A 55,497-nucleotide genomic window follows, 5' to 3' on the forward strand; every position below is an offset into this window, starting at 1 on the left:
GATGCACAGCAGCAGCAGGCGCGATTCATGGGACAGCGCCTTGAGCATCTCGCTGGCCTCGCGGGCCTTGTCGATCATCTGCTCCAGTTCGGCGGAGGTTTCGATGTCTTTCAGCTTTGGCAGCGGCATGACCCGGTCTGTCTCCCAACTTCAATAGCGGCTACGATCCTTTTGCCCGATCCGCGGCGGCCGGCAGGATGCGGTCGAGCAGGCCGAAAAAGAAGGACTCGCCCGGATAGCCGCGGATTCGTCCGATTTCACGCCCGTCCTGCACCACGACGAAGGTCGGTGTAAAGGGGCCGGGATCAATCGCGGCGAGATCGGCGGGCCGGAGGCGGTCGAGATCGACGCGGCGCAGCGGCGCGGTGCGGCTCTCATCGGTGCGGGGATAGATCGGCGCGATCTCGGCGTCGAAACGGGCGCACCAGGCGCAGCCCGTTCGTTCGAACATCACGAGCTCCGCTGCGCGGGCAGGGCGTTCACCCGCGCTCATGGCGAGCAGGCCGGCGAAGGCGAGGATCGTGGTCGTGGATCGCATCCGGCAGAAACCTCTGGACAGGCTGATCGAACCTATCACAACATTCAGATATGTTCCAGAGAGCGGGCCGGATGTCCCATGAGCCTTGACGTATCCCTGGGAGCTGCATTTCTCGCCGGGCTCCTGTCCTTCCTGTCGCCCTGCATCCTGCCGCTGGTTCCGCCATTCCTGTGCTACATGGCGGGCGTCTCGGCCGCCGACCTCTCGAATGGCGGGGCTGCGATCGGTCGCGGCCGCATTCTGGTCTCGGCGCTGGTCTTTGTGGCCGGGTTTTCGGCGGTCTTCGTCGGTCTCGGCGCGACCGCGTCGGTGTTCGGCAAATTCATCACCGGCCACCTCTCGGTCCTGGGAACATTCGCCGGCATCGTCATCGTGGCAATGGGGCTGCACTTTCTCGGAGTGCTGCGGATTCCCTTTCTCTATCGCAGCGCCACCATCGATGTCGCGCGCAAGCCGGCCGGCCTGCTCGGCGCCTTCGTGATGGGGCTTGCCTTCGCTTTCGGCTGGACGCCTTGCGCCGGCCCGGTGCTCGCCGCGGTGCTGTTCATGGCCGGCGCCGAGGACACGGTGGGTCATGGCGTGCTGCTGCTGCTGGCCTATTCCGCAGGCACCGGCATTCCCTTTCTGATCGCTGCCGCCTTTACCGGCCAGTTCATGGCCGCGCTGGCACGCCTGCGCCGCCATCTCGGGTCCGTCGAGAAGGCCATGGGAGTCTTCCTGGTGGCGACCGGTCTCGTCTTCCTCACCGGGGTGATGCCGCTCGTCTCGGAATGGCTGCTGGAGCACTTTCCCGGTCTCGCCTCGATCGGCTGAAGGGCGCGTCAGCCGAAGCGGAAGGCGAGCAGGCGCTCGAAGGACTGCAATTCGATCAGATAGCGATGCACCAGCGCTCCGTCGCCGGCCTGCGCGGCGCGGCCGATCTCGCCGCTGCCGGCGATGGCACCGTCGATCAGGCGTCGGAACTCCGATTGGGCGGCGATGGCATCGGAAGCCCAGCCGTTGCAGCGCTGCAGGCGATCGCGGAACACCGCGGCCGTGGCGATGACACCGGCCGGGCTCGTCCCTTGCGTTTCGGCGAACTGCGAAGCCGCGGTTCGCAGCGCTTCCATCGCTGGCGCCAGTTCAAAGACGCAGTCGCCGAGATCGAACAGCCCCGATGCATGGTGCAGACCGTAGAGGGCCTGACGGAACGACAGGAGTTCGCTCGCCGCGCGTGAGGTGTCGCCGTCGTCGATCGCCTTCGTCGCTGCAGCGAGGCGCTCGCCGCCGGCGCTGACGAAACTGCGAAAGGCCGGTACGGCATAGCCTGGCGGGGAAATATCGCCGAAGTCGCGTTGAAGCTTCGTCCAGGCGGTTGTCGCCTCGCCGATCTCGATCTGAGCCAGCGCGACATTGCCGGTGCGGAGATAGCTATCGGCGCTGCGGACGCCGGCGGCGACGAGGTCAGCCGCTCGCGCGAAGTCCGGCCTGTCTTCGGCGATGGCGGCAGACATCAGCCGTGCGCCGGCCAGAGCCATGATCGTGATGCGCCGCAACATATGAAGTCCTTGTTATATTCGACTATATGAATATCATTCCTGGCCGCGCGGGCAAGCAGCGCGTCGCCGATCCGCACGCCGCCGACCACAACGGCAAGACGCGCCACCTGGGAGGGATCTTGATTCGATTGTCGTCCACCTCTCGCCGCTCGCTGCTTGCGGCATTCGCCGCATCGGCGCTGCCGTGGCGTGTCGACCTGGCGCGCGGCGAAGCGCTGCTCGGTGATGACGGCCTCTATCACGAGCCGTGGTTTCTGCAGAGCTTCCTCGATCTGAGAGAGGACCTCGAGACGGCGCGCGCCACCGGCAAGCGGCTCGCAGTGATGTGGGAGCTGCGGGGGTGCCCCTATTGCCGCGAGACCCATCTGGTGAACTTCGCGGACGACCAGGTCACCAGCTACATCCGCGCAAATTTCGAGGTTCTGCAGCTCAATCTGGTGGGCTCGCGCGAGGTCACCGATTTCGACGGCCAGATCGCCTCGGAGAAGGACCTGGCGCAGAAATACGGCATTCGCTTCACGCCCACCTTCCAGTTCTTTGCTGATTCGACCGACGGCATCGCGGCGAAGGCGCCGGCGGCGCGCGAAGTAGCGCGCGCGCCCGGTTATCTCAAACCGCAGCATTTCCTGGCGATGTTTCGCTTCGTCCGCGACAAGGCCTACGAGACCGGCTCGTTTCGCGACTTTCTCGCCAAGACGACCGGGTGATGGAAAATCGGCTTGACCGCCGACTAGATATCATAATAATTGAATATGATGGATTGTTATCCATCGCAACGAGAGCGGGCAGTGACCCGCCAGGACGAGGGTGGAGACATGCGGCTCATGCTGGCGGCGGCGTTCTGCGTCGCGCTGTCCGGGCTCGGCGCCAAGGCGCAGGAGCCGATCAAGCTCGCGATCGTCAATGATTCCATTCCGCAGTCGCTGACCGGTCAGCCAGGCAATGCCGAGGCCGGCAAGAAAGTGTTTCTCACCCGCACCCTCGGCAACTGCCTCGCCTGCCACGAGGTGGCCAGCCTCAAGTCGGAAGAATTCCACGGCGAGTTCGGGCCTTCGCTCGATGGTGTCGCGGGCCGTTACAGTGCGGCGCAGCTGCGCCTCATCGTCGCCAATCCCAAACGACTGTTCGCCGACACGGTGATGCCGGCCTTCTACAAGAACGATGGCTTCAGCCGCGTCCGGCCGGAATTCGTCGGCAAGTCCATTCTCACGGCGGCGCAGGTCGAAGACGTGGTCGCCTTTCTGCAAACGCTGAAATGACATGTCTGGAGGACACGAAATGCGATCCTTGAACCGAAGGCAGGCATTTGCGCTCGGCGGCGGCTTCATCGCCCTGACGCTGATGCCGATGGCCGCCGACGCCCAGGTGAGCAATGACGCCGCCGAGCTGATGAAGAAGTTCACTGGCGGCAAGGAGCCCGCGAAGGGCAGGATCACGCTCGATGTCCCGGAGATCGCCGAGAACGGCAATACCGTGCCGCTGTCGGTGTCGGTCGACAGTCCAATGACGCCCGATGCCTATGTCAAGGAGGTGATGATTCTTGCCGATGGCAACCCGAATGCCGGGGTGGCGACCCTGACTTTCACGCCGATGTCGGGCAAAGCCGAGGCGTCGATCCGCATCCGGCTCGCCGCGACCCAGAATGTGGTGGCGATCGCCAAGATGAACGACGGTTCCTGCTTCACCGAGAGGAAGTCCGTCAAGGTAACCATCGGCGGCTGCGGCGGCTGAGCAACGAGGAGAGCGACAATGGCCGACAAACCGCGCATCAAGCTTCCGAAGGAAGCCAAGAAGGGCGAGATCGTGCAGATCAAGACCCTGATCTCCCATGTCATGGAGTCGGGGCAGCGCAAGGATGCGCAAGGCAAGACGATCCCGCGCAAGATCATCAACAAGTTCACCTGCGAGTTCAACGGCAAGCCGGTCTTCGCCTGCGCGCTCGAACCGGCGATCTCGGCCAACCCGTACATCCAGTTCAATGCCAGGGTCGACGAGGATGGGACGTTCAAGTTTGCCTGGACGGACGACGACGGCACGGTGACGACGGCCGAAGAGAAGATCGCCGTCAAGGCGTGAAACTATTCTCAGGGAGGACACCGATGGCGCCTCGCGTCACAGCGTTGCTGACGATTGCCGCCGCCGTGGCCCTGTCGGGCGCGGCGGCCCTGGGCGACGGCGCCGAGCGCAAGGGCATCGACGCGCCTCCCGGTCACGTCTTCAAGAAGATCATCTCGGGCTACGAATTCCGCAGCAAGGAGACGCGGGCGCTCCAGGACGACGATCTGGAGAATCCCGGATTTCTCGCCATCGAGCGCGCGGCGGATGCCTGGAAAAAGGTGGATGGCGCCGAGGGCAAGTCCTGCGCTACCTGCCATGGCGAAGCCGAGACCAGCATGAAGGGCGTCGGCGCCGCGATGCCCAAGTGGAACGACAAGCTGAAGAAGCCGGTCAACCTCGAGCAGCAGATCAACATGTGCCGCACCGAGCGGATGAAGGCCGAGCCCTTGGCCTTCAATTCGCAGGCGCTGACCGACATGACTGCCTTCGTCCGTTACCAGTCTCGCGGAATGCCGGTGGCGGTGAAGACGGATGGGCCGATGACGCCCTGGTTCGAGCGAGGCAAGCAGATCTATTACACCCGGTTCGGTCAGCTCGATCTCGCCTGCGCCTCCTGTCACGAGAAGAACAACGGCAAGTTCATGCGCGCCGACTTCCTCAGCCAGGGCCAGACCAACGGATTTCCGACCTATCGGCTGCGCGATCAGAAGCTGGTCCTGCTCCACGAACGTTTCAAAGGCTGCATGTTCGACGTGCGTGCCGAGCCGTTCAAGCCGCTGTCAGACGAGTTTCTGGCGCTCGAAATCTACGTCGCCTGGCGCGGCATCGGGCTGCCGGTCGAGACACCCGCGGTTCGCAATTAGTGTCCCGGGTTCTAACGTTCGTATCCCGCTTGCAGCGAGCGCTTCTACGAACGTTAGAGCCCAAGGGACACCAGCATGATTATGATTTCTAGTGAGGTTTTGGATCTGACGCTCGTACGAATGCCCCGCTGCAATGCTGATACGAGCGTCAGAATCCACCGCACTAGAGTCGGGCCATCTGATCCAAACGAGAGGTTGGGCGCATGATCTCGCGTCGTGAATTCATTCAGGTCGCCGCTGCCGCGGCGGCGCTCGCCGGCGGTTCGGGCAGCTGGTCGCGGGCCTTCGCCCAGCAGAAGCTGACGCAGAAGGAGCTGCTCGCCTTCGAGCCGCTCGGCAACGTCACGCTGGTGCATGTCACCGACATCCATGGCCAGCTGATGCCGCTCTATTTCCGCGAGCCGTCGACCAATCTCGGCGTCGGCGACGCCAGGGGCCAGCCGCCCCATGTCACGGGCAAGGAGTTCCTGGCGCGGTTCGGCGTCGCGCCGGGCTCGTCGGCGGCCTATGCCCTGACCTCGGAGGATTTCGAGGCGCTGGCGCGGACCTATGGCCGGATTGGCGGTCTCGATCGCGCCGCTACCGTGATCAATGCCATTCGGGCCGAGCGCGGCGACAAGGTGGCGCTGCTCGACGGCGGCGATACTTGGCAGGGTTCGTGGTCGTCGCTGAAGACGCGCGGCCAGGACATGATCGACTGCATGGCGCTGCTCCAGCCGGACGCAATGACCGGCCATTGGGAATTCACCTATGGCACCGACCGGGTCAAGGAGGCGATCTCGTCCCTTGGTTTCCCGTTCCTCGGCCTGAACATCCGAGATGCCGAATGGAACGAGGCGGCGTTCGAAGCCTCGACCATGATCGAGCGCGGCGGCGTCAAGATCGCGGTCCTCGGCCAGGCCTTCCCCTATACGCCGGTGGCCAATCCGCGCTGGATGATCCCCAACTGGTCCTTCGGCGTGCGCGAGGAGGACGTGCAGGCCCAGGTCGTCAAGGCCCGCAAGGCCGGCGCCCAGCTGGTGGTGCTGCTCTCGCACAACGGCTTCGATGTCGACCGCAAGCTGGCAAGCCGGGTGAAGGGCATCGACGTCATCCTCACCGGACACACCCACGACGCGCTGCCGGAGGCGGTGAAGGTCGGCCGGACGCTGCTGATCGCGTCGGGGTCCTCCGGCAAATTCGTCTCCCGACTCGACCTCGATGTCCGCGACGGCGAGGTGAAGGGATATCGCTACAAGTTGATTCCGCTGTTCTCGGACGTGATCGCGCCGGATGCGGCGATGGCTGCCAAGATCGCCGAGGTGCGCAGGCCGTTTGCCGCCGATCTCGCCCGCCCGCTCGGCAAGACCGAATCGCTGCTGTACCGCCGCGGCAATTTCAACGGCACGTTCGATGACCTGATCTGCCAGGCGCTGCTGCAGGAGCGCGACGCGGAGATCGCGCTGTCGCCGGGCTTCCGCTGGGGCACCAGCGTGCTGCCCGGCCAGGACATCACATTCGAGGACGTCACCAACGCCACAGCGATCACCTATCCCGCGGTCTACCGCATGGGCATGACCGGCACCCGGCTCAAGGAGATCATCGAGGACGTCGCCGACAATCTCTTCAACGTCGATCCCTATTACCAGCAAGGCGGCGACATGGTGCGGATCGGCGGCCTGTCCTACGCCATCGACATCGCCAAGCCCCAGGGCCAGCGGATCTCCGACATGCGGCTGATGAAGACCGGCGCGCCGGTCGATCCGGCGAAGGAATACCAGGTGGCGGGCTGGGCCAGCGTCAATGAAGGCACGCAGGGCCCGGCGATCTGGGATGTCGTGTCCGATTACCTGAAGCGGCAGAAGACCGTCCGTCTCGAACCGAACCGAGCAGTCAAAGTCTCCGGAGTGTGAGATCCATGTCCAAGGGCCAAGATCCCATCGGCGCCCCGCGTCAGTCGCGGCGTGCCTTCCTCACCGCGGCGGGCGGCATGGCTGCCATGGCGCTGGCGAAGCCGGCCGCGGCCGCCGGCAATCCCGCCAACCAGCCGCCCAACGTGCCGGAATGGTCGAAGGTGCTGGGTGATGGCGTTGCCGTGCGGCCCTATGGCAAGCCGTCGAAATTCGAGAAGGACGTCATCCGCCGCGACGTCGAATGGCTCACCGCCTCGCGCGAGTCGTCGGTCAGCTTCACGCCCTTGCACGAACTCGAGGGTATCATCACGCCGAACGGGCTTTGCTTCGAGCGCCACCACGGCGGCATCGCCGAGATCGATCCCGCCGATCATCGCCTGATGATTCATGGCCTGGTCGAACGGCCATTGATTCTCAGTCTCGAGGAGCTCAAGCGCTATCCGCGAGTGAACCGCATCCATTTCATGGAATGCGCGGCCAATTCCGGCATGGAATGGCGCGGCGCGCAGCTCAACGGCTGCCAGTTCACCCATGGCATGATCCACTGCGTGCAGTACACCGGCGTGTCGCTGCGCACGTTGCTTGAGGAGGTCGGGGTCAGGAGCAATGGCAAGTGGCTGCTGGTCGAAGGTGGCGATGCCGCCGGAATGGATCGCAGCCTGCCGATCGAGAAGGCGCTCGACGACTGCATCATCGCCTACAAGATGAACGGCGAGGCGCTCTATCCGGAGCAGGGCTATCCGATGCGTCTCGTGGTGCCCGGCTGGCAGGGCAATCTGTGGGTCAAGTGGCTGCGCCGGATCAAGGTCGGCGATCAGCCCTGGCATACCCGCGAGGAGACCTCGAAATACACCGACCTGCTGCCGAACGGAAAGGCGCGGCGATTCACCTGGGCGATGGACGCCAAATCAGTCATCACCAGCCCGAGTCCGCAGGCGCCGATTCGACACGGCAGGGGCTTCACCATCGTCTCCGGTCTCGCCTGGTCGGGTAACGGCAAGGTCAAGCGCGTCGACATCTCGCTCGACGGCGGCCGCAACTGGCGACCGGCACGGCTCGATGGCCCGATCCTCGATAAGGCGTTGACCCGGTTCTACTACGAGTTCGACTGGACCGGCGAGCCGCTGTTGCTGCAGTCGCGCGTGCAGGACGAGACCGGCTATGTGCAGCCGACCAAGGCCGAGCTGCGCAAGGTGCGCGGCGTCAACTCCATCTACCACAACAACGGCATCCAGACTTGGCATGTCCAGTCGAATGGTGAGGTCGAGAATGTCGAAGTCGCTTAAGCTCGCCGGTGTCCTGATCACAGCGCTGGCTGCGGCATCGCCGGCACTGGCCCAGACCAAGATCGATGCCACGACCACGACCACGACCGCCAGCGAAGCCAGATATCACATCGGCCGCGCGCCGACTGCGGCGGAGGTCAAGGGCTGGGACATCGACGTTCGGCCGGACGGGCAGGGGCTGCCGGAAGGCAAGGGAACGGTGGCCCAGGGCGAGAAGCTGTTCATGGACAATTGCTCGACGTGCCACGGCGAGTTCGGCGAGGGCAACGGCCGCTGGCCGGTGCTGGCGGGCGGCAAGGGAAGTCTGACCGCCGACAATCCGGTCAAGACCGTCGGCTCCTACTGGCCCTACGCCTCGACGCTGTTCGACTACGTCCGGCACGCGATGCCCTATGGCAGTGCCCAGTCCTTCAAGACGGATGAATACTATGCTCTGGTGGCATATGTGCTCTATCTGAACGACATCATCACCGACCAGAATTTCGAGCTGAGCAACAAGAACTTCACCTCGATCAAGATGCCGAACGAGCAGGGCTTCTTCATGGACGATCGCACCGTGAGCGAGAAGGCGTTCTGGCAGAAGGAGCCGTGCATGAAGGATTGCATTCCGCCGGTGAAGATCACCGCGCGGGCGGCGGTGATCGACGTTACACCCGAGGATGCCAAGGACGGCAAGCCGCGGGGTGTCGAGTGAGGGCAGCGGAACGCAGCCGCCGTGTCGTTCTTCAGGCGGCCGTTCTTGCATGTCTGTCGACCACGATCGCGCCGGTGTCGCGCGCCGCCGAGCTGCATCGGCTCGCCCTGCAGATCAGCGACGACGATCCTGCCAAGATGCGCGCCGTGCTCGACGTCGCCGCCAATGTCTCGCGGCACTATTCGGCGCGCGGCGAGGAGGTCGAGATCGTCGTGGTCGCCTTCAATGGCGGCATCGAGATGCTGCTCGCGGATCGCTCTCCGGTGAAGGAGCGCATCGCCAACTTCATCAAGTCCATGCCGAATGTCACCTTCAAGGCCTGCGGCAATTCGCTGGAAACGCTGGCGGCCAAGGAGGGCCGGCAGCCGCCCCTGATGCCGGATGTCGAGGTCGTCGAAGCGGGCGTTGCGGCACTGGTCGACCTCGCCGAGAAACGCTGGACGATCGTTCGTCCCTGATCAGGAAGGCGCCATGCGGCTTGTTTTCTGCCTGCTTGTCCTTGTGCTCGGCGCCGCCGGCGCTCGCGCGGCGGAGGAGCCGCGTGAACTCACGGTCGATGGTCGGGTGGTGCTTGCAACCCTGCGCACGCCGGCGGCGGTGAGGCCGGAGACGCCGGTCGTGGTGATGACCCACGGTACGCTGGCGCACAAGGACACGGAGACGATGACGACGCTGGCGAGAGCGCTCGCCGAGCGCGGCGTCGCGACGATTACCCATACTCTGGCGCTCGGGCTCGATCGCCGCAAGGGCATGTACGAGTGTGCCCAGCCGCACGATTACCTGGCCGACGATGCTGTCGGCGAAATCGCAGCGTGGGTCGCCGAAGCGCACCGCACGGGCGGAAAGCGCGTCTTCGTGCTCGGCCATTCGCGGGGTGCCAACCAGGTCGCCCGGTATCTCGCAGCGCGGCCCGAGGCCGCCATCAGCGGCGCCATTCTGCTGGCTCCGGCCACGGCCTCGTTCGAAGCCGCCGGACGCGCCAGCTATGTCAGCAGCTACGGTGCGCTGCTGGAGCCGCTGGTGCGGAAGGCGGCGAAGCTGGTCGCTGACGGCCATGGCACCGAATGGATGTCGGTCCCCGGGTTCATCTATTGCAAGGATGCCAGGGTGACGGCACGGGCCTTTGCCGCCTTCTATACGCCGGAGCGGCGGCAGGACACCGCGGTGCTCGTCGGGGGGCTCGCTCTGCCGGTCCTCGTTCTCGCCGGGACCAGGGACGTCACCGTGACCGACGTGATAGAGGCCTTCTCACCGCTCGCGGGCGAGCAAGGCCGTGTCGGGCTGGAGAGGATCGAAGATTCCGACCACTACTTCCTCGACCTTGCCGCCGAGGATGCCGCCGACCGCATCGCCGCCTTCGTCGCCGCCAGGCCTTAGCGACGGGGGCAACGGAGGGCTGAAAGCCCAACGTATCCCGGTTCAGATATTTCCTCGGAGGACGACCATGGAGCGTAGATCCTTGTTTCGCACCGGCTTCACCGGGGCTCTCGGCCTGCTCGGGCTGACAGGCCCGGCCCGCGCCACCGAATCGACGCCGCGGGTGCGCGTCGCCTATCACCTGTCCGATTTCGACAGGGTGATCTTCGTTCTCGGCAATATCCAGAATCACATCGACGGCACCGGTGGGCCCGGCAACGCGGACATCCGCCTGGTGGTCCACGGCCCGGCCCTCAAGGCCTTCCACGCCATCGCCGCCGCCGACAATGTCGTGGCGCTGTCGGAGCGGCTGATCAAGGGTGGGGTCGGCTTCGACGCCTGCGCCAACACCATGAAAGCTCAGGGTGTCAAACTCGGCGACCTCACGCCGGGATTTGTCATCGCCGAAAAGGGCGGCGTGGTGCGTCTTGCGGAACTCCAGGTCCAGGGATACGCCTATCTGCGGCCCTGATTCACCGCAGCGAGGCCCCGGTTCGTGTTATCGAATGCCATCGATGTCCTGGGCGAAGATGTCCTGTCCTGGCTGGGCGGCCTCGTGGTCGGCGCACTGTTCGGCTTTTGTGCCCAGCGCAGCCGGTTCTGCCTGCGTGCCGCGGTCATCGAATTCGTCCGCGGCGAGAGTGGGCGTCGGCTGTCGGTCTGGCTCCTGACCTTCGCTGCGGCGCTGCTTGCCACCCAGGGCCTGGTTGCCCTCGGGCTGCTGGATGTCTCCGAAGCTCGCCAGCTTGCGCAGCAGGGCAGCATCTCGGGAGCCGTCATCGGCGGCCTGATGTTCGGCTGTGGAATGGTGTTGACGCGTGGTTGCGCCAGCCGTCTGCTGGTGTTGTCGGCCAACGGCAATCTGCGCGCGCTCCTGTCCGGACTGGTTTTCGCCGTGACCGCCCAGGCATCCTATCGCGGCGTGCTGTCGCCGGCCAGGGAATGGCTGACCAATCTCTGGCTGGTCGATGGCGGACCGTCCCGTGATGTCATGGCGGCGCTGGGCGGCGGACTTCCCGAGAAGATCGGCTTCGCGGCCGTTTGGCTGTTGGCCGGCATTGCCTTCGCGGTGCGCAACCGTGTCGGGTTCGGCGTCGCCTTCGGTGCCGTCGGCGCCGGGATCGCCATCGCGACGGGGTGGATTTTCACCTACCAGCTGGCGCAGGCGTCCTTTGCGCCGGTTTCGCTCAAGAGTGTTACCTTCAGCGGGCCCTCCGCCGAGGTGCTGATGTGGGTGCTGAACAGTCCGCACTGGCTGCTCGATTTCGATCTCGGGCTTGTTCCCGGCGTCTTTCTAGGCTCGTTCATCTCCGGCGCCGGCGGTCGTGAGCTGAAGCTCGAAGGCTTTTCCGGCGGGCAGAGCATGCGCCGCTACCTCGCCGGCGCGGTGCTGATGGGATTCGGTGCCATGCTCGCGGGCGGCTGCGCCGTGGGCGCCGGGGTAACCGGCGCCTCGGTGTTCGCTCTCACCGCCTGGATCGTGCTGCTCGGCATGTGGGTCGGCGCCGGCGTCACCGACTTCTTCGTCGATCGGCCCGATGACGCCGCCAAGGCCGTATTCGGCGTCATGCCGAGCACGCGGCCGTGAGAAGACGGTCGCCGCGCTGCCGTATCGTTAGATATTGATAAATTAGCATTTGCGAATATGATCGGCTTTGCGCCGGCGGCGCCGAGCGATTCCCGCTCCGCGATGCAGTGGCAGGCCATTGAGGCCGCGAGCAGCCATCGACCGGCGGACAGGGAGGCGTGCAATGACCGCCTATGCGGAAACGTTGGCTCGGCAAGCACCGCGGGTTCGCCGCGTGAACTGGTCGCCTTATCTGGTCGGCGCCGGCATCGGCGTGTTGAGCTGGGTCGCCTTCGCCGTCTTTGGCGACCCCCTCGGCGTCACCACCGCCTATTCGCGGATCGCCTCGATCTTCGCGGTCCCGGTGATCGGCGCCGATGCGGTGGCTGCGAACAGCTATTGGAAATCGATGCCGCTCAAATGGGATTACGGTGTCTGGTTCCTGGTCGGCATCCCGCTCGGCGCTTTCATGTCCGCGGTGACGTCGGGCACCTGGCGTATCGAGCTCGTGCCCGAGGTCTGGAAGGAGCGGTTCGGTCCCTCGGTGGTCAAGCGTTTCGCTGCCGCATTCCTCGGCGGCATCGTGATCATGTACGGCGCGAGGCTCGCCGGTGGTTGCACCAGCGGTCATGGCATCTCGGGCGGGCTGCAACTTGCGGTCTCGAGCTGGGTGTTTCTCGGCGTGATGTTCGCGACCGGGCTTGCCGTCTCCGCCGTCCTGTTCCGCAAATCGTGAGGGTGTGACCATGACCGCCATCATCGCCGTGCTGGGTCCGATCCTGATGGGCACGCTGTTCGGCTTCCTGCTGCAGCGCGGCCGGGTGACGAGCTGCAACGTCATCGAGGACCAGTTTCGTCTGCGTGACTTCACCGTGCTCAAGGTCATGGGCACGGCCATCATCGTCGGCGGGCTCGGTGTCCTGCTGCTGATCGATACCGGCGGCACCAAGTACTATGTCAAGGACGCCAACATGCTCGGTGTCGCTCTGGGCGCCGCGCTGTTCGGCATCGGCATGGTGGTCTACGGCTATTGCCCCGGCACTGCGCTCGGCGCCATCGCAACCGGCAGCGTGCATGCTCTTGTCGGTGCGCTGGGCATGATCGTCGGCGCCATTCTCTATGCGCTGAGCTTCGATTGGGTCAAAAGCCATGTGCTCAACGCCTGGGCGCTCGGCAAGGTGCGGCTTCCAGACGTGACCGGCATTCCCGACATGGCCTGGTTCGCGATCCTCGCCGTCGGCGCCGCGGCGTTCTTCTGGAGGGTCGAGACCAGTGAGGCCAAGAAGGCCTGAGATGGTTTCTGAGACGCGCGCGAGCCCGTCTCAGAGGCTACTGTCACGATGGGGTTCTGTCTCAATGGCTCATATAGGCCGAGACCTTGATGCCGGTCGGGCCGAGAATCACCACGAACAGAACCGGCAGGAAGAACACGATCATCGGCACGGTCAGCTTGGGCGGTAGCGCCGCGGCCTTTTTTTCGGCCTCGGTCATCCGCATGTCGCGGTTCTCCTGGGCCAGCACCCGCAAGGTCATCGCCAGCGGCGTTCCGTAGCGCTCTGCCTGCTGCAGCGCCACCGCGACCGATTTGACGCTCTCCAGGCCGGTACGCCTGGCGAGGTTCTCATAGGCGATCTTGCGGTCCTGCAGGTAGGAGAGCTCGGCAGTCACCAGCGTCAGCTCCTCGGCCAAGGCGATGGACTGCGTGCCGATCTCCTGGGAAACCCGGTGGAACGCCGCCTCGACCGACATGCCGGATTCGATGCAGATCAGCAGCAGGTCGAGCGCATCGGGAAAGGCGCGCTTGATGGAAAGCTGGCGTTTCGCAATCGCGTTCCTGAGGAACAACATCGGCGCCTGCATGCCGAGATAGGTCGCGCCCGTGCAGATGGCGAGCTTCATCGCCAGCGAAATCTGTAGATCGAACAGCACGAAGACGTAGAGCACCGATCCGACGAAGAACACCGCCGGCGTGACCAGGCGGAAGAACAGGAAGGTGGTGTAGGGGGCGTGGCCGCGATAGCCGGCCATCAGCAGCTTCTCGCGGGCGGCTTCCTGGGCGAGCCACTTGCCGAGATTGAAATCCTCGACCGTCTTGCGGACGAGTTCTCTCGGGGCCTGACGCAGCGCCACCTTTTCGTTGCGGTTGAGGCGCTCCCGGTCGCGCTGGCGCAGCCGCTCGCGCTCGTTCGCGACCGCCTTCATCCGCTTGGCGAGGTTCTCGCCCGCGAACAGCGGCGTCACCAGCGTATAGACCGTGACACTCGCCGCGACCGCGGCGAGCAGCATGGCCATGAAGCGGGTGTCGTGAAACTTCTCTATGATGAAGTCGATCATGTTCCCGCGGCCTAGTACCCTGTTTCCGAAGTTCGTGATTTGCTTGCAGCACCCTCTCGGCACGAACTTCGGAAACAAGAGGGTACTAGAATCATGATCATGCTAGTGTCCCTTTGGTTCTAACGTTCGTAGAAGCGCTCGCTGCAACGGAATACGAACGTTAGAACCGGGACACTAGAAGTCGAAATTGATCATGCGCTTCATGACGAAAATGCCCGTGCTCATCCATACCAGGCACGCGGCGAGCATGATGCGGCCGGTGGGATGGGTCCAGAGCAGGGAGATGTAGTCGGGCGTGGAAATATAGACGAGCACCATCACGATCGGCGGCAGGGCGCCGATGATGGCGGCGGAAGCCTTGGCCTCCATCGACATCGCCTGGATCTTTGCCTTCATCTTCTTGCGGTCGCGCAGCACCTTGGAGAGGTTGCCGAGCGCCTCCGACAGGTTGCCGCCCGACTTCTGCTGGATGGAGATGACGATGCCGAAGAAGTTGGATTCGGCCAGCGGCATGCGGTCGTAGAGGCGCGCACAGGCCTCGCCGAGCGGAATGCCGATCGCCTGGGTTTCCACGATCGCGGAGAATTCGGAACGCAGAGGCTCGGGTGCTTCGGTCGCCACAACGCGGATCGAATCGAATAGCGGCAAGCCCGATTTGATGCCGCGGACGATGACGTCGACTGCGTCGGGCAGCGCTTCGAGGAACTTGTTCTCGCGCCGTTTCTTGAGGAAGCCGAGCACCCAGCGCGGCAGGCCGAAGCCGGCGGCGAAGCCGACTCCGAGGGCCGCAACGAGTCCCATGCCGGCCGTCAGCGGCAGCAGGAAGCCGATGCCGCCGATGACGGCCGAGATGATCAGGAATTTCTCCTTGCTCCAGTCGAGCCCCGCCTGCGAAAGGCGGGACGCAAGGTCGACCTGCTGTTTCTTCTTCGCGCGTTCATCGATCTGCTTGAGCGTCTCCTCGACCTGCTCGCGCCGGCTGCGCTGCGTGCGATCGACCCCGCGGCCGCCGGCCTCGATTCTGGCGAAGGAGGCACGGCGCTTCTCGGCCTGCCGCTCGCCCGACAGCAAGGGATAGATGAAAACCCATGCGATGCCGCCGACGGCCAATGCGGCGAGAAAGGCCAGTGCCAGCGCCTGCATCTTCATCGGTTACGCTCCTCAACTCTCTACTCTGGTGTATGCGCGCCGGTCCGGGCCGACGCTCAGCTTCCGGAAAGGGGCAGCTCGGCGGCATCCAGTGCGGCTGCGAGCCGCGTCTCCTCGCCGTAATAGCGCGCGCGTTCCCAGAATTTCGGCCGGCCGATTCCGGTCGAGCGGTGGCGGCCGATGATTCGTCCCTCGGCATCTTCGCCGACGATGTCGTAGAGGAAGATGTCCTGGGTAATGATGGTATCGCCTTCCATGCCCATCACCTCGGTAATGTGGGTGATGCGCCGCGAGCCGTCGCGCAGGCGCGCGGCCTGGATGATGACGTCGATCGATGAGCAGATCATCTCGCGAATGGTGCGCGAGGGCAGGCCGAGGCCGCCCATGGTGATCATCGATTCGCAGCGCGACAGCCCCTCGCGCGGGTTGTTGGCGTGCAGCGTGCCCATCGAACCGTCGTGGCCGGTGTTCATGGCCTGGAGCAAATCGAAAGCTTCCGGGCCGCGGACTTCGCCAACGATGATCCGCTCCGGCCGCATGCGCAGGCAGTTGCGAACCAGCTCGCGCATGGTGACTTGTCCCTCGCCCTCGAGGTTGGGCGGACGGGTTTCCAGTCGGACGGTGTGCGGCTGCTGCAGCTGAAGTTCCGCCGCGTCCTCGCAAGTGATGATGCGCTCGTCGTGGTCGATATAGTTGGTCAGGCAGTTGAGCAGCGTCGTCTTGCCGGAGCCCGTACCGCCGGAGATCAGGACGTTGCAGCGGACGCGTCCGATGATCTTCAGGATCTCGGCGCCTTCCGGCGAGATCGCGCCGAACCGCACGATCTGATCGAGCGTAAGCTTGTCGCGCCTGAACTTGCGGATGGTGAGGACCGGGCCGTCGATCGCCAGCGGTTCGACGATGGCGTTGACGCGGGATCCGTCGGCGAGACGGGCGTCGCAGATCGGCGAGGATTCGTCGACCCGGCGGCCGACCTGGCTGACGATGCGCTGGCAGATGTTGAGCAGCTGCTGGTTGTCGCGGAACCGGATGCCGGTCTTCTGGATCTTGCCGCCGACTTCGATGTAGACGGTATTGGCGCCGTTGACCATGATGTCGGCGATGTCGTCGCGGGCCAGCAGCGGCTCCAGCGGACCGTAGCCGAGGACGTCGTTGCAGATGTCGTCGAGCAGTTCCTCCTGCTCGGCGATCGACATCACGATGTTCTTGATCGCGATGATTTCGTTGACGATGTCGCGGATTTCCTCGCGCGCCGATTCGGCGTCGAGCTTGGCGAGCTGCGCGAGGTCGATCGCCTCGATCAGGGCGCCGAAGATGGTCGCCTTGACCTGATAATAGTTGTCCGAGCGGCGGATATCCGCGGCGGGCGGCGGCGCGGTCCTGGCCGGGGACAGCGGCGGCGCTGCGACGAGGGGCGTCGGCTCGACGCTGCGCGGGGCTGGCGCGTCATAGCCGGCCGACGCCGGCTTTAGCCGGCTTTCCGCTTCAACTCCGCTACGCTTACCAAACACGATACCACTCCGAACGAATAGGCTATTTCGACCGCAGCCTCTCCAGCAGCGGCGATAGCAGCGAGCTGCGCGGCCTCTTGGTCTCGCTGCGGCCGGTGAGCCGCTGGGCGATCTGCAGGAATATCTCGGCGGATCGATGCGTCGACGAGATCTCGGCGATCATCTGGCCGTTGTTGGCGGCGACCCCGAAGGTCTGGGGCTCGAACGGGATCGATGCGACGGGGTCGCATTCCATTGCCTTGGCGAATTCCCTGGCCGAGATTTCGGGCCGCTTCGGCACGCCGGTCCTGTTGAGACAGTAGAGCGGGGCGCGGTCGTTCGGCCGCGCCGCCTTCAGGAGGTCGAACAGATTCTTGGTGTTGCGCAGGTTGGCGAGATCGGGCTCGGCGACGATCAGGATGTCGTCGGCGCTGACCAGGGTGCGGCGAGCCCAGCCGGACCACTGGTGCGGCACATCGAGCACGATGCAGGGCACCGAGCTGCGCAGCGTGTCCAGGATCGAATCATAGGCCTCGGCGCCGAAATCATAGACGCGGTCAAGAGTGGCCGGGGCGGCCAGCAGACTGAGGTGGTCGGTGCATTTCGACAGCAGGCGGTCGATGAAGGCAGTGTCGATCCGATCCGGCGCGAACACCGCGTCGGCGATTCCCTGGGGTGGGTCCTGGTTGTAATCGAGGCCGGCGGTGCCGAAGGCGAGGTCGAGATCGGCGACGACCGCGTCCAGCGCGAGGTCGCGGGCGATCGCCCAGGCGATATTGTGGGACAGGGTCGAGGCCCCGACACCGCCCTTGGCGCCGATCACCGCGATGATGCGGCCGACCGCCTTGGCCTCCGGCGTCGAGAACAGGTTGCACACCGATCGCACGACGTCGATGGCGTTGATTGGTGCGATCAGATAGTCGCTGACGCCGCGTCGGACAAGTTCGCGATACAGCGTCACATCGTTGACGCGGCCGACGATGATGACGCGCGTCCCCGGATCGCAGACGGTGGCGAGGTTGTCGAGCTCGGCCAGAATGTCGCTGCGCCCATCCGTCTCCAGCAGGATGACGTTGGGGGTCGGGGCGGCGCGATAAGCTTCGGTTGCCGCGGCGATGCCGCCCATCTGGATCTTGAGATGTGCCTTCGCCAGCCGGCGATCGTCGCCAGCGGCCTGAATGGCCGCGGCGGCCTCCACCGTCTCGCAGAACGCCTGCACCGAGACGCGTGGCGCCGGTGCGATGTGCTCGTCGACCGCAGCCGGCTGCGCTTCGGTCTCCTGAGTCTGACGCGCGTAGCTGATCATTTTCCGAGATCGCTGATTTTGGCCTTGTCGCCGGTGGTGTAGGTGGTGGCGGTATCGCTACCCTTCTTGTATTTCTCGAATGCCGCGGACCGGCGAGCGCCGTAGGGCGGGGTCTCTGGTCGCGGCTGCACCAGATCGGATGGGTTGTCGATCATGGCGGCGAGGTTGCGCTGCGTCGCGCAGCCGAAGTTGTGGTAGGGCTTGTTCTCGATATAGGTCCGGTTCTTGATCGACGGGCCGATGTCTTCGGGCCAGAGGCCGCAGGGGCCGGCCTCCGCCGCAATGCGCGGATAGCTCAGGCGGATGGTGGCGAACTGGCGCGGGTCGGCCGGCCGATAGCGGCGCTCGACGATGGCGCGAGACGGGACGCCGAGCGCGGAGAGCAGCGAGCGCACTTCCCGATAGGCGTCGGCCGCGGCACGGGCATTGGGCGTATCCTTCGGAACGTCGATCGTCAGCGTCCCGGTACCGTCGCGCAGCCACGACTGACCGACACTGATCACGTCGGCGCGCTGGGTGGCGCTCAGGCCGCCTCGGCCCGTCCCGACGAAGATTTCGGTCGAGCGGGGGGCTTCGTCGATGACGATCGGATGGCGCTGGCGGTAGTCCGCCGGGATTGCCGCCATGGCGCCGTCCCTGTCGCGGGCGTGGGTGAGACAGCCGCCGAGCGACAGCGCGAGACCGACGAGCAGCAATCCGGTGTGCCACCGGGGCTTCGGCCGAGCGGGCGATTCCTGTGCACTCATTTTTTCTGGTCCAGTCTCAATCGGTGATGAAGCCGTATTTGCCGCGATAGCTCGTGGCGGGGGCGGTTCGGCCGCGCACGCCATAGATGCGGTTGATGCTGCCGAGCAGGTCGGACTGGGGATCGGCAGCGTCGGCAAAGCCGTCGTCCGGTCGCGACAGGTCCTTCTGCGCCACGGACCGAACCACATAGGGCGTGATGATCACCGCCAGTTCGGTCTGGCGATTGACGTAGTCGCGGCTGCGGAACAGGGTTCCGAGCACGGGAAGCTGGTTCAATCCCGGGAAGCCGTTGATCGCCTGCTTGGTCTGTTCCTGGATCAGGCCGGCCAGCGCCATCGAGCCGCCGGACGGGATCTCTAGGGTGGTTTCGGCCCGGCGAGTCCGAATCGAGGGCACGGTGATCGAATTGGTGCTCGTCGCGCTGACCTGCTGAGTGACGCTGATCGCATTTTCGTTGGACAGCTCGGAGACTTCCGTCATCACCCGCAGGCTGATGCGACCTTCGGTGAGCACCACGGGGGTGAAGTTGAGCGAAATGCCGAACTTCTTGAATCCGATCTGGGTGGTGCAGACGTGGGTGGTGGGGTCGCAGGAATAGCCCTGTGGCAGCGGGAATTCGCCGCCGGCCAGGAAGGTCGCCGATTCGCCAGAGATCGCCGTCAGGTTCGGCTCCGCCAGCGTGCGGATCACGCCGGCGCTCTCCATCGCCCGCAGCACCGCCGTAACCGACTTGAAGCTTCCGGTGACGTTGTTGGCGCCGACCAGCGCGCCGCCCTGCGCGGTGAACGGATTGGAGTTGTTGAAATTCAGGACGCTGCCGGTCCCCGACAGATCGATGCCGAGCTGCTTGATGATATTGCGCTGGATTTCCGCGACGGTGACCTTGAGCATGACCTGGTCGCGGCCGCGCACGGCAATGTTGTTGACGACCTTGGTGGCGTCGCCAACCAGCCGGCCGGCGATGTCGACCGCCTGCTGGGCATCGGCGGGGGTCGCGGCGGAGCCGGACAGCAACACGCCGTCGCCGACACCCTCGATGTTGATGTCGCTGCCCGGAAAGGCCTGGCGCAGCGCGGCGCGGACCCCGTTGAGGTCGCGCTTGACGGCGATGTCATAGGCCGCGATCTGCTGGCCGGCGGCGTCGAAGAAGACGATGTTGGTCTGGCCCACGGCAACGCCGATGATATAGGCGCGCTGGGCCGAGCGGATTACCGCATTGGCGATCTTAGGATCGGCGACGAGGACGTCTTTCACATCGTGCGGCAGGTCGACGACCACCGACTTGCCGATGCCGAGCGGCAGGAAACGTGCGTTCATCGTCGCCGAAGCGCCGCTGCTGTCGGCTGCCAGAGCCGGCGTCAGGGCGGTGGTCCCCACCACGACGCCGTTGAGCGTCAACGCCGTCAGCGCCGCCAGCGACCAGCTGCGCAGCCGCTCGGTTCGCCGCAAACTTGCTTTGTGCCCCCGCGTCATTCCTCAGGTTTCCTTGGTCATCGCTGCACAGTCGCCGAGGTGGGAACACCGAAGCGGACGACGTTGATATTGTTGCTGGCCCTGCGGTCATCGGCGGCGGCGGGCGCGTTGACATCGACGATGCTGCGCAGCGCAAGCATCAGGGTGCCGGTCTGGCGCGCCTTGGCGAGCACTTCCGCCTGCTCCGGCCTGAGCTCGAGCGTCGCGGTCTTGCCGACGACGACCTTCTGTCCGTTCTTTTCCTCGATGGTCTGGTCGATCGCCATAACCCGGACGTTGCTCAGGATGATCTCGGAGACCACCTGATCGGCGCCGGGGCGGTTGTTGCCCGCGTCCCGCCGCGACAGGATGACGTCGACATGATCGTTGGGCAGGATGAAGCCGCCGGCGCCGGTCTCGGCGGAGATTTCGGTCGATACCGCGCGCATGCCGGTGGGCAGAAGCGCCGCCATGATCCCGGACGTCGGGCCCTTCACCAGCTTCATATCCCTGATCGGTTCGCCCGCCAGAAACGGCGAACGAGCGATCGAGCCGCCATACTGCGCGATGGCGTCGGGACGCTGATTGCGGCGAATGAAGTTGTCGCTGGAATTGGCCGCCGGCCAGGTCTGCCATTGCAGATCGGCGGGGGTGACCGTCTGCCCGAGCGGGATATCGGACTTCGCCACCAGCACATCGACGGTTTCGATCTGCGCCGTCGGAGCCTGAACGACCTGCTTGGTCTCCGAACCGCTGACGAGATAAATCGCCAGGCCGCCAGCCGCGACCGAGATGGCCAGAACGACGATTTTAGCGGTGTTCATACGCTTCACTTTCCGCAACGCACGTGCGACGCAGCCGTCGCTGTGATGCGGATTTGATCAGCTAAACGTCAAAGCATGGTTAATGAGGCGTATCCAAATCGCGTTAACGAGATCTTTCAGAACGCCGGCGGGTTCGATCCGACCTTCATCGCTGCGCGTCAAATCCAGCTTGCGACATGGGACAGGTCGACCGCCCTGATCCACGATGTCTCAGGATAGACGGCAAGGGCTCCGAGCGCGAGCGCGATGCCGTAAGGAATATCGGCGTCCTTGATGTGCAGGCGTTGCAGCCACTCCTGGCGCCCGAGCGAGACCGGCAGCGGCAGGTGCCGGAATTGAATCAGGAGCAGCGTCAGAGCGCCGCCGAACAGCGATGCGTAGAGCAGGAAATCGAGCAGATGGGGTAGTCCGAGCCAGAGTGCGGCAGTGGAGGCCACCTTGGCGTCGCCGCCGCCGATCCAGCCCATGGCGAAGCAGCCGAACGCGGCGATGAGCACCAGGATCCCGGCGGCGCCGTGACCGAGCACATCTCCGACCGGCATGCCGCCGGCTGCGGCGAGCACCGCGAAGCCGGCCACCAGCAGCAGCGAGACGCGGTTCGAGATGGTCATGGTCAGGAGGTCGCTGACGGCGGCAAAGGCCATCAGCGCCGGAAAGAACATGAGGCGGGCGAAATCGAGAAGCAGGGTCATGCGGGCGCCCAGGGCGTCGGTCGAGGCGGGTCGGCGCGAATCCTAACACCCCACAGATGAATAATCGACCAACGCGGCGCTCACAGCCTCGCTATCAGCCGAAACGCGATTGCCGTCAGCGCCAATGCCAGTGCGGAGCAAACGATCAGGGTGGTCTCGAGCGTCGGGGTCGTCCGGAAGCGGGTGACGTCGGCGTGCCCGCGCGGCGGAGCGGATTGACGTTGAATCGCAGGCCCTGTCGGCATGGATCACACCCGGAATCCCGCGCCGGAAGCAGCACAGGAGCTATAACGGAAAAGGACTCCGGCCAGCCGGAGCCCCTTTTAGCTGTCGTGGTCGTCGCGCTTACTTCAGCGAGGAGCTGATGGCCGAAAACTTGGAGCTCAGCGAGGTGCCGAGGGAGTTCACGGCGGCGATGATGGCGAGCGAGATGCCGGCGGCGATCAGGCCGTATTCGATCGCGGTGGCGCCGGACTCGTCATTGAGGAAGCGAGCGACAAGATTCTTCATTGGGATGGCTCCGTATGTGCACTTGGCTGTCGAAACTGACGTTGGCTTCGGCAGCGGGTGGCTTGCCTTGACCATGGCCAACCATATGGGCCGACGATTGCAGCGTAGTTAATTCGAATGATGAAACAGGGCTTCTTGTCGCAGTTGTTGCGGACGGTTAACGCTGCGCTAAAGGGATACCGAACGCATCTCGGGGGCGCGAGAGTCTATGGTTTACTCGCGATTAAGTCCGCTCGATTACTGACATCGGAGCGATTTCCGAGGGACGCCTGATGGAAGGCCTGCTGCTCGAAGTGCTCACCATGATGGGCGACACGCTGCTGCACGTGGTGCCCATCACCCTCGTGCTCGCGCTGGTCTTCACCGTGCTCGGCCATTACTGGGCGTGTAATCCCGGCGAGCCGTGGTGGCGCAAGACGGATGTCATCACTGACGTCTGCTACTGGTTCTTCGTGCCGCTGTTCGCCCGGGTGCTGCGCATCGGGTTGCTGGTGGTCGGAGCTTCGGTGCTGTTCGACGTCAAGGGGCCCGACGCGCTGATCGCATTCTACGACAATGGCCACGGTCCGCTCACCCGGCTGCCGCTGGCCGTTCAGGGTGTGCTCTTCATCGTGGTCGCGGATTTCCTGCTCTACTGGAACCATCGGCTGTTTCATGGCGGCGCGTTCTGGAAGTATCACGCCATTCATCATTCCCCCGAGGAGGTCGACTGGATTTCCGCAGCGCGCTTTCACCCGGTCAATCTCGTGGTCGGCACCATCGCCGTCGACGTGATCCTGCTGATGGCCGGGATCTCGCCCAATGTGATGATCTGGGTCGGACCGCTGACCACGTTTCACTCGGCGTTCGTCCATGCCAATCTCAACTGGACGCTTGGTCCGCTCCGTTATGTGATCGCGACGCCGGTCTTCCATCGCTGGCACCACACGCCGACATCGGTCGGCGGCAACACCAATTTCGCGGGAAGCTTCCCGCTCTGGGATGTCATGTTCGGCACCTTCCGGATGCCGGCGGGCGAGCTGCCGCAGGCCTATGGTGTCGATGACGATCCGGTGCCGGCGGATTTTGGCGGTCAGCTGGTGCATCCGTTCCTGCGCTGAGATCCGGCGCGCTGACCGGGTGTTTGCAGTTCGTTCATGAATTAACGTCAGATTTGCCACGTCGGGTGCGGGCTCCGCTGGGTGTCGCTTCCGTCGGCTAGAGTCCCGGTTCTAACGTTCGTATGCTTTTGCAGCGACCACCTGTGCGAACGTTAGAGCCAAACTCGCTGCAATGCTGATACGAGCGTCAGATCCACTCCACGAGTGAGTGTCCCGGGGTAGAGTATGTTCCTCCTTGCCGCGCGCGGTCGCCGGGCGTTCCTCGCCAGGGTTGTCGTCACCGGACTGATTCTTGCGCCCGCGTCCTTGCGCGCTGCCGGTGGCGAAATGCAGATCGATGTGGCGGTCGATCAGGCCACGCTGGTCAAGCTGCCAGAGCGTATTGCAACGCTGGTGGTCGGAAATCCGCTGATCGCCGACGTTACGCTCCAGCCGGGCGGAATGATGGTCGTCACCGGCAAGGGTTATGGCGCCACCAACGTGATCGCGCTGGATCGCAGCGGGCAGGTGCTGTTCGACCGTAGAATTCTGGTGGCTGGTCCGGCCGACAACCTGGTCACCGTCTATCGCGGTGTCGAGCGGGAGAGCTATAGCTGCAACCCGGTCTGTCAGCGGCGTGTCACGCTCGGCGATGGCGGCACCTACTTCTCCGCGGCCTTGGATCAGGCGGGCTCGTTCGCCAATACTGCGGCCGGCAATGCCGTGGCTTCGGCGGCCAATGCTTCCGCCGCCGGCAACTCGTCGTCGTCATCCTCGTCATCGCCGCGCTGACGCCGGCCCGGTTAACGCCCGGTAAACGACAGTCGGGCTCGGCCCGACGGAACCGGCAAGCTTTCGACAATCAGTTTTCGCTAGTGTGGTGGATCTGACGCTCGTATCCGCGTTGCAGCGAATTCTCCGTACGCGCGTCAGATCCAAAACCACACTAGTGTGAGGCCTGATCAAGCCTTGCAGTCGGTACGATATGTCATCCTGGTCTCGAAAGTCTGCCGGAGCCCTTATTCGCCGCTTCCGCGCCGAGCGCCGCGGTTCGGCAGTGGTGCAGTTCGCCTTCGTGGCACCGCTGTTCTTTTGCATGCTGTTCGCGATCATCGAGGTGGCGCTGATCTTCTTCGCCAACCAGTATCTCGAGACCGCGACCCAGGATTCGGCGCGTCTGATCCTCACCGGACAGGCCCAGACCGCCAACTACGACAAGACCAAGTTCAAGAACGACTTCTGCTCGCGCATCGTCGCGTTGTTCGATTGCGCCAACGGCATCTATATCGACGTCAACGTCTATCAGTCCTTCTCGGGCATCACGATGAACAATCCGGTCGATGCCAGCAAGAATTTCGATGCCAGCGGATTGAGCTACAATCCCGGGGCCCCCGGCGACATCGTCGTCGTCCGGGTCTTCTATCAATGGCCGCTGTTCGTCACCGGGCTCGGCTTCAACGTCGCCAATCTCGCCGGCAACAAGCTGCTGCTGACGGCCACCGCCGCCTTCCGCAACGAGCCCTACGGCAATTGAAAGCGGGGCGGTCCATGTCCGGTCTGTCGTCTCGGATCAATCAGAATGCGCGGCGCTTCCGCCGCGACGCCGGCGGCGCCTCGGCGGTGGAGTTCGCCATCATCCTGCCGATGATGCTGGTCCTGTTCTTCGGTACCGTCGAACTCTCCAACGGCGTTGCCGTGGACCGCAAGGTGACCCTGACCGCGCGGACCCTGTCCGACCTCGTTTCCCAGGCCTCGACCGTCGCCGACAGCGACTTCACCAACTCCTTCGACGCCAGTTCGTCGATCATGACGCCCTATTCTTCGGGGCCGGTGAAGGCGATCATTTCGGAGGTGAAGGTCGATTCCGCCGGGGTGGCGACAGTCGCCTGGAGCAAGTCTCGTAACGCCACGGCGCGGGCCCCGGGGTCGTCGGTGACCCTGCCCGCGGCCCTCGCGGTCCCGAGCACGTATCTGATCTGGAGCGAGGTCAGCTATACCTACACGCCGGTGGTTGGCTATGTGCTCAAGACCGGACTTACTCTGAGCGACCAGTTCTTTACCCGGCCGCGCCAGTCGGCCTGCGTCCTCTATAGCCAGAGCGTCTGCCCCTGAGCCGGCCACGGTCGGCCGCCATGCAGCGGGGCCGCCAAATGGCCGTCCTCAACAGCGAAAGGCCGCACCGGAGGTGCGGCCTTTCTCATATTGGGCTTGATAAGGTCGTTCAACGCGGCCGGATCATGCTCCGGCCAGGTCGGGCATCAGCCCGCGGCGCGCAGATTGTCGGCCGACGACTTGCCGGAGCGGCGATCAGCCACGATCTCGTAGGAGATCTTCTGGCCTTCGCGCAGCGTGCCCAGGCCAGCGCGCTCGACGGCGCTGATGTGCACGAAGACGTCATTGCCGCCGTCGTCCGGCTGAATGAAGCCATAACCCTTGGTCGCGTTAAACCACTTCACGGTTCCCATGCTCACGGGGGTAGTTCCCTTCTCAGATAGATGTAGTCAAGCTCATAGTCATACGAGCGGGTGAATCGAATTTTGGAAGGGTCGTCAGCGTTACCCGGCTGTACCGGTGGATAGCCAATGTCGTCCGGCCGAAAATCGATGCCTTAATCATAAGGGAAATCGGCGGGTCAAACAATCCTGACGTGCGCTTTTTTGGCGGCTACTCAAAAGCCGCCACGCCCCGCACGCCGATGGCGTGCAGGACATGACCAGGAAGGTCTCTCGTGCGGTGGATCTGACGCTCGTATCAGCATTGCAGCGAATTCGTCGTACGGGCGTCAGATCCAAAACCGCACTAGAATCATATCGATGCAGGTGCCCCTCTGTTTCCAACGTTCGTATGAGCAGCTGCTGCGTTGGAAACAGGACACTAGTTCCCGCGTTTCAGCGGCGACGGAATTGGCCGCGAGGCGGCCCGCTGCGCGGCGGTCCGCCGCTCGGACGTTCGTCCTTGTGGCGGAAGATCAGCCGGCCCTTCTCGAGATCGTAGGGCGACATCTCGACAGTGACGCGGTCGCCGGCCAAGGTCTTGATGCGGTTTTTCTTCATCTTCCCGGCAGTATAGGCCACGATTTCGTGGCCCGCGTCGAGCTGGACGCGGTAGCGGGCATCGGGAAGGATTTCGGTGACCAGCCCTTCAAACTGGATCAGTTCTTCTTTCGCCATGGGTTCTCCGGAACGGGATATCTGTCGAATTTACGCGTGGTGATCAAGCCTGCGGATGGCGCTGGCGTCGCGGCCGGCTGTCGCGATGCAGAAACGCCACACCCTGAATGCCGTCGCCGTGGGAGCGGCCCTCGGGCCGGTTGCCTTCAGGCCGAGGCGAATTTGCTGCACCGCCGCGACGGCGACGCTTGCCGCTGCCGGGAGCGCCCTGAGCGGAGCGGTTTCCGGAGCCGTGCCCCGAGCCGTGTCCCGATGCCTGGCCGGAAGCGGCCTGCCCGCCTCCCTGGCCGCCGCCGTGCTGACCGGACCGTTGACCCTGCGGCCGGCCCTGTTGGCCATGTCCTTGTCGCTGTCCCTGTCGCTGCGGCGCAGCGCTGTCGCGCTGTCCTGGGGTGCGGCGATCCTCCCGCGGCAATGTCGTACGGATCAGCTTTTCGATATCGCGCAGATAGGCCATCTCCTCGCCGGCGCAAAGGGAGATCGCAATGCCATCGGCGCCGGCACGGGCGGTGCGGCCGATGCGGTGAACGTAAGTCTCGGGGACGTTGGGCAGGTCGAAATTGACGACATGGCTGACGCCGTCGACATCGATGCCGCGGGCTGCGATGTCGGTCGCCACCAATGTGCGAATCTCGCCGGAGCGGAAGGCGGCGAGGGTGCGCTCACGATGGTTCTGCGACTTGTTGCCGTGGATCGCCTGGGCGGCGATGCCGGCCTTGGCGAGGCCCTTCACCACCTTGTCGGCGCCGTGCTTGGTGCGGGTGAAGACCAGCGCCCGGTTGACCGGCTCGTCCTGGAGGATCTGGGCGAGCGTCGCCGGCTTGGCGGCGTGATCGAGCTGGATGATGCGCTGGCTGACACGCTCGGCGGTCGAAGCCACCGGGGTGACTGCAACGCGCGCCGGGTCGCGCAGCATGCTGTTGGCGAGTTCTGCGATGTCCCGCGGCATGGTCGCCGAAAAGAACAGGGTCTGGCGCTTGATCGGCAGCTTGGCGACGATCTTCCGGATGTCGTTGATGAAGCCCATGTCGAGCATGCGATCGGCTTCGTCGAGCACCAGGAATTCAACGCTCGACAGTCGCAGTGCGTTGCCCTGGACAAGATCGAGCAGCCGGCCCGGGGTCGCCACCAGGATTTCCACGCCCTGCATCAGGGCCCGGACCTGACGGCCCATGGGGACGCCGCCAATGGCGAGCGCATTCGAGGTGCGCAGGTGACGGCCATAGGCGTTGAAGCTGTCGAGGATCTGGCCGGAGAGCTCGCGGGTCGGGCTCAGCACCAGCACGCGGCAGGTCTTCGGTTGCGGCCGTGTCCGGTTGTCCAGCAGGCGATGGAGGATCGGCAGTGCGAAAGAGGCGGTCTTGCCGGTGCCGGTCTGGGCAATGCCGACGACGTCGCGGCCGCTCAAAGCAAGGGGGATGGTCTGGGCCTGGATGGGGGTGGGCGTGACGTAATTTTCTTCTTTAAGTGCACGCGCGATGGGATCGGCGAGGCCGAAATCCTGAAAAGAGGTCAAAATGATTCTTTCTACGAGTCACAGCGCACAGCCGGCGGGTCGCCGGATGCGGGCGGGGTCTGATGAGACACCCGCGTGTCTGGGGCGTCGGGGTGGTTAGATGAAAAAGGCAAGCCAGACACCGGCGTCGGAACAACACGACGACGGATCAGAACACGCAGCCCGCAGGGACCTGACGATTCTCTAGGTCACGTCAGGTATATGAGCCAGCGCCGCGGCGCTTTCAAGGCCGATCATAGGGTCTTGTGCCAGCGCGGCCATCCGCCGTCGCGGACGAGCGGGCTGCCCGTGAACTAATCAGTATGCGAAGTATGCATATTTTTTGATCTATTTGCCGTTTGTACGGTCAGATTGACCGCCCAAAAAGACGGCGTTCGGCCCGTCGCCGACGGCTGAAAATTGAATTTTATGTATCTATTTCAGCTAGTTAAGTCGTGTGTGCAGCATGGCATGCTTCTTGCGATTCAATTTGTCGCAGCCAGCCGCGATCTGGCCGGCAATTCCGCGTCAGGGAGATCAATCGTTATGTTTACCTCGTTCCAGTCCGCCCTCGGGCGGTCTTTGAGCCGCCGCACCGCGTTGGCCGCCACCGCGGGGCTCGCATTCGGTCTCGCCACATTGGGCGTGGCGCGGGCCGCGGACGATACGATCAAGGTCGGCGTTCTGCATTCGCTGTCGGGCACCATGGCCATCAGCGAGACCACGCTGAAAGATACGATCCTGTTTTTGATCGACGAGCAGAACAAGAAGGGCGGCGTCCTCGGCAAGAAGCTCGAGGCGGTGGTGGTGGACCCGGCCTCGAACTGGCCGCTGTTCGCCGAGAAGGCCCGTGAGCTGATCACCAAGGACAAGGTCGCCGTCGTGTTCGGCTGCTGGACTTCGGTGTCCCGCAAGTCGGTGCTGCCGGTGTTCAAGGAGCTCAATTCGATCCTGTTCTATCCCGTCCAGTACGAGGGCGAGGAGAGCGAGCGCAACGTGTTCTACACCGGCGCCGCGCCGAACCAGCAGGCCATTCCGGCCGTCGACTACCTGATGAAGGAAGAGAAGGTGAAGCGCTGGGTGCTTGCCGGCACCGACTACGTCTATCCGCGCACCACCAACAAGATCCTGGAAGCGTACTTGAAGTCCAAGGGCGTGAAACAGGACGACATCATGATCAATTACACGCCGTTCGGACATTCCGACTGGCAGACCATCGTCGCCGACATCAAGAAGTTCGGCTCGGCGGGCAAGAAGACGGCGGTGGTTTCGACCATCAACGGCGACGCCAATGTGCCGTTCTACAAGGAGCTGGGCAACCAGGGCGTCAAGGCCACAGACATTCCGGTGGTGGCCTTCTCGGTCGGGGAAGAAGAGCTCGCCGGCATCGACACCAAGCCGCTGGTCGGCCATCTCGCCGCCTGGAACTATTTCGAATCGATCAAGACCCCGGCGAACGAGAAGTTCATCAAGGAGTGGCAGGCCTTCACCAAGAATCCGAAGCGCGTCACCAACGACCCGATGGAGGCGCACTATATCGGCTTCAATATGTGGGTGAAGGCGGTGGAGAAAGCCAAGTCCACGGATCCGGACAAGATCATCGATGCGCTGCCCGGCATCAAGCAGGCCAACCTCACCGGTGGCGTTTCCGAGATGCTGCCGAACCATCACATCACCAAGCCGGTCTTCATCGGCGAGATCAAGGGCAACGGCCAGTTCGACGTGGTCTGGAAGACCCCCGGCCTCGTCGCCGGTGACGCCTGGTCGAAGGAGCTCGAGGGCTCCAAGGATCTGATCGGCGACTGGGTCGGCAAGAAGTGCGGCAACTTCAACGTCAAGACCAACAAGTGCCTGGGTTCGGGCTCCTGACCTGAGGGATCCCGATGCGGGGATCCGGCGCGTTCTCCTCCGCGCGCCGGATCCTGCGCCGGCCGAAGTCCGCAATCAAAGATCATCCAGAAGGGCGGCGGCAGCCGTCGCCGCTCTTCATTTCACCGCCGCCGGGGTCGTGAACGTGTTCGCCAATCTCGTTACCCGTATCCTCGCGCCCCTGTTGGCGCTGGCGCTGCTGGTCGCCGCCGTTCCGGCCGCCGTGGCGGCGCCATTCGAGGATGTCGTCAGCCAGTTCGCCAACGATTCGTTTTCGGATACCGAGGAGGCGGTGAGTGCGCTGGTCGCCAGCGGCAACCCGCAGGCGCTGCCGATCATCACCGCCCTGCGGGAGGAGCGCCTCGTCGCGGACCCGCAGAGCAGGAAGGTCTATATCAAGCGGCCCGACGGCAAGGTGCTCGACGCCGCCACCGGCGCGCCGGTCACCGATAATGTCGAAGCCCTCGACAATGTGCGCCTCAACAACCGGCTGCGGCGCGCGGTTGAGGCGGCGATCTCAAGTCTGACGCTGACCTCGTCGGATCCGGCCAAGCGTGTCGCTGCGGCCCAGTCCGCCTTCAAGACCCGCGACGCTGCCGACCTGCCGCGGATCGAGGCCGCGCTGCAGAAGGAAACCAACACCGCCGCCCGCAACGCCTTCACGTCGGCGCGCGCCGCCATCCTGCTGTTTTCGCCCGACGCCAGCGAGGCGGACAAGATCGAAGCCATCGCCGTGGTGCGCGCCCGCGGCGACCAGGAGGCGCTCGCCCTGCTGTCGGAATTGCCCGCCGACGTTTCACCGGCGGTCGCCCGTACCGCGGCGGCGGCCGTCGGCGCGATCCGCAACAGCCTCGCGATCTGGTCGGCGGCACAGAATGCCTGGTACGGCGTCTCGCTCGGCTCCGTGCTGCTGCTCGCCGCCATCGGTCTCGCCATCACCTTCGGCGTGATGGGCGTGATCAACATGGCTCATGGCGAAATGGTGATGATCGGCGCCTACACCACCTTCGTGGTCCAGGAGCTGATCAGGACGCGCTATCCGGGCTTGTTCGACTATTCGCTACTGATTGCCGTCCCGCTGGCCTTCGTGGTCGCCGGCGCCATCGGCATCGCCATCGAGCGCAGCATCATCCGGTTTCTCTACGGCCGGCCGCTGGAAACCCTGCTGGCGACCTGGGGCATCTCGCTGGTGCTGCAGCAGGCGGTGCGCACCATTTTCGGCCCCACCAACCGCGAAGTCGGCAATCCGTCCTGGATGAGCGGGGCCTTCGAACTCGGCCAGCTCACCATCACCTACAACCGGCTGTGGATCGTCTGCTTCACGGTTGCGGTGTTCCTCATCCTGCTCGCGATGCTGCGCTACACCAGCCTTGGGCTCGAGATGCGGGCCGTGACCCAGAACCGGCGCATGGCCGCGGCGATGGGCATCGCGACCTCGCGGGTCGACGCGCTGACCTTCGGTCTCGGGTCGGGGATCGCCGGCATAGCCGGGGTGGCGTTGTCCCAGATCGACAATGTCAGCCCCAATCTCGGCCAGAGCTACATCATCGATTCCTTCATGGTCGTGGTGTTCGGCGGGGTCGGCAATCTGTGGGGGACGCTGGTCGGCGCGCTCACGCTCGGCATCGCCAATAAGTTCCTGGAGCCGGTCGCCGGTGCGGTGCTCGGCAAGATCGCCATCCTGGTGCTGATCATCCTGTTCATTCAGAAGCGGCCGCGTGGCCTGTTCGCCCTCAAGGGCCGGTCGGTGGAGGCGTGATGGCCCATATCATCACCCGCTCGCTCGACCGCAGCGCCTTTGCCTTCCTCCTGATCGTGGCGGGCCTCGGCGTGCTGCTGCCGCTCTCCAACCTGTTGCTGCCCGAATCGTCCGCGCTGCAGGTGCCGACCTATCTGATCTCGCTGTTCGGAAAATATGTCTGCTACGCCATCCTGGCGCTGGCGATCGACCTGATCTGGGGCTATTGCGGCATTCTCTCGCTTGGCCACGGCGCCTTCTTCGCGCTCGGCGGCTACGCCATGGGCATGTATCTGATGCGTCAGATCGGCAGCCGGGGGGTCTATGGCAATCCGCTGCTGCCGGACTTCATGGTGTTCCTGAACTATCAGTCGTTGCCCTGGTACTGGCACGGCTTCGACATGTTCTGGTTCGCGGCGCTGATGGTGGTGCTGGTGCCGGGGCTGCTTGCGTTCTGCTTCGGCTGGCTGGCGTTCCGCTCGCGCGTCACCGGCGTCTACCTCTCGATCATCACCCAGGCGATGACCTATGCGCTGCTGCTGGCCTTCTTCCGCAACGACTTCGGTTTCGGCGGCAACAATGGACTGACCGATTTCAAGGACATCGTCGGCTTCAATATCCAGGCGCCGGGCACCCGCGCGGTGCTGTTCATGCTGTCCTGTCTCGCCCTGATCCTGAGTTTCCTGGTCTGCCGGGCGGTGGTCTCCTCCAAGCTCGGCAAGGTGCTGATCGCGATCCGCGACGCGGAATCCCGCACCCGCTTCCTCGGCTATCGGGTCGAATCCTACAAGCTGTTCGTCTTCATCCTGTCCGCCTGCATGGCCGGCGTCGCCGGCGCGCTCTATGTGCCGCAGGTCGGCATCATCAATCCCAGCGAATTCGCTCCCGGCAACTCGATCGAGGCGGTGATCTGGGTCGCGGTCGGCGGGCGCGGTACCCTGATCGGCGCCGCGCTCGGCGCGGTGGTGGTCAACTACGCCAAGACCTACTTCACCTCGGGCGTCCTCGCGCCCTACTGGCTGTTCATGCTCGGCGCACTGTTCATCCTGGTGACGCTGCTGCTGCCGCGCGGCATCGTCGGCACGGTACAGGGCTGGTTCGAGGTGAAGCGCGCGCGCCGCGACGCCGAAGCCAGCCTCGCCCGCGAGGCCGGCATGATCGAACCAGATCCGGCGGAGTGAACGATGACGGCCATGGACATGCGGACCACCTCGGCGCTGCTCTATCTCGACGGCGTCCACGTCTCGTTCGACGGTTTCCACGCCATCAACAACCTGTCGCTGACGATCGCGCCGGGCGAGATGCGGGCCATCATCGGCCCCAATGGCGCCGGCAAGACAACGATGATGGACATCATCACAGGCAAAACCCGGCCGGACGAGGGTGAGGTCGTGTTCGACGGCTCCGTCGATCTCACCCGGCTCGACGAGACGCAGATCGCCGAACTGGGGATCGGCCGCAAGTTCCAGAAACCGACGGTGTTCGAAAGCCAGACGGTCGACGACAATCTGTTGCTGGCGTTAAATGCCGACCACCGCGTGCGAACGACCTTGTTCTGGCGCCGCTCGCGCGAGGAATCCGAGCGGATCGATCGCGTGCTCGAAACCATCAAGCTGACCGAAGCGCGCGACCGGCTTGCCGGCAGCCTGTCGCACGGCCAGAAACAATGGCTCGAAATCGGCATGTTGCTGGCGCAGGATCCCAAGCTGCTGCTGGTCGACGAGCCGGTCGCCGGCATGACCGACGTCGAAACCCACCAGACGGCCGAACTCCTCAAAGCCATCAATCGCGACAAGTCCGTGATCGTGGTCGAACACGACATGACCTTCGTGCGCGAGCTCGGCGTGCGGGTGACCTGTCTGCATGAGGGGGCGGTGCTCGCCGAAGGATCGATCGATCAGGTCTCGGCCAATGAGCGCGTCGTCGAAGTCTATCTGGGGCGCTGAGAGCGATGCTGGAAGTCAAGGACATCAACCTGTTCTACGGCGCCGCCCAGGCGTTGCGCGGCGTTTCGGTGTCGGCCGCCCCCGGCAAGGTCACCTGTGTGCTGGGGCGCAACGGCGTCGGCAAGACCAGCCTGCTGCGCGCCCTGGTCGGCCAGCAGCCGATCGCCTCGGGCCGCATCACCTTCGACGGCGCCGACATCACCGGCCTCAAGCCCTATGAGCGGGCGCGGCGCGGCATCTCGCTGGTCCCGCAGGGCCGGGAGATCTTTCCCCTTCTGACCGTGGAGGAGAACCTGCGCACCGGCTACGCGCCGCTCAAACGCGACCAGCGCAATATTCCAGACGACGTCTTCTCGCTGTTTCCGGTGCTGCAGTCGATGCTGGGCCGCCGCGGCGGCGATCTCTCCGGGGGGCAGCAGCAACAGCTCGCCATCGGGCGAGCCCTCGTCATGCGGCCGAGACTGCTTCTGCTCGACGAGCCGACCGAGGGCATCCAGCCCTCCATCATCAAGGACATCGGCAGGGCCATCGCCTATCTGCGCAGCCTCGGCAACATCGCCATCGTGCTGGTCGAGCAATATCTCGACTTCGCCTGCGAACTCGGCGATCATTTCGCGGTCATGGATCGCGGCGCGGTGACCTTTACCTGTGATCGCGCCGGGCTCGATCCGGCGGCGATCAGCCGCGCAATGGCGATCTGAAGTCGGGCGGATCGAGTCGGGGCAGCATGCAGGCCAAGGTGGACGAGGCACAAGACGGCAGCATGACCTTCGCAGCCAACCGGGCGGTCGGGGACGTGACGGTCGAAGTGAAGGCGGTTGACGGACAGAGCCGCAGGGGCGCCTCGCACGAATCCGGTTCGCTGCGCGTCCGCTTTCCCTCGCCGGAAGGCGAGGGTCTGTCGGCGGTGCTCGTCAACACCGCCGGCGGCATCGCCGGCGGTGACCGTTTCGGGATCGATTTCACCGTCGGCGAAGCGGCCCGGCTGACCGTGACCACGGCGGCGGCGGAGAAGGTCTATCGCTCGCATGGTCCGCAGGCCCGGATCGATGTCAAATTGCGGGTGTCATCCGGCGGCCGGCTGATCTGGCTTCCGCAGGAGACTATCCTGTTCGACCGTGCTGCGGTGGCGCGCAATTTCGAGATCGATATCGCAGACGATGCCGCCGAGCTTCTGATGTGCGAGATCGTGGTCTTCGGCCGCGCCGCGATGGGCGAGACCATGCGTCAAGGTGCGTTCGTCGACCGCTGGCGCCTGCGCCGCGGCGGCCGGCTCGTCTTCGCCGAGAATATCCGCCTCGATGGCGACATCGGTGCCAAGCTGGCGCGACCTGCCATCGGCAAGGGCGCCGTCGCCGTGGCGACCGTGCTGATCGCGCCGGGCGACGAGGCGCTGGTCGAACGCCTGCGCGCGACGGCAACGGGCTTCGGCGCCGAGGTCGGGATCTCGGCCTGGAATGGCTTTGCAATGGTGCGCTTCTGTGCGCAAGATGCGTCGATGCTGCGTGGCGAAGTGATCGCAATGCTGCGAGGCGCGGGCGCGCGACTGCCGCGGCTATGGCTGCAATAGCCAGGGCGGCGCCGCTTCACGGCGATCATCGATGCAGGAATGATGTGGACGGGTCATGAATCTCTCACCGCGTGAAAAGGACAAGCTCTTGATCTCCATGGCCGCCATCGTCGCGCGACGGCGGCTGGAGCGCGGCGTCAAGCTCAACCATCCGGAGGCGGTGGCGATCATCTCGGATTTCATTCTCGAAGGCGCCCGCGACGGCCGCAGCGTCGCCGAATTGATGAAGGCCGGCGCCGAGGTCCTGACCCGCGATCAGGTGATGGCAGGGATCGCGGAGATGATCCACGACATCCAGGTCGAGGCGACCTTCCCGGACGGCACCAAGCTCGTCACCGTGCATGCGCCGATCCGCTGATCTGCGCCCCTTTCGCTCAGCCTGATTTTCGATCTGTTCCGATTTTCCAGAGACTTGTTCGGAGACTTGCCATGATCCGTCTGCTTGCCGCGGTCGCCGTGATATTGCCGACCGCAGCCCTCGCCCATCCCGGTCACGGCGCGGGACTTGCCGCCGGACTGGCCCATCCGCTGACCGGCGCGGATCATGTCGCCGCGATGATCGCGGTGGGGCTGTGGGCGGGGCTTAAGGGCGGACGAGCGCTTTGGCTATGGCCTGCGAGCTTCGTCGCGGTGATGATCGGCGGCGCGGTGCTCGGCATGACGCAGGTGCCGCTGCCGCATGTCGAGGCGATGATCATCGCCTCCGTGATGGTGTTCGGGCTGATGGTGGCCCTCGCCGCCAACGTGGCGACGGCGACGGGAGCTCTGATCGTCGGCGGTTTCGCCCTGTTTCACGGCTATGCCCATGGCCTCGAGCTGCCGGAGAGTGCCGGCGGCGCCGGCACTCTCGCCGGTTTCGCGCTATCGACGGCGGCACTCCACGGGTTCGGCGTGATCGGCGCGCGGGCGGCGCGGCTGCAGCCGCTGGCCCGTGCGGCCGGTCTCGCCTGCATGGCGCTCGGCGGCGTTCTTGCGGTCCAGGCGATCTGAGGTGCGGCCATGATCCCCGGTGAAATCTTCGTCCAGGACGGCGAGATCGAGCTCAACAAGGGTCGCAAGACCGTGACGCTGACCGTCGCCAATAGCGGTGACCGGCCAATCCAGGTCGGGTCGCACTACCACTTCTTCGAGACCAATCCGGCGCTGAAATTCGATCGCAAGAAAGCCCGCGGCATGCGGCTTGACATCGCCGCCGGCACCGCGGTGCGGTTCGAGCCGGGACAGAGCCGCGAGGTGACGCTCGTGGCGCTCGGCGGCAAGCGGACCGTCTACGGCTTCCGCGGCGAGGTCATGGGCAAATTGTGAGGGCGACCGTCGGGCCGGCCTCTTGAGTGAAACTTACTGTTGATTGGGGCGCGTCGATGGCGACCAGGATTTCTCGTTCCGTCTATGCCGACATGTTCGGCCCGACCACCGGCGACCGCGTTCGGCTCGCCGACACTGACCTGATCATCGAGGTCGAAAAGGATCTCACGGTCTATGGCGAGGAGGTGAAATTCGGCGGTGGCAAGGTGATCCGCGATGGCATGGGCCAGAGCCAGGTGACCAATCGTCAGGGTGCCGCCGATACCGTGATCACCAACGCGCTGATCGTCGATCACTGGGGGATCATCAAGGCCGACGTCGCCATCAAGGACGGCCACATCAAGGCGATCGGCAAGGCCGGCAATCCCGACATCCAGCCGGGCGTCAGCATCATCATCGGCCCCGGCACCGACGTCATCGCCGGCGAAGGCAAGATTCTGACCGCCGGCGGTTTCGACAGCCACATCCATTTCATCTGCCCGCAGCAGATCGAGCATGCGCTGATGGCAGGTGTGACCTCGCTGCTCGGCGGCGGCACCGGGCCGTCCCACGGCACCTTCGCCACAACCTGCACGCCGGGGCCCTGGCATATCGCCCGGATGATCCAGTCCTTCGACGCCTTCCCGGTCAACCTCGGCATCTCCGGCAAGGGCAACGCATCGCGCCCCGCGGCGCTGATCGAGATGGTCAAGGCCGGCGCCTGCGCGCTGAAGCTGCACGAGGATTGGGGGACCACGCCGGCGGCGATCGACAACTGCCTGGCGGTGGCGGACGACTATGATGTCCAGGTGATGCTGCATTCGGATACGCTCAACGAATCCGGCTTCGTCGAGGACACGATCAAGGCCTTCAAGGGCCGCACCATCCATGCCTTCCATACCGAGGGCGCCGGCGGCGGCCATGCCCCCGACATCATCAAGGTTGCGGGCCTGAAGAACGTTCTGCCGTCTTCGACCAATCCGACGCGTCCCTTCACCCGCAACACCATCGACGAGCATCTCGACATGCTGATGGTGTGCCACCATCTCGATCCGTCGATCGCCGAGGATCTCGCCTTCGCCGAGAGCCGCATCCGCAAGGAGACGATCGCTGCCGAGGACATCCTGCACGACCTCGGCGCGTTGTCGATGATGTCGTCGGACAGTCAGGCGATGGGGCGGCTCGGCGAAGTCATCATCCGCACCTGGCAGACGGCCGACAAGATGAAGAAGCAGCGCGGCGCGCTGCCCCAGGACAAGGGCGGAAACGACAATTTCCGGGTCAAGCGCTATATCGCCAAATACACCATCAACCCGGCGATCGCCCACGGCGTGTCCAAGCTGATCGGTTCGGTCGAGGTCGGCAAGCTCGCGGACCTCGTGCTGTGGTCGCCGGCCTTCTTCGGCGTCAAACCCGATTGCGTCATCAAGGGCGGTTCGATCGTCGCGGCGCCGATGGGTGACCCCAACGCGTCGATTCCGACCCCGCAGCCGGTTCATTACCAGCCGATGTTCGGCGCTTTCGGCCGCGCGCTGACCGCATCCTCCGTGGTCTTCACCTCTCAGGCCGCGGCAGCGTCGGGGCTCGGCAGGAAGCTCGGCCTTCAGAAGACGCTCTATCCGGTGAAGAACACCCGCGGCGGCATCAGCAAGAAGAGCATGGTGCACAATGACGCCACGCCGAAGATCGAAGTCGATCCCGAGACCTACGAGGTCCGCGCCGACGGCGAGTTGCTGACCTGCGCGCCGGCCGAGGTGCTGCCCATGGCGCAGCGCTACTTCCTGTTCTAGTGTGGTGGATCTGACGCTCGTTTCAGTATTGCAGCGAGTTCTTCGAACGAGCGTCAGATCCAAAACCACACTAGAATCATAATGATGCTAGTGTCCCCTTGTTTCCAACGTTCGTATGAGCGCCTGCTGCAATGGGATACGAACGTTGGAAACAGGACACTAGTGTCCGACCGAGCCATTAACAGGGTCCGGCGCGAACACATGCCGGGCCTTTCGCCGGGAGGAATTTTCGTGATCTACGTCATCGCCACTTTGACCGTGAAGCCAGAGACGCGCGCCGAACTGATCGCCGCCGCCAAGCTGTCGATCGCTGCCACCCGCAAGGAGGCCGGCAACATCTCCTACGACATGCACGAGAGCGTGACCGATCCGAGCCGCATCGTCTTCGTCGAGCAGTGGCAAGATACCGATGTGCTCGGCGTTCACGGCAAGAGCGAGCACATGCGGGCCTTCGGTCGGGTCGCGGCGAAATGCCTGAGCGCCCCGCCGCGGATCGAGGTGATCACGCCGGCCAAGGTCGAGGTGCGATGACGACGACTGGCGGGACGGTGCATGGCGGCGAGGAGAGAGGCATGATCCGCGCGGTGAAGGTGCAGGGCCCCGGCTGGGCCGGGAAGCCAGCCGATACGGTGGTGCTCGGTTTCGACGACCGCCATCGGCGACGCCTCGCCATGGAGGGCACGCGCGGGCTCGCCTTCCTGCTCGACCTCGAGCAGGCCGTGGCGCTGCGCGGTGGCGATGCGCTGGTGCTCGAAGACGGGCGGCTGGTGGAAGTGGTCGCGGCCCCCGAACCGCTGATCGAGATCCGCGGTTCCGATCCGCAACATCTCGTGCGGATTGCCTGGCATCTCGGTAACCGCCATCTGCCGACCCAGATCACGCCGCGCGGGCTGCGTATCCGGCGCGATCACGTCATCGCCGACATGGTACGGGGTCTCGGCGGCCGCGTCGTCGAGATCGAGGCGCCGTTCGATCCGGAAGGCGGCGCCTATACCTCCCCCGCCACGGTGCCGGCCCCCGAGCGCGGCCACCATCACGGGCACCACGGTCACGATCATGACCATCACCATGACCACCACGGTCATGACAACCACGATCATGACCATCATGGCCATGATGACGACCACTGTCATGACGGGACCTGCGGCCACGATCATGGTCATGGCCGATAGGCCGGTGCTGCCTCCGGCCGGGGCGGATCCCGCCCCGGCGCTGGCCGCTCTCGACAGTCCCGGCTTGTTCCGGCTGATGACCTGGTTGTCGCCGGCGTTTCCGGTCGGCGCCTTCTCCTACTCCAGCGGTCTCGAATGGGCGGTCGAAGCCGGCGACGTCACGAGCGCCGGCAGCCTGCGTGACTGGCTCGCCGCCATGCTGAGCGACGGCGCGGGCTTCTGCGACGCCGTGTTCATGGCGCAAGCCCATCGGCGGGCGGCTGCTGCGGATGACGTCGGCCTCGGCGAGGTCGCCGAGCTTGCCTCGGCCATGGTGCCGTCCCGCGAACGCCTCCTGGAAACAACGGCGCAGGGGCGTGCCTTCGTGGCAATCGCGCAGGCGGCCTGGGGCTGTGAGCGCTTCGGCGCACTGGCGCTCGTGCTGGGGCCGTCGCCGGCCTATCCCGTGGCCGTAGGCGCACTTTGCGCCGCCCATGGCATTGCGCTTGCCCCGTCGTTGCAGGCGTTCCTGCATGCCCTGACTTCGAACTGGATTTCGGCTGCGGCGCGACTGGTGCCGCTCGGCCAGACCGATGCCCAGCGCACCCTTGCGGCACTGGAAGCCGACATCGCCGCCACAGCGGCGCGGGCCGTCGGCGCCGGGCTCGACGATCTTGGCAGCGCTACCTTCCGCGCCGATCTCGCCAGCCTGCGCCATGAAACCCAGTACACGCGGCTGTTCCGCTCATGAATGTGCTCGCCGGGTTCGAAGCGGTCCTGCTGGCCATGATCGCCGGACATCATGTCGTCTGGGGATTGGGCTGCGCTGGCCGGCACGCGACGAGAAAGCGCTTCTGCCGGCGTGGCGGGCGCGGTTTCCGCGCGAGCCTTTCGCCACGTTCGATCGCCGGCTTTATTCGCCGCTATGCCTTGTCATTGCCGCGACCTGCGCCATCTTGCTCTTGAACCCAACGAGATAACGACATGCCTGCATATCATGGCCCCCTTCGCGTCGGTATCGGCGGCCCGGTCGGCTCGGGCAAGACCGCGCTGATGGATCTGCTCTGCAAGACGATGCGCGAGCGCTACGATATCGCCGCCATCACCAATGACATCTACACCAGGTGGGATGCCGAATATCTGGTGCGCGCCGGATCGTTGACGCCGGATCGCATTGCCGGTGTCGAGACCGGCGGCTGCCCCCACACCGCGATCCGCGAGGATGCCTCGATGAATCTCGCTGCGGTCGCCGACATGCGCGCCCGGTTTCCCGATCTCGACCTGATCCTGATCGAGTCGGGCGGAGACAATCTCGCCGCCACCTTCTCGCCCGAACTCGCCGACCTGACCATCTATGTCATTGATGTCGCGGCAGGGGACAAGATCCCGTCCAAGGGCGGACCTGGCATTACGCGTTCAGACCTGCTGGTGATCAACAAGACCGATCTCGCGCCTTATGTCGGCGCTTCGCTGGAGAAGATGGAAACCGATGCGCGCCGCATGCGCGGCGAACGTCCTTTCGTCATGACCAATCTCAAGCGAGGTGATGGCCTCGGCCGGATCGTCAGCTTCATCGAAGCCAAGGGCGGATTGCGGCCCCGCGGCTGACGATGCCCTCGGGCCGAATTCCACTTTGTACGGGAACGGCTTCTGCCGCCGGCGGTTGTGCCAGGATGAAACCTGTTCCCGAGCTCCCGCCGAACGCGGGCTACGGCAGCGCCTTCCTGGCGATGATCCTCACCGGCCTCGCCGTCGCCGTGATCGGTCTTGCGCTTGCCACGAGCTGAGCGGGCGAAACGTCGCAAGGCCCGTTTAGAGCGGTTTCCCGCGAAGTGGATACCGGTTAGGGCCTCGGCTCCGATTCTATCGGAGCGGAGAAGGCTTTAGACAGAACGGCGCGGGCCAGCGTCTCCAGCACGCCGGCCACGATGGCCCCGCAGGTATAGGGTTTGCCGACGAGGATGGCGTCGGAGAAGTCCGCAGCCGCGGCGCCGTCCGCGCCGGTGGCGAACAGGAACGGAATTCCGGAGGCCTGCACCGCCCGGGCCGGACGGAAGTCGGCGCCGGCGTCCACCGACGGGTCGAGATTGATGATCGCCACGTCGATCGGTTGGGTGGCCAGGGCCCTTTCGACTTCATCGAAATCCCGGGCGATGATGACCTCGCCGGCTCCCGAACCGCGCAGCATGTCCTCGAGGTCGAGCGCGATCAGCGCCTCGTCCTCGACGGCGAGAACCCGCAGCCCCTTCGGCAGGCGGCACGATGAACCGGTGGACGTCATGGCGTGGCCTAAACCGCTGCGTGAACTGCGGAAGCGCGGTCGGCGTGAGATGATCGATCGGCGATGCGCTTCCGTCGCCGCCGGACCGTTTCAATACCGACGATTTTGACCGATGCAAACAGTGATTTCGGATCATCCCGGGGAACCGATGACAGCTTCCTGTGTTGTTTTACCTTCATGTCGAGGGTCTGCTCGAGGGCCCTCCCGGTTGTGCTGGCGCGTGAGCGGCAGGCCTCGGGGAGTCGTTCAAGGCGACCGTGCGATATTGCCTCGTCGAGGGCCATTTGTTTTGATCCCGAGCCCGTTGCCCAGGTAGGCCCGTGTTTCGACTAGGTATTCTCATCGGTCTGATTGCGCTGATCGGAGTGACCCTTTCGGGGCTCGTCGCCTATCGGGTCTACAATCAGGATATTTCGCTGGACGATGCGGCGCTGGAGCGCGCTGTGGATATCCATGCCCGGTTGGTTCAGGATCGCCTCAGCGAGCGGGAATTGCTCACCCGGATCATCTCGGAGCTTATGCGCAAGCCGGCGCTGTTGCGCGGCAATGTGCTGGAGCCGCTGCGGTCCTCGATCTACGCCTTCAAGACCGACTTCGTCGTGGCCGGCTGGGTGGCGCGAATCCCGCCCTCGGATCTGCTCGATGCGCAGAAGCAGCTGGCCGCGGCCGGCTTCACCCGGCCGGAGATCCGCGATTCCGAAGACCAGCAGCTCGACGTGCGCTCGATCAACCAGCCGCTGGACGTGCTGATGGACGTCGAGCCGCGGAACTCTCAGACACTCATCTACCCGGGGCGCACCTTCAATCAGCATCCGGTGCTCGGGCCGCTGCTGGCGCGCGCCGCCCTGGAGCGCAAGCCGCTCAGTTCCGACCCGCTGCCGCTCGCGGGCGACAGGCAGAGCATCGGCGTGGTGCTGGTCGCCCCGATCGTTCAGGACGGCGCGACGACCGTCGCGGGCTTCCTGACCTTCTCCTATCGCCTGGCGCCGCTCGTCCTCGCCAATGAGGATGGCAGTCCGTTCAGGCTGGCGCTGCAGGATCCGCAGGATTCGGCCCGGCAGATTGTTGCCGACAGCCGCGAGCAAACCACCATTGAGCCGGTTCGCATTGCCGCTGACGCCCAGGTGCTGACCCGTGTCGTTCAGTTCGGCGGGCGGCAGTGGGTGCTGCGCTACTATCCGGGGAGCGACCCGCGCATTCACGCCGGGCAGGTTGCCGCCATCATTGCCGTGATCGGGTTGGCGCTCACCAGCATCGTCTGCGGCCTGTTCGGCTATGTGGTCTATAACAACGTCCGCCTCAGTCGCGAGATCGAGGTGCGCATCGGATTCGAGAACCGCCTCACTGCGGTCATCGGCGAATTGAATCATCGGGTAAAGAATATCCTTGCGGTGATCCAGTCGATCGTGACCCGCACGCTGCGCCATGGCGCCGATATCGATACCGCACGCGAGCTGCTGATCGGCCGCATTCATGCGATGTCGAACGTTGTCTCGCTGCTCAGCGACAGCCAGTGGCAGGGCGTGAAACTGCGCGGCCTGCTGGAATCACGGGCGATTCCCCACGCCGAGCGGATCGCCATCGACGGGCCAGACATTTCAGTCAGTCCACGCGCGGCCCAGAGCCTGTCGCTGCTGTTCTTCGAACTGGCGTCCCACGCCGACGAGGGCTTGTCACTGGTCGGCAAGCACCCGAACATTTCGGCGCACTGGCAGGTGCGCGGCGAGGGCAAGGCAGCGATCTTCGATTTTCGCTGGGAGGAGTTCAACACGTCGGAGGCCACACGCCGCCCGGACAGCGATTTCGGCATCATCCTGCTCGATCGCGTCGCGCCGGAGGCCCTGGGCGGCACCGCGCGCCGTTACTTCAGCGATGTCAGCTACGTCTATGAACTGACTGCGCCGATGGAGACGGTGGTCGACCAGGCCGAACTCGACCGCACCGATCGCATCGCCACGTCGCTGCCGCAGACGTCGCACCGCAAGTAGTCGGCACCGAGCAGGTTCCGAGGCGAAGTGCACCGCTCGCGCGAAGATGCACGCCAAAAATTTCCGCTCCGGTTCACCGGAGCGGAAAAGTCTTCAAGGCCGGGTGTGGTCAGCGTGTGGTCAGCGGTTGCTGCCGCTGCCGATCACCGCCCGCACCGTGTTGTCGGGCCCGAAATCGTCGGTGCCTTCTACATAGAGCAGGCTGCTCAGTTTGGAACGGGCGCGATTGACCCGGCTCTTGATGGTGCCTACCGCGCAACCGCAGATCGATGAGGCATCTTCGTAGGAAAAGCCCGAAGCGCCGACGAGAATCAGAGCTTCCTTCTGGTCCTGCGGCAGTTTTTCCAGCGCGACGCGGAATTCCTCGAACTCCAGGTGCTGGGTCTGGTTCGGCTGCGACTTGAGCGTCTTGGCGTAGCTGCCGTCGGCGTCCTCCACCTCGCGCCGCCGCTTTCGGTAATCGGAGCGGAAGAGATTGCGCAGGATGGTGAACAGCCAGGCCGGCATGTTCGACCCTGGTTGGAAGGAATCAATATTGGCCAGCGCCCGGAGCAGGGTTTCCTGCACCAGGTCGTCGGCCCGATCGCCATTGCCGCTGAGCGAAATGGCGAAGGCGCGCAGGCTTGGCACACAGGCCAGCATGTCATCACGCAGCTGCGACGTCAGGGGCATTAGTCCCTCCCGTCATGTTTTGCCGACATCGCGCTGCCGCCGGCGGCGGGACTAGCCACCGCGTGCGGCACATCGACGACGTCGAGCTTGCGGATCAGTTCTGCAAACCGGTCGGGAACACCCTGCCGGACCACATCATCATACATTGCCCTGAGCTGGTGTCCGATCCGGGACTGGATTTCGGCGTTCAGGCCGCCTTTGTTGGTGCCTGTGGTCGCCTTCGATTGAGGCTTTAATTCTTTCATGACCTGTTCCGTGACTTCCCCAAGGGCTAAGTCCCTCATTTTCTAGGGTTTTTTTGCGCGGGCCTCCGGTTTACCGGACCGGTCGGTTGCAAGCGTAATGCAACAGTTGAGAGAAAGTTCCGGTGTTCCCGGAACTTTTGTTGAGGTACGGCGTAATCAGGCACAGATTGGAACCGGTCCGTGCGGTCCCTGCTGCAATAACTTGCAATTGATGGAGGGGGGATGTCTCGTTCCCAGGTTGTCGCCGAACACTTGCCACTGCTTCGCCGCTATGCCCGCGCCCTGACCGGCCATCAGTCCTCCGGCGACGCCTATGTGGCTGCTATGCTGGAAGCGCTGCTCCAGGATCCATCGCTGCTCGACGAAAAATACGGCGCCCGCGCCGGATTGTTCCGCCTGTTTACCAAGATCTGGAATTCGGTGAGTCTCAATGAGACCAACGGTGTCAACGTGACGCCGATCCCGTCGGAGCGGAGGCTGTCCAATATCACGCCGCAGCCACGCCAGGCCTTCCTGCTGCTGTCGCTCGAAGGTTTTTCGGAAGACGAGGCGGCGTTCATTCTCGATACCGATGTCGCCGAGGTGCGTCGGCTTGCCGAGGAGGCGGGACGCGAGCTTGCCGCCGAGATCGCCACCGACGTTCTCATCATCGAGGACGAGACCTTTATCGCCATGGACCTCGAAAGTCTGGTAAAAAATCTCGGCCACAACGTCATCGGCGTCGCGCGTACCCATGCGGATGCCGTGGCGCTCGCCAAGAATCATCGGCCCGGTTTGATCCTTGCCGATATCCAGCTCGCTGACGGCTCTTCGGGTCTCGACGCGGTCAACGAGCTGTTGCGGGCCTTCGAGGTGCCAGTAGTGTTCATCACCGCGTATCCGGAGCGCTTCCTGACCGGCGAACGACCGGAGCCGGCCTTCCTGATCTCGAAGCCCTTCCAGCCGGCAATGGTCTCGGCGGTGGCGAGCCAGGCCTTGTTCTTCCAGCGCAATTCCCGCAGCCGTTCAGCAAAGGCCGCGGTCTCCTGAGGTCGACGGTATCGCCCTGAACCCCATTTGATCAGCGGGCTTGCGCGCCAGCGCCGGCCCGCGCTGCTGTTTGGATTGCCAGCCGGCTGATTTCGGCCGGCGGATTGTCACGACGCAAAAAGAAGCGGGACGCCACCGGCATCACCACGGCAGCGCCCCGCATTGGCCGGCTAATTAGGGGCAGGGGGAATAGCCGACTGCACCAACGACGCGCAGCGGGCGTAATCGTTCCCGTCGGGGTGAGATAAATTTGGCCGCCTGCGCCGCACAAATTGATTTCGAAACCGTTACCAAACTGTCGCGGAACCAAGCCCGCAACGCTCACGTTGTTCGGCGCAACTCATGACCTTTCGGGCGATGCGATCGCGTTAGCGAAATCGAGGCGCAGGATGTCCGTTATTCTCCAGGGTAGGGTGGCCAAGGCGGCGCCTCGCGCAGTCCTTGGCATGATGGTCGCCTCGCTGGCGTTCAGCGGGGTGCAGTTCGGCATGGCGTCGGACCGCGGCAATGTGCCGGGCGATGCCAGCCTGCAGTCGGCGCCGGATGCCGCGGCGATGGTCAATCGGCTCGCCAAGAGCGATCGGGGCACGGTGGTAAGGGCGAGTGTGCCTTCCGCCACATTGGCCTTCCAGCTGCTTGGCCTGAAGCAGGCCACGGTTGCGATGCGTATGCCGATCGCAGGTGCGCCGCAGCTGCAAACGGCGTCTGATGCTCCCGCGGCCGCACCGCCAAAGACCAATGTTTCACGGGAGCCCGTAACCAAGGCGACCAAGGCCATGATCGCCTGCGAACTGGTGGTCAGCCCTTTGACGGAGGTGGCCAAGCAGCTCGGGCCGGGGCGATGCCTGACATAACGGCCTGACGTGGAAGCGTGACCGTCTCGTCCCTTGTCCGCACTAGTGTCCCGTCTCCGAATTACCGCTTCGTTTGCCTCACCCTCGCACGGTCATTCGGAGACATCGGGACACTCGCAAAATCAAAAAGCTAGTGTGGCTTATGTCTCGCAATTGCCTACGAGAGGCTTGCCGCAAAGGCGGTAGGCAATTGCGAAACGCCACACTAGGGCCGCCTGGGTGGCGATGATCCCGATTCCGAGCGGCGTCAGGAGCTGGATCACCACCGCTCACACGGACATGCGTCGCTGCATGCAGAGCCTGGCTCTTACGGTTCAGGAGCGCCTGAAGCGCGCGATCCTCAATTCGGCGATCTTGATATCTTCCGGGGCCGCCGCGGTGCCGATCTCAGCGGCACAGATGCCTCATATGCTCGAAGGCATTGCCTGGAGAAATCCTCAACTGATCTGGCGGCCGCGGAGCGCGGGCTGGACGCGAAGAAATTTGCGGCGGGTCGCATTTTGAGGCGCCGCAATGCAGTCAATTTATGAATCACGGCTGCGCATGATGCTGGTCGCCAAGCGATTCCGGATGGCATTGCGGCCTTGAGAGAGGCGCTGGCGATCGAGCGCGAAGACGTTCGAGATTGCAGCGGAGCTCGCGGTCGCCCGCGCGAAATCCAAGGAAGACAGTGCGCTGATCGCCCATCAGACGCGACGGATCGCCAAGCTCGAGCGTCAGATCTACGGACGGCGGCCGGAGCGATCATCGTGCCTGACAAGGTGAGGCCGATTACGTTGTCGCGCCCAGGAAGAGCGGGGCCGCCGGCGAAAGCATTCTCGTCTATCGCTCGTGACGAATTCCAACAGCAGCGATTTGAATTCTTCCAAAGCACCTTTGGAATCGTTCCGACACACGGTGTCAGTCGGACTCGTGTCGTCGATGATTGAGACATTCTAAGCCGCGAGCGCGCATTTGCGTTGCGGTCACCATAGCGCCTCTCTAAAGAGGCGGTGCGGATCGCAAGCGATCGGAGTTTGGCGATAAGGCACAGGCACCAACCCTGAGTGCGAATTCGCGAGGATAGAAGTCCATAACTGTCGGCCGGGCTTGGACGTGGAGAGTTGATCTTTGATCCATGGTCGGTGTTGGCCGAGCGTAGAACAATTTGAAGTTGAGCAACGTGCTGTTGATGGGAGGGGGCGTTCTGGAAATGGGGCGTGCAGGTGGGGTCGGGACGGTTGCTCGCTTTGGAGCGACACTGCTAGGTGGAGTGGCGTTGTTGGCGTGGTTCGGAGCGCCCGCAAAATCCCAAACGCCGCAAGGAGCCATTCTCCCACCCGTTACGGTCGATGCTCCGAGGCAGCAGTCGGTCCGCCGCGCACCGACCAAACGAATTGCCGTCCGGGTTCGGCCCACTTCACCGCGCATCACGGCGCCTGGCACGCCGCAAAGTGACGCCGTCGCTGTGCAATCGCAGCCGCCGAAATCGGGTATCATGCCCGCCTTTGCAGGTGGCCAGGTCGCTGAAGGCGCGCGGTTGGGGCTGCTCGGAAACACCGGCACAATGAAGTCACCGTTCAGCGTGACGAGTTACACGGACAAATTCATCCGGGATCAGCAGGCGGCGACGGCTGCGGATGCCTTGATCCTGGATCCCTCCGTGCGCAGCTCCCACCCAACGGGCGGCGCGGTCGATTCCTTCAACATACGGGGCTTCCCGATCAACGAAGGCAACAACGGTGAGTTTGCCTTCGAGGGCCTTTACGGGATCGCGCCGAACTACCGCATCTTCATGGATTACGTCGAGCGCATCGAAGTGCTCAAGGGCCCCTCAGCCGCGCTCTCGGGCATCGCGCCCAATGGCGGCGTCGGCGGCGTCATCAACGTCGTGCCCAAGCGCGCGGGAGAGGACTTGACCCGATTCACCGCGAGTTACGGCTCGGCCGCTCGGTTCGGTGGTCACTGGGATGTTGCAAGGCGTTACGGCGACAGCAAGGAATGGGGCGTGCGAAGCGGCGGCAGCCTGCGCGACGGCGACACGCCCATCGACCGTCAGTCCGAGACGACAGGTGTCGGATCGCTGGCCCTCGATTATCAGGGCGAACGGTTCAGGTCGTGGCTTTACCTGATCGCCCAGACCGATCGGTTCGACGCTCCGTCACGTCCTTTTCTCATGGCTCCCGGCCTGCAAGTACCAAAGGCTCCGGACGGTCGCCTGAATGTGACGCAGCCCTGGGAATGGTCGCGCATCAACGATCAATCGGCTCTGTTGCGCAGCGAATACGATATCAGCGATCAGGTTACGGTGTTCGCCGACGTTGGCGGGTCGCGCACCAATGTCGAACGGTTCTTCGGCCTTCCGACGATCGTCAACACGGGCGGCGACACGACCTCGACGCCCCAGTTCTTCGGGCTCAGCGTTGACCGGTACACATATGATGGCGGCGTCCGCGCCCGCTTCGATACCGGCTTCATCCACCATGCGGTCGCCGTCCAGGCATCGGTCTATCATGACGCGGTGTACCGGCGACTCACCAATGGCAGTCTGGTCGCGTCGAACATCTATGATCCGACCGTGGCGCCAACTCAGTTTGCAAACCAGATCAGCGGGCGTCCACGGCTGTCTGACAGTGAACTCACAGGGCTCTCGATTGCCGACACCTTGTCTGTGCTCGATGAGCGCGTCCAGCTGACTTTGGGCGTCCGGCGCCAGGGCATCGAGGCCAACAACTATCTCTCCAATGTCGGAAGTCCGACGTCGTCCTACGACAAGAGCGCGACGACCCCCGTAGTCGGCGTCGTCGTCCGGCCTCGAGACAACGTCTCTCTGTACGCGAACTACATCGAAGGTCTGAGTCGGGGTGACGTTGCGCCGCAGGCCGCCTTGAATTTCGGCGAAGTGCTCCCGCCCTACATCGCCAAGCAGTACGAGGCCGGCATCAAGGTGGACTTCGGCAGGTTCGCAACCACCTTCAGCGCCTTCGAGATATCCAAGGCGAGCGGCGAGCTGAGCGCCGGGCGCTTCGCGGCGACCGCCGAACAGCAGGTCCGTGGGCTCGAGTTCAGCGTCTACGGCGAACTCATGCGCGATGTTCGTGTCCTCGGAGGCTTTTCGCTGCTGGATGGCACCCTGACGAAGACCGCCGTCGCGGCGAACGTGGGCAACACGCCAGTCGGCGTTCCGAACGTACAGGCCAATATTGGAGCCGAGTGGGATCTCCCCTGGTTGAGCGGGCTCACTTTGAATGGAGCAGTCATCTACACGGGCAAGCAGTTCGTCGATACAGCGAACAAACAGCCGATCCCGGATTGGACGCGACTCGATCTCGGCGCCCGCTACACGACGGCGATCAACGGCAAAACGACGGTTTTCCGCGCGAACGTTCAGAATGTGACCGGTACGAATTACTGGTCCAGCGTAGCCTCATTCGGAACGTTCTTCCTGGGAGCACCGCGCACCTATCTGCTGTCGATGACCGTGGACATGTAATTGCGGCTCCTAAAAGTTGGTGAGATGCCATCATGGATGCTTGTGAAGGCTCGGTCTTGGAAGGAGATGTCGGCGGATTGGTTCGCGTTCCGCCGGCGTGTCTGCAAACTCCCCGTTTTCCTAGCCGCCGGACATCGGCGCCAACGAAACAGCGCCATCTTGAAGGCGATTCATAAGCGGATCCTGCTGACAGAATCAGGCTGGAAGATATGCAAGCTTGCCTCCTTTCGCCGACATGCCCGATCCCGACCGAAGAGGTCGATCCAGAGGGGGTAGCGGAGCTGCGAGCGCGAATCCTGCGCACGGGGTGCTGGACTGCTCCGGTCACGGCTGAGAAGGACGCCCTGTTCGTGATGGACGGCGATCACCGGCTGGCAGCCGCGCACCGCCTGAAACTGCCGTTTGCGCCGGGAATTCTCTTGGACGCCGCTGCGGTGCGGGTGGAGAGCCGGCGCCCGGGCCAGACGATTACGCTTGCGTGCATCCTCGCGATGGCGCGCAGCGGCCGAAAATGTCCCTGCAGGGCGGCGCGAGATACTTTCGATCAGGGTCTTCCCCATTGCAGCCTGCCGTTGGAGAGCCGCGCTGCAGCCCATGTCGGAGGGGCGAGGTCATGACCTTGCATTGCCACAAGCCAGGCGCGGGCCTCATACCGATTCTGCGGCCAAGCACGGCGGAGCTCCTGGCTGGCAACGGTCCGCTGCTGATCGATTGGGTCGCCCGACATGGGTCCCCGGTCAATCTGATATGGCCCGATGAGCTGCAGAGGAATCTCGCGACACTCAGAGGCGTCTTGCGAGAGAGCGGTGTCGCGCACGCGCTCTATTACGGAGCGAAAGTCAACAAATCGCCCGGGCTGCTGGCCGCAGCTCTGCGCGCAAGCGCCGGCATCGACGTCTCGAGCCTTTACGAGTTGCGAGATGCCAGACGGCTCGGTGCCGACGGCACACAACTTGTGGCGACAGGCCCGGCGAAGACGGCGGCGTTCCACAACGAGCTTATCGAATGCAACGCTCTCATATCGGTGGATTCACCGGAAGAGCTCGAGGATCTGATCCGCTGGCTTCCAGCAGGCGGTCCGGTTCAGCGAGTGCTGCTGCGTTTGCGTCCCACCAACCAGGCGCGGAGTCGCTTCGGCATGCCTGCGGCGGCTATCCGGCAGTGTCTGTCGCGCATTGTCGGCGAATGCGGGTTGCGCTTTGACGGGCTCCACTTCCACCTGAGTGGCTATAGTTGGGAATCTCGTGCGCAAGCGATTAGAGAAGCCGCCGGGTTGATCAGCGAATCCCGCGCACAAGGTTTTGCGCCACGCATGATCGACATCGGGGGCGGGCTGCCGATCCAATACGTCGATCAGCGCGCCTATCAGGCGTATCTTGCGGCGCAGATGCCTGAGGACTACCGCACCGTGGCGGTGCCGGCCTCGTTCTATCCCTACGGGGGAGGGCTTTCCGCGGCTGACTGGCTCCGCTGCCTGCTGCGCGCGCCGATTGCCGACGGCCGCAGCTTCGCGAACTATCTTGTCCATGAGGGGCTGGTGCTGGGGATGGAGCCCGGGCGAGCACTGGCCGATCAGGCCGCGATTTCCGTCTTCCGGGTGTTGCGCGTGAAGGCCGTTGGCCCTGATGCCCATGTCATCTTCGTCGAAGGCAGCAGCTTCAGCGCTTGCGAAACCTGGTTTGGCTCCGAATTCCTGGTCGATCCCATCCTGGTTCCGGCCATATCGCCGCCGGTCGCCACAAACCCGATCCGAGGTTATCTGGCGGGCCATAGCTGCTTGGAGGAGGACGTCCTCTGCAATCGATGGCTCACTTTTCCCATCGCTCCGCGCGCGGGAGACCTTCTGGTTTACGCCAACACTGGCGGTTACCAGATGGACCTTCTTGAAAACGAATTCCACCGCCACCCGATGCCGAGCCGCCTTTGCGTGGTTCAGGATGCAAAAGGGCAGCCAACGCTCGTTCCCGACACGATAGGAGAGGCACAATGCTCTGCACGACCGTAAGCCAGTTGATCGGCCAGACGCCGGTGATGCCGATTGCCGTACCCGACAGCGATGCCACGCTCGTGCTGAAGCTTGAAAAGAACAATCCGGGCGGCTCCATGAAGGACCGCATGGCGCGCAGCATGGTGCTTGCCGCGCTTCGGGACGGGCGGCTCGCGCCGGGCGGCACGATCGTCGAATCGTCGTCCGGAAACACCGGGATCGGACTGGCGTTGGCCGCATTGGAATTGGGCCTGCGCTTCATTGCCGTCGTCGATCATCACGCCGCGCCCGACAAGATCCGCATGATGCGCGCACTGGGCGCGGAAATTCGTTATGTCGAAGGCGATTATCGAGAGGACGAGGTTGCGGTGGTTGAGCGCCAACGGCTGGCCGCCCAGCTCGGTGCCCAACTTCCTGATGCATTGTTCATGAACCAGTCCGACAATCCGGCAAACCCGGAAGGCTATGCGGGTTTCGTCGACGAGCTGCTGGCCCAGCTTCCGGACGGCGTCGACGCCTTTGTCGGTTGTGTCGGCACCGGCGGGTCAATGACCGGTATCGCCCAGCGTCTGAAGCGGGTTAATCCTGCTGTCCGGACCATCGCCGTGGAACCGGCCGGCTCGATCGTCTTCGGTAAACCCGGCCATCCCTACTACCAGTCGGGCACGGGAACGCCCGCGGGCGATGAAGTCGGCAAGGTGCTCGACTATGGATGCATCGACGAAGGGGTGCAGGTCACCGACACCCAAGCCTTCGAAACCGCCCGCTTTATCGCGCGGCGCCACGGGCTTCTGGTCGGGGGCTCGACCGGCGGCACCATCTACAAGGCACTGGAATTCATTGCGGCCGGCAAGCTGTCCGGCACGGTGGTCACGCCCGTTGCCGACGGGGGCGAGAAATATCTCGGTTCGGTCTTCGACGATGAATGGATGGCCGAGCGCAACTTGTTGGATCCGTCAATCGCCGCGCAGCTCGATGCCTGGCTCCCCGGAAGGGCGCACGCAGCATGAAGGTGACGATTTGCGGCGCAGGGCGTACTGGGCATTTGAATGCCGTGCTCTTCAAGCAGCGTCCAGGTATCACCGTTTCTGTGCTGACGGGAGCGGCTGCCGTTGCTGATCGGTGGACGAGCGGAGACGGAGTTTGGCAGGTCCAGATGCCGGATGGCCACGTCTTGAGCGGGCGGCCCGACTATGTCGGCACCGATCCGAGCGAGGCACTCATAAACACTGACATCATGATTGTGACGCAGCCGGCCCACGCGCGGCCTGCGCTTTTGCACGATTTCGCGCGGCATCTCCCTCGGGACAGGCACGTCTATATCGGCGCGATTCCCGGCTTCTGCGGCTTCGACTGGCTCGCAGCCAAAGCCTTTTCGGGCACAGACAATGTGGTGATCTGGGGAATGAAGGACGTGCCCCATACGGCCTTTGACCTGGTCCCGGGCGAGCGGGTGCGCATGGGGGGAGCCAAGGCTCGGCTCTTCGCGGCGCTTCACCGCCGCGAGACCGCCGCGAGCGGTGTCAAGCTCCAGGCGATTCTGAGACGTCTTTATGAAGCCCCGGTCACCCTGCTGCAGGACTATCTGGAAATCACGCTGACGCCGGGAAACGCAATGATGCATCCCGCCGTGCTCTATGCCCTGATCGGCCCTGGAGCGCCTTGGGAAAACAAGCCCTTTGACCGTCCCTTTTGCTGGTGGAGCGATTGCCCGCGGGACGGCGCCGAATTGCTGGAGGCATGCGATGCGGAAAACCAGGCAATCCGCCATGCGGTCGAGCTACGCCTAGGCATTGATCTGAGTTCGGTGAAGCCGCTCCGACAGGAATTGATTGAGGCTTACGGCAGCCAGATCGCGGACAACCGGACGATGTATTCGCTGTTGCGAACGAACCGTGCTTACGCAGGCATTCGCGCTCCACTTGTTCCCAATCCGGATGGGCCCGGCCTTGTCATCGATCGCGCAAGCCGCGCTTTCCACGAAGACATAGCCTTTGGGCAGGCGTTGCTCGTGGAATTGGCCGCGCGGCTTGATGTGGCAACTCCCGCTATCACGAAAACCTACAACTGGGCGCTCAACTACCACGGCGGGTTCAGCGAAGGCGCGCCGGCCTTCTTGCCCGCCAACTGGCCGGAGGCGGCGTAATGGACGAGAAGATGTCGTCCTCCGCAGATGCCGAAGCTCAGGCGCGTTCCGAGCAGCTTCGGCTGGACGCATCGCGCAATGCGCTTAATCGGTTGGTCCGCTGCCTGTTTGCTGAGCGTCTTCTTGAACCGGATGCGTTATTGTGGCCGCGCGAAGGCAACCAGGCGTGGCTCCCCCTTTGGCAGTCACGCCGGGTCCTGCATTTCACCGACCTGCGTCGTGCGGCTGCCGCAACATTGCAAAATCGTGGTTCTGTCGAAGTCCTAGACGAGACCGGCGCCCGGCACCGGATCGACGAACCCTCCGACCTCATCGCGCAGGTCACGCCCGCCTTGGCGATCTCCCCTGCATCGGACGGCGTCCAGCATCTCATACGCGATGTCGAGGACAGCATGCGCAACGACGTCCTGGCGCGTCGTCACCGGGAGCGCTGGAGCGCCGAGCTGCGAGGGAAAGTAGCTGAAGCAGGCGCGCAGGGTTTTCTCGCATATCTGGAAAGGAGCCTGCCGCCGCATCTGGCGGCCATGACTCTCGATCAGTGGGGCGCGCTGGAAGGTCACCCCTTCTATCCGACATGGAAGGCCAAATCCGACCTGTCACCCGGGGACGTCACCGCTCTGTCGCCGGAGTTCGGTGCTCGCGTGCACGTCCGGGTCGCAGCGCTGCGCAAGGAATGGTCCTATGTGGAGAAGATGCCGCATGTCGACGGCTATTCGGAATGGTTTTCGCAAAACTTCCCGGAGATCTGGCGCGATTGGGTCGAAGGATTGAATAGACGTGGAAAGTCTCCTGAGGACTGGCTGCCTCTACCCGTCCATATCTGGCACCTCGACAATTTCCTGCGCCGTGAGTTCGCGTCCGAAATAACTTCTGGAGTTTTCGACCCGGATGGCCCGGAGGTCGTGACGCTGCCGTCAATGTCGTTCCGCACAATGCTGCCCGACACACAGGAACCGAGACCCTTTATCAAACTGCCAGTGGCGATCTGGATGACCAGCGAACAGCGCACGCTGCAGGCCAAGTCGATTCATATGGGGCCGCGTCTCAGCGCCCTGATTTCCGATATTCTGTCAAAAGAGGGGGATCTTTGTGAGAGGTTGGAGATCTTCACCGAAGAGCTGGGTGCAATCCTGCACCACCCCTTAACCGGTGACGAGCATCCGGGCCGCTTTCTTTCGGTCGTCTACCGCAACTCCACCGCTCTGGCGCGAAATGACGGGCTGCTCTCAGTCACAGTCGCGGCACTCTTAACGGCAAGTCCGGTCGATGGCCGCCCGCTTATTTGCGAATTGATCGCGAGAAGCGGCGATGAAAGCGAAGCAGCCGTATCTGCGTTCTTCCGTGCTTATGTGGGGACCGTCATCGGCCCGACGCT

General features: G+C 64.1%; 59 protein-coding genes and 1 pseudogene (2 of these 60 only partly in view). 42 read left to right on the forward strand and 18 right to left on the reverse strand.

All coding sequences use genetic code 11. The features are described from left to right. On the reverse strand, window positions 1–129 hold the 5' end (the start) of the coding sequence (locus DB459_RS11325; protein WP_253712941.1) for a helix-turn-helix transcriptional regulator. 222 nt of this gene lie to the left of the window's left edge; 129 of the gene's 351 nt are visible here — the first part of the coding sequence; the start codon lies at window positions 127–129; its stop codon lies off the left edge, out of view. Between the two features lie 31 nt (window positions 130–160). Further along, a complete protein-coding gene (locus tag DB459_RS11330) occupies window positions 161–538 on the reverse strand; it encodes a thioredoxin (RefSeq protein WP_253712942.1) in 378 nt (125 codons plus the stop codon). Window positions 539–616: 78 nt separating this feature from the next. Here DB459_RS11330 and DB459_RS11335 point away from each other — a divergent pair, with 78 nt between their 5' ends. Then, window positions 617–1,351 (forward strand): cytochrome c biogenesis CcdA family protein, encoded by a 735-nt coding sequence (locus DB459_RS11335; RefSeq protein ID WP_253712943.1) that lies wholly within the window; start codon window positions 617–619, stop codon window positions 1,349–1,351. Between the two features lie 8 nt (window positions 1,352–1,359). Here DB459_RS11335 and DB459_RS11340 read toward each other — a convergent pair whose 3' ends face one another. After that, window positions 1,360–2,076, reverse strand: a complete 717-nt coding sequence (locus DB459_RS11340; protein ID WP_253712944.1) for a hypothetical protein — start codon at window positions 2,074–2,076, stop codon at window positions 1,360–1,362. A gap of 26 nt (window positions 2,077–2,102) precedes the next feature. On the opposite strand from DB459_RS11340, the gene DB459_RS11345 reads away from it, so the two are divergent. The 14 genes from DB459_RS11345 to DB459_RS11410 all read left to right on the forward strand — a co-directional run bounded on the left by DB459_RS11345 (window position 2,103) and on the right by DB459_RS11410 (window position 13,144). Further along, complete coding sequence (locus DB459_RS11345; protein WP_253712945.1) at window positions 2,103–2,783, forward strand: thioredoxin family protein; 681 nt, start codon at window positions 2,103–2,105, stop codon at window positions 2,781–2,783. Window positions 2,784–2,891: 108 nt separating this feature from the next. Next, complete coding sequence (soxX, locus tag DB459_RS11350) at window positions 2,892–3,335, forward strand: sulfur oxidation c-type cytochrome SoxX (protein ID WP_371926978.1); 444 nt, start codon at window positions 2,892–2,894, stop codon at window positions 3,333–3,335. Between the two features lie 19 nt (window positions 3,336–3,354). Continuing rightward, the gene (gene soxY, locus DB459_RS11355; RefSeq protein WP_253712946.1) at window positions 3,355–3,807 is read left to right on the forward strand and encodes a thiosulfate oxidation carrier protein SoxY; all 453 of its coding nucleotides are present in this window, start codon (window positions 3,355–3,357) and stop codon (window positions 3,805–3,807) included. Window positions 3,808–3,825: 18 nt separating this feature from the next. Further along, a complete protein-coding gene (gene soxZ, locus DB459_RS11360; RefSeq protein ID WP_253712948.1) occupies window positions 3,826–4,152 on the forward strand; it encodes a thiosulfate oxidation carrier complex protein SoxZ in 327 nt (108 codons plus the stop codon). A gap of 23 nt (window positions 4,153–4,175) precedes the next feature. Further along, on the forward strand, window positions 4,176–4,997 hold the full coding sequence (gene soxA / locus DB459_RS11365; RefSeq protein ID WP_253712950.1) for a sulfur oxidation c-type cytochrome SoxA: 822 nt from the start codon (window positions 4,176–4,178) through the stop codon (window positions 4,995–4,997). 203 nt (window positions 4,998–5,200) lie between these two features. Next, a complete protein-coding gene (gene soxB / locus DB459_RS11370; protein ID WP_253712951.1) occupies window positions 5,201–6,889 on the forward strand; it encodes a thiosulfohydrolase SoxB in 1,689 nt (562 codons plus the stop codon). 5 nt (window positions 6,890–6,894) lie between these two features. Beyond that, complete coding sequence (soxC, locus tag DB459_RS11375) at window positions 6,895–8,175, forward strand: sulfite dehydrogenase (protein WP_253712953.1); 1,281 nt, start codon at window positions 6,895–6,897, stop codon at window positions 8,173–8,175. After that, window positions 8,159–8,869 carry a c-type cytochrome gene (locus tag DB459_RS11380; RefSeq protein WP_253712954.1) on the forward strand — a complete coding sequence of 237 codons (711 nt, stop codon included), beginning with the start codon at window positions 8,159–8,161 and terminating at the stop codon, window positions 8,867–8,869. The genes soxC and DB459_RS11380 overlap by 17 nt, the downstream gene beginning before the upstream one ends. A 53-nt stretch (window positions 8,870–8,922) precedes the next feature. Continuing rightward, on the forward strand, window positions 8,923–9,327 hold the full coding sequence (locus DB459_RS11385) for a DsrE family protein (RefSeq protein WP_253713524.1): 405 nt from the start codon (window positions 8,923–8,925) through the stop codon (window positions 9,325–9,327). 13 nt (window positions 9,328–9,340) lie between these two features. Continuing rightward, the gene (locus DB459_RS11390) at window positions 9,341–10,246 is read left to right on the forward strand and encodes an alpha/beta hydrolase (protein WP_253712955.1); all 906 of its coding nucleotides are present in this window, start codon (window positions 9,341–9,343) and stop codon (window positions 10,244–10,246) included. 67 nt (window positions 10,247–10,313) lie between these two features. Continuing rightward, the gene (locus tag DB459_RS11395) at window positions 10,314–10,757 is read left to right on the forward strand and encodes a DsrE family protein (RefSeq protein WP_253712957.1); all 444 of its coding nucleotides are present in this window, start codon (window positions 10,314–10,316) and stop codon (window positions 10,755–10,757) included. 24 nt (window positions 10,758–10,781) lie between these two features. Further along, entirely contained in the window at window positions 10,782–11,873 is a 1,092-nt protein-coding gene (locus tag DB459_RS11400) for a YeeE/YedE family protein (protein ID WP_253712959.1), read from the forward strand. A gap of 163 nt (window positions 11,874–12,036) precedes the next feature. Next, window positions 12,037–12,588, forward strand: a complete 552-nt coding sequence (locus tag DB459_RS11405) for a YeeE/YedE thiosulfate transporter family protein (protein WP_253712961.1) — start codon at window positions 12,037–12,039, stop codon at window positions 12,586–12,588. A 10-nt stretch (window positions 12,589–12,598) separates the two neighbouring features. Beyond that, entirely contained in the window at window positions 12,599–13,144 is a 546-nt protein-coding gene (locus tag DB459_RS11410; protein ID WP_253712962.1) for a YeeE/YedE thiosulfate transporter family protein, read from the forward strand. 61 nt (window positions 13,145–13,205) lie between these two features. Here DB459_RS11410 and DB459_RS11415 read toward each other — a convergent pair whose 3' ends face one another. The 9 genes from DB459_RS11415 to DB459_RS11455 all read right to left on the reverse strand — a co-directional run bounded on the left by DB459_RS11415 (window position 13,206) and on the right by DB459_RS11455 (window position 22,356). Next, window positions 13,206–14,186: a type II secretion system F family protein gene (locus DB459_RS11415; RefSeq protein ID WP_253712964.1), complete on the reverse strand. Its 981-nt coding sequence runs from the start codon at window positions 14,184–14,186 to the stop codon at window positions 13,206–13,208. Between the two features lie 174 nt (window positions 14,187–14,360). After that, window positions 14,361–15,335, reverse strand: a complete 975-nt coding sequence (locus tag DB459_RS11420) for a type II secretion system F family protein (RefSeq protein ID WP_253712965.1) — start codon at window positions 15,333–15,335, stop codon at window positions 14,361–14,363. Between the two features lie 56 nt (window positions 15,336–15,391). Continuing rightward, a complete protein-coding gene (locus DB459_RS11425) occupies window positions 15,392–16,846 on the reverse strand; it encodes a CpaF family protein (RefSeq protein ID WP_253712967.1) in 1,455 nt (484 codons plus the stop codon). Between the two features lie 22 nt (window positions 16,847–16,868). Further along, window positions 16,869–18,131: an AAA family ATPase gene (locus DB459_RS11430; RefSeq protein WP_253712969.1), complete on the reverse strand. Its 1,263-nt coding sequence runs from the start codon at window positions 18,129–18,131 to the stop codon at window positions 16,869–16,871. Next, window positions 18,128–18,877, reverse strand: a complete 750-nt coding sequence (locus tag DB459_RS11435) for a CpaD family pilus assembly protein (RefSeq protein WP_253712970.1) — start codon at window positions 18,875–18,877, stop codon at window positions 18,128–18,130. Before DB459_RS11435 ends, DB459_RS11430 begins: the two co-directional genes overlap by 4 nt. A gap of 16 nt (window positions 18,878–18,893) precedes the next feature. Continuing rightward, window positions 18,894–20,351 carry a type II and III secretion system protein family protein gene (locus tag DB459_RS11440; protein ID WP_253712972.1) on the reverse strand — a complete coding sequence of 486 codons (1,458 nt, stop codon included), beginning with the start codon at window positions 20,349–20,351 and terminating at the stop codon, window positions 18,894–18,896. A 17-nt stretch (window positions 20,352–20,368) separates the two neighbouring features. Continuing rightward, on the reverse strand, window positions 20,369–21,154 hold the full coding sequence (gene cpaB, locus DB459_RS11445; RefSeq protein ID WP_253712973.1) for a Flp pilus assembly protein CpaB: 786 nt from the start codon (window positions 21,152–21,154) through the stop codon (window positions 20,369–20,371). Window positions 21,155–21,312: 158 nt separating this feature from the next. Then, window positions 21,313–21,840 carry a prepilin peptidase gene (locus DB459_RS11450; RefSeq protein ID WP_253713525.1) on the reverse strand — a complete coding sequence of 176 codons (528 nt, stop codon included), beginning with the start codon at window positions 21,838–21,840 and terminating at the stop codon, window positions 21,313–21,315. A 351-nt stretch (window positions 21,841–22,191) separates the two neighbouring features. Then, window positions 22,192–22,356, reverse strand: a complete 165-nt coding sequence (locus tag DB459_RS11455) for a Flp family type IVb pilin (RefSeq protein WP_253712974.1) — start codon at window positions 22,354–22,356, stop codon at window positions 22,192–22,194. Between the two features lie 272 nt (window positions 22,357–22,628). Between DB459_RS11455 and DB459_RS11460 the strand changes: the two genes are divergently transcribed. The 4 genes from DB459_RS11460 to DB459_RS11475 all read left to right on the forward strand — a co-directional run bounded on the left by DB459_RS11460 (window position 22,629) and on the right by DB459_RS11475 (window position 25,547). Continuing rightward, window positions 22,629–23,456 (forward strand): sterol desaturase family protein, encoded by an 828-nt coding sequence (locus tag DB459_RS11460; protein WP_253712976.1) that lies wholly within the window; start codon window positions 22,629–22,631, stop codon window positions 23,454–23,456. Window positions 23,457–23,681: 225 nt separating this feature from the next. Then, a complete protein-coding gene (locus tag DB459_RS11465; protein WP_253712977.1) occupies window positions 23,682–24,227 on the forward strand; it encodes a pilus assembly protein N-terminal domain-containing protein in 546 nt (181 codons plus the stop codon). 193 nt (window positions 24,228–24,420) lie between these two features. Beyond that, window positions 24,421–24,969 (forward strand): TadE/TadG family type IV pilus assembly protein, encoded by a 549-nt coding sequence (locus DB459_RS11470; RefSeq protein ID WP_253712979.1) that lies wholly within the window; start codon window positions 24,421–24,423, stop codon window positions 24,967–24,969. Window positions 24,970–24,983: 14 nt separating this feature from the next. Then, window positions 24,984–25,547 (forward strand): TadE/TadG family type IV pilus assembly protein, encoded by a 564-nt coding sequence (locus DB459_RS11475; protein WP_253712980.1) that lies wholly within the window; start codon window positions 24,984–24,986, stop codon window positions 25,545–25,547. Window positions 25,548–25,693: 146 nt separating this feature from the next. Here the strand turns inward: DB459_RS11475 and DB459_RS11480 are convergent, their stop codons facing one another. The 3 genes from DB459_RS11480 to DB459_RS11490 form a co-directional block, all read right to left on the reverse strand. Beyond that, window positions 25,694–25,906 (reverse strand): cold-shock protein, encoded by a 213-nt coding sequence (locus tag DB459_RS11480; RefSeq protein WP_002714433.1) that lies wholly within the window; start codon window positions 25,904–25,906, stop codon window positions 25,694–25,696. Window positions 25,907–26,323: 417 nt separating this feature from the next. Continuing rightward, window positions 26,324–26,605, reverse strand: coding sequence for a translation initiation factor IF-1 (gene infA, locus DB459_RS11485; RefSeq protein ID WP_253712982.1), 282 nt, complete (start codon window positions 26,603–26,605; stop codon window positions 26,324–26,326). Window positions 26,606–26,648: 43 nt separating this feature from the next. Continuing rightward, window positions 26,649–28,121, reverse strand: a complete 1,473-nt coding sequence (locus tag DB459_RS11490) for a DEAD/DEAH box helicase (protein ID WP_253712984.1) — start codon at window positions 28,119–28,121, stop codon at window positions 26,649–26,651. A gap of 525 nt (window positions 28,122–28,646) precedes the next feature. Here DB459_RS11490 and urtA point away from each other — a divergent pair. The 14 genes from urtA to ureG all read left to right on the forward strand — a co-directional run bounded on the left by urtA (window position 28,647) and on the right by ureG (window position 41,056). Beyond that, window positions 28,647–29,969 (forward strand): urea ABC transporter substrate-binding protein, encoded by a 1,323-nt coding sequence (gene urtA / locus DB459_RS11495; RefSeq protein ID WP_253712985.1) that lies wholly within the window; start codon window positions 28,647–28,649, stop codon window positions 29,967–29,969. 145 nt (window positions 29,970–30,114) lie between these two features. Further along, window positions 30,115–31,728, forward strand: a complete 1,614-nt coding sequence (urtB, locus tag DB459_RS11500) for an urea ABC transporter permease subunit UrtB (protein WP_253712987.1) — start codon at window positions 30,115–30,117, stop codon at window positions 31,726–31,728. Further along, complete coding sequence (urtC, locus tag DB459_RS11505; protein WP_253712988.1) at window positions 31,725–32,888, forward strand: urea ABC transporter permease subunit UrtC; 1,164 nt, start codon at window positions 31,725–31,727, stop codon at window positions 32,886–32,888. The genes urtB and urtC overlap by 4 nt, the downstream gene beginning before the upstream one ends. Before the next feature lie 3 nt (window positions 32,889–32,891). Beyond that, entirely contained in the window at window positions 32,892–33,653 is a 762-nt protein-coding gene (gene urtD / locus DB459_RS11510; protein WP_253712990.1) for an urea ABC transporter ATP-binding protein UrtD, read from the forward strand. 5 nt (window positions 33,654–33,658) lie between these two features. After that, a complete protein-coding gene (urtE, locus tag DB459_RS11515) occupies window positions 33,659–34,354 on the forward strand; it encodes an urea ABC transporter ATP-binding subunit UrtE (RefSeq protein WP_253712991.1) in 696 nt (231 codons plus the stop codon). 26 nt (window positions 34,355–34,380) lie between these two features. Further along, the gene (locus tag DB459_RS11520; RefSeq protein ID WP_253712993.1) at window positions 34,381–35,223 is read left to right on the forward strand and encodes an urease accessory protein UreD; all 843 of its coding nucleotides are present in this window, start codon (window positions 34,381–34,383) and stop codon (window positions 35,221–35,223) included. 55 nt (window positions 35,224–35,278) lie between these two features. Continuing rightward, entirely contained in the window at window positions 35,279–35,581 is a 303-nt protein-coding gene (locus DB459_RS11525) for an urease subunit gamma (protein WP_253712995.1), read from the forward strand. A gap of 71 nt (window positions 35,582–35,652) precedes the next feature. Next, on the forward strand, window positions 35,653–36,213 hold the full coding sequence (locus tag DB459_RS11530; protein ID WP_253712996.1) for a HupE/UreJ family protein: 561 nt from the start codon (window positions 35,653–35,655) through the stop codon (window positions 36,211–36,213). A 9-nt stretch (window positions 36,214–36,222) separates the two neighbouring features. Then, complete coding sequence (locus DB459_RS11535) at window positions 36,223–36,528, forward strand: urease subunit beta (protein WP_253712997.1); 306 nt, start codon at window positions 36,223–36,225, stop codon at window positions 36,526–36,528. A 56-nt stretch (window positions 36,529–36,584) separates the two neighbouring features. Next, window positions 36,585–38,297 (forward strand): urease subunit alpha, encoded by a 1,713-nt coding sequence (gene ureC, locus DB459_RS11540; protein ID WP_253712998.1) that lies wholly within the window; start codon window positions 36,585–36,587, stop codon window positions 38,295–38,297. A 231-nt stretch (window positions 38,298–38,528) separates the two neighbouring features. Beyond that, entirely contained in the window at window positions 38,529–38,828 is a 300-nt protein-coding gene (locus DB459_RS11545; protein WP_253713000.1) for a putative quinol monooxygenase, read from the forward strand. Window positions 38,829–38,869: 41 nt separating this feature from the next. Then, window positions 38,870–39,469 (forward strand): urease accessory protein UreE, encoded by a 600-nt coding sequence (locus DB459_RS11550; RefSeq protein ID WP_253713526.1) that lies wholly within the window; start codon window positions 38,870–38,872, stop codon window positions 39,467–39,469. Next, the gene (locus DB459_RS11555; protein ID WP_253713527.1) at window positions 39,459–40,199 is read left to right on the forward strand and encodes an urease accessory protein UreF; all 741 of its coding nucleotides are present in this window, start codon (window positions 39,459–39,461) and stop codon (window positions 40,197–40,199) included. The genes DB459_RS11550 and DB459_RS11555 overlap by 11 nt, the downstream gene beginning before the upstream one ends. A gap of 233 nt (window positions 40,200–40,432) precedes the next feature. Continuing rightward, entirely contained in the window at window positions 40,433–41,056 is a 624-nt protein-coding gene (gene ureG, locus DB459_RS11560; RefSeq protein WP_253713002.1) for an urease accessory protein UreG, read from the forward strand. 235 nt (window positions 41,057–41,291) lie between these two features. Here the strand turns inward: ureG and DB459_RS11565 are convergent, their stop codons facing one another. Further along, window positions 41,292–41,729, reverse strand: coding sequence for a response regulator (locus tag DB459_RS11565; RefSeq protein ID WP_253713003.1), 438 nt, complete (start codon window positions 41,727–41,729; stop codon window positions 41,292–41,294). A gap of 320 nt (window positions 41,730–42,049) precedes the next feature. On the opposite strand from DB459_RS11565, the gene DB459_RS11570 reads away from it, so the two are divergent. Further along, window positions 42,050–43,717 carry an HWE histidine kinase domain-containing protein gene (locus tag DB459_RS11570; protein WP_253713004.1) on the forward strand — a complete coding sequence of 556 codons (1,668 nt, stop codon included), beginning with the start codon at window positions 42,050–42,052 and terminating at the stop codon, window positions 43,715–43,717. 120 nt (window positions 43,718–43,837) lie between these two features. On the opposite strand, the gene DB459_RS11575 is transcribed toward DB459_RS11570, so the two are convergent. Then, window positions 43,838–44,389, reverse strand: coding sequence for a sigma-70 family RNA polymerase sigma factor (locus tag DB459_RS11575; RefSeq protein ID WP_253713006.1), 552 nt, complete (start codon window positions 44,387–44,389; stop codon window positions 43,838–43,840). Beyond that, window positions 44,389–44,634: a NepR family anti-sigma factor gene (locus tag DB459_RS11580; RefSeq protein WP_253713008.1), complete on the reverse strand. Its 246-nt coding sequence runs from the start codon at window positions 44,632–44,634 to the stop codon at window positions 44,389–44,391. Before DB459_RS11580 ends, DB459_RS11575 begins: the two co-directional genes overlap by 1 nt. Window positions 44,635–44,856: 222 nt before the next feature. Here DB459_RS11580 and DB459_RS11585 point away from each other — a divergent pair, with 222 nt between their 5' ends. The 8 genes and pseudogenes from DB459_RS11585 to DB459_RS11620 all read left to right on the forward strand — a co-directional run. Beyond that, window positions 44,857–45,663: a response regulator gene (locus tag DB459_RS11585; RefSeq protein ID WP_253713009.1), complete on the forward strand. Its 807-nt coding sequence runs from the start codon at window positions 44,857–44,859 to the stop codon at window positions 45,661–45,663. A 446-nt stretch (window positions 45,664–46,109) separates the two neighbouring features. Next, window positions 46,110–46,517 (forward strand): hypothetical protein, encoded by a 408-nt coding sequence (locus DB459_RS11590; protein WP_253713011.1) that lies wholly within the window; start codon window positions 46,110–46,112, stop codon window positions 46,515–46,517. Between the two features lie 584 nt (window positions 46,518–47,101). Beyond that, window positions 47,102–47,273 (forward strand): annotated as a pseudogene (locus DB459_RS11595) (IS66 family transposase); the annotation flags it as partial. A 436-nt stretch (window positions 47,274–47,709) separates the two neighbouring features. After that, a complete protein-coding gene (locus DB459_RS11600; protein WP_371926979.1) occupies window positions 47,710–49,989 on the forward strand; it encodes a TonB-dependent receptor in 2,280 nt (759 codons plus the stop codon). Window positions 49,990–50,602: 613 nt separating this feature from the next. After that, window positions 50,603–51,994, forward strand: coding sequence for a Y4yA family PLP-dependent enzyme (locus DB459_RS11605; RefSeq protein WP_253713012.1), 1,392 nt, complete (start codon window positions 50,603–50,605; stop codon window positions 51,992–51,994). Beyond that, window positions 51,976–52,986 (forward strand): PLP-dependent cysteine synthase family protein, encoded by a 1,011-nt coding sequence (locus DB459_RS11610; protein ID WP_253713013.1) that lies wholly within the window; start codon window positions 51,976–51,978, stop codon window positions 52,984–52,986. Before DB459_RS11605 ends, DB459_RS11610 begins: the two co-directional genes overlap by 19 nt. After that, window positions 52,983–54,122 (forward strand): NAD/NADP octopine/nopaline dehydrogenase family protein, encoded by a 1,140-nt coding sequence (locus DB459_RS11615; protein WP_253713014.1) that lies wholly within the window; start codon window positions 52,983–52,985, stop codon window positions 54,120–54,122. Before DB459_RS11610 ends, DB459_RS11615 begins: the two co-directional genes overlap by 4 nt. Beyond that, window positions 54,122–55,497: the 5' portion of an IucA/IucC family siderophore biosynthesis protein gene (locus tag DB459_RS11620; protein WP_253713016.1), read on the forward strand. The gene runs 514 nt beyond the window's last position; the window shows 1,376 of its 1,890 coding nt (coding positions 1–1,376); it begins with the start codon at window positions 54,122–54,124; its stop codon lies beyond the right edge, outside the window. Before DB459_RS11615 ends, DB459_RS11620 begins: the two co-directional genes overlap by 1 nt.

This window comes from Bradyrhizobium sp. WD16 (assembly GCF_024181725.1).
Classification (GTDB): Bacteria; Pseudomonadota; Alphaproteobacteria; order Rhizobiales; family Xanthobacteraceae; genus Bradyrhizobium_A.

Excerpts from the sequence above, each read along its gene's own strand:
- DB459_RS11440 (WP_253712972.1), bottom strand. The coding sequence starts at position 20,351 with ATGACGCGGGGGCACAAAGCAAGTTTGCGGCGAACCGAGCGGCTGCGC.
- DB459_RS11395 (WP_253712957.1), top strand. The coding sequence starts at position 10,314 with ATGGAGCGTAGATCCTTGTTTCGCACCGGCTTCACCGGGGCTCTCGGC.
- DB459_RS11455 (WP_253712974.1), bottom strand. The coding sequence starts at position 22,356 with ATGAAGAATCTTGTCGCTCGCTTCCTCAATGACGAGTCCGGCGCCACC.
- soxB (WP_253712951.1), top strand. The coding sequence starts at position 5,201 with ATGATCTCGCGTCGTGAATTCATTCAGGTCGCCGCTGCCGCGGCGGCG.
- DB459_RS11410 (WP_253712962.1), top strand. The coding sequence starts at position 12,599 with ATGACCGCCATCATCGCCGTGCTGGGTCCGATCCTGATGGGCACGCTG.
- soxY (WP_253712946.1), top strand. The coding sequence starts at position 3,355 with ATGCGATCCTTGAACCGAAGGCAGGCATTTGCGCTCGGCGGCGGCTTC.
- DB459_RS11435 (WP_253712970.1), bottom strand. The coding sequence starts at position 18,877 with ATGAGTGCACAGGAATCGCCCGCTCGGCCGAAGCCCCGGTGGCACACC.
- DB459_RS11475 (WP_253712980.1), top strand. The coding sequence starts at position 24,984 with ATGTCCGGTCTGTCGTCTCGGATCAATCAGAATGCGCGGCGCTTCCGC.
- DB459_RS11580 (WP_253713008.1), bottom strand. The coding sequence starts at position 44,634 with ATGAAAGAATTAAAGCCTCAATCGAAGGCGACCACAGGCACCAACAAA.
- ureC (WP_253712998.1), top strand. The coding sequence starts at position 36,585 with ATGGCGACCAGGATTTCTCGTTCCGTCTATGCCGACATGTTCGGCCCG.
- DB459_RS11470 (WP_253712979.1), top strand. The coding sequence starts at position 24,421 with ATGTCATCCTGGTCTCGAAAGTCTGCCGGAGCCCTTATTCGCCGCTTC.
- DB459_RS11520 (WP_253712993.1), top strand. The coding sequence starts at position 34,381 with ATGCAGGCCAAGGTGGACGAGGCACAAGACGGCAGCATGACCTTCGCA.
- DB459_RS11590 (WP_253713011.1), top strand. The coding sequence starts at position 46,110 with ATGATGGTCGCCTCGCTGGCGTTCAGCGGGGTGCAGTTCGGCATGGCG.
- urtE (WP_253712991.1), top strand. The coding sequence starts at position 33,659 with ATGCTGGAAGTCAAGGACATCAACCTGTTCTACGGCGCCGCCCAGGCG.
- infA (WP_253712982.1), bottom strand. The coding sequence starts at position 26,605 with ATGGCGAAAGAAGAACTGATCCAGTTTGAAGGGCTGGTCACCGAAATC.
- DB459_RS11605 (WP_253713012.1), top strand. The coding sequence starts at position 50,603 with ATGACCTTGCATTGCCACAAGCCAGGCGCGGGCCTCATACCGATTCTG.
- DB459_RS11390 (WP_253712955.1), top strand. The coding sequence starts at position 9,341 with ATGCGGCTTGTTTTCTGCCTGCTTGTCCTTGTGCTCGGCGCCGCCGGC.
- DB459_RS11415 (WP_253712964.1), bottom strand. The coding sequence starts at position 14,186 with ATGATCGACTTCATCATAGAGAAGTTTCACGACACCCGCTTCATGGCC.
- DB459_RS11460 (WP_253712976.1), top strand. The coding sequence starts at position 22,629 with ATGGAAGGCCTGCTGCTCGAAGTGCTCACCATGATGGGCGACACGCTG.
- DB459_RS11380 (WP_253712954.1), top strand. The coding sequence starts at position 8,159 with ATGTCGAAGTCGCTTAAGCTCGCCGGTGTCCTGATCACAGCGCTGGCT.
- DB459_RS11530 (WP_253712996.1), top strand. The coding sequence starts at position 35,653 with ATGATCCGTCTGCTTGCCGCGGTCGCCGTGATATTGCCGACCGCAGCC.
- urtA (WP_253712985.1), top strand. The coding sequence starts at position 28,647 with ATGTTTACCTCGTTCCAGTCCGCCCTCGGGCGGTCTTTGAGCCGCCGC.
- DB459_RS11600 (WP_371926979.1), top strand. The coding sequence starts at position 47,710 with ATGGGGCGTGCAGGTGGGGTCGGGACGGTTGCTCGCTTTGGAGCGACA.
- DB459_RS11330 (WP_253712942.1), bottom strand. The coding sequence starts at position 538 with ATGCGATCCACGACCACGATCCTCGCCTTCGCCGGCCTGCTCGCCATG.
- cpaB (WP_253712973.1), bottom strand. The coding sequence starts at position 21,154 with ATGAACACCGCTAAAATCGTCGTTCTGGCCATCTCGGTCGCGGCTGGC.
- DB459_RS11420 (WP_253712965.1), bottom strand. The coding sequence starts at position 15,335 with ATGAAGATGCAGGCGCTGGCACTGGCCTTTCTCGCCGCATTGGCCGTC.
- DB459_RS11405 (WP_253712961.1), top strand. The coding sequence starts at position 12,037 with ATGACCGCCTATGCGGAAACGTTGGCTCGGCAAGCACCGCGGGTTCGC.
- DB459_RS11535 (WP_253712997.1), top strand. The coding sequence starts at position 36,223 with ATGATCCCCGGTGAAATCTTCGTCCAGGACGGCGAGATCGAGCTCAAC.
- DB459_RS11430 (WP_253712969.1), bottom strand. The coding sequence starts at position 18,131 with ATGATCAGCTACGCGCGTCAGACTCAGGAGACCGAAGCGCAGCCGGCT.
- soxA (WP_253712950.1), top strand. The coding sequence starts at position 4,176 with ATGGCGCCTCGCGTCACAGCGTTGCTGACGATTGCCGCCGCCGTGGCC.
- urtD (WP_253712990.1), top strand. The coding sequence starts at position 32,892 with ATGACGGCCATGGACATGCGGACCACCTCGGCGCTGCTCTATCTCGAC.
- DB459_RS11565 (WP_253713003.1), bottom strand. The coding sequence starts at position 41,729 with ATGACGTCCACCGGTTCATCGTGCCGCCTGCCGAAGGGGCTGCGGGTT.
- DB459_RS11575 (WP_253713006.1), bottom strand. The coding sequence starts at position 44,389 with ATGCCCCTGACGTCGCAGCTGCGTGATGACATGCTGGCCTGTGTGCCA.
- soxZ (WP_253712948.1), top strand. The coding sequence starts at position 3,826 with ATGGCCGACAAACCGCGCATCAAGCTTCCGAAGGAAGCCAAGAAGGGC.
- DB459_RS11585 (WP_253713009.1), top strand. The coding sequence starts at position 44,857 with ATGTCTCGTTCCCAGGTTGTCGCCGAACACTTGCCACTGCTTCGCCGC.
- DB459_RS11345 (WP_253712945.1), top strand. The coding sequence starts at position 2,103 with ATGAATATCATTCCTGGCCGCGCGGGCAAGCAGCGCGTCGCCGATCCG.
- DB459_RS11610 (WP_253713013.1), top strand. The coding sequence starts at position 51,976 with ATGCTCTGCACGACCGTAAGCCAGTTGATCGGCCAGACGCCGGTGATG.
- DB459_RS11615 (WP_253713014.1), top strand. The coding sequence starts at position 52,983 with ATGAAGGTGACGATTTGCGGCGCAGGGCGTACTGGGCATTTGAATGCC.
- ureG (WP_253713002.1), top strand. The coding sequence starts at position 40,433 with ATGCCTGCATATCATGGCCCCCTTCGCGTCGGTATCGGCGGCCCGGTC.
- DB459_RS11525 (WP_253712995.1), top strand. The coding sequence starts at position 35,279 with ATGAATCTCTCACCGCGTGAAAAGGACAAGCTCTTGATCTCCATGGCC.
- DB459_RS11555 (WP_253713527.1), top strand. The coding sequence starts at position 39,459 with ATGGCCGATAGGCCGGTGCTGCCTCCGGCCGGGGCGGATCCCGCCCCG.
- soxX (WP_371926978.1), top strand. The coding sequence starts at position 2,892 with ATGCGGCTCATGCTGGCGGCGGCGTTCTGCGTCGCGCTGTCCGGGCTC.
- DB459_RS11550 (WP_253713526.1), top strand. The coding sequence starts at position 38,870 with ATGATCCGCGCGGTGAAGGTGCAGGGCCCCGGCTGGGCCGGGAAGCCA.
- DB459_RS11335 (WP_253712943.1), top strand. The coding sequence starts at position 617 with ATGAGCCTTGACGTATCCCTGGGAGCTGCATTTCTCGCCGGGCTCCTG.
- soxC (WP_253712953.1), top strand. The coding sequence starts at position 6,895 with ATGTCCAAGGGCCAAGATCCCATCGGCGCCCCGCGTCAGTCGCGGCGT.
- DB459_RS11465 (WP_253712977.1), top strand. The coding sequence starts at position 23,682 with ATGTTCCTCCTTGCCGCGCGCGGTCGCCGGGCGTTCCTCGCCAGGGTT.
- DB459_RS11340 (WP_253712944.1), bottom strand. The coding sequence starts at position 2,076 with ATGTTGCGGCGCATCACGATCATGGCTCTGGCCGGCGCACGGCTGATG.